Source organism: Pelovirga sp. C15f, from assembly GCF_057178085.1.
The window spans coordinates 230,686-287,124 of record NZ_JBXUCV010000003.1; the positions used below are offsets into that span (position 1 = coordinate 230,686).

Here is a 56,439-nt window from a genome sequence, read left to right on the forward strand (position 1 = left end):
GCATCCGGTTCAGATCAAGGTGGATGCGTCCCTGTGCCAGCGTCATCTGGGCGTCTTCGCGGATAACCCGGGCAACGGCCTGGGGAGTGAGCTCAAAATCCCGGCTGAATGTGATGCCGAGCTGGTTCATCAGGGCTTCGAGGGCCAACAGATGATAATAGGTGCGGATATTTACCGGGTGAGTTTTACTTGCTTCAATGGAGATAGCAGGTTTGCCGTGACGCAGGGCAAACCAGCTGAGTGATTTGTGGGTTGGTGCATCCTGATCGAGACTGGCAGTACGCATATTCTTGATTTGAAAATAATCGTTGGTATTCAACAGTTGCGGAGTGATGGCAGTGACAATGGTTGCTGCAAACTGTTGCAGGTTGCCGAAACGGGTACCTGCCAGAGTCTGCTGATCGATGACCACAGACTGTCCCCAGCTGCCGGGGTTGCGTAGTCGGCTGACGCGCTCGGGGTGGTAGAAGCCGCTGCCGTCATGGAGGTTGACGAGTAAATCGACCTGCTGATCCAACACCAGGTTCTTGATTCTGGCGATGCTGTCATAGAGGGGATCGCTGCGTTCAATCCGGGCAAACTTCAGATTCATCTCGCCGCGCTCACGCAGAAGGATGGCTTCGGGATGAAGATTGGGGACAACCCATACTTGCCCGGATCTGATCTGATAGCGGGTGATCAGGGTCGCAGCGGCATGGATGCCGCCGGGTTCATCACCATCGATCCCGGCAGTGATCAGCAGGGTTGGTCCGGGTGCGACCCCTGAGTTGCGCACAAAGGAAAAATCTGCCGACGCTGTCGCCGTGCAGATAAAGATGAACATGAGGGACCCCAGCAGGTGGCGTATGCTGGCGGCGGCGGAGGGCCTTGATGGGCGCATGGACGATTCCTTCGTAAGTAAGCGGGGAATGAAGGTCCATCCTAGAGAAGAGACAGGGTCTATGTAAAGACTAATTTTATCACCCGGAGAGATCAGCCAGTAGATCGACCTCTCCGGGTTGTTCGTTGCGCCCTGGTGTTAAGGTGTTACTGTCGGCACCCAGGCCGGAATGGTATTGATGATAATGTCAAACATCGGAATGGCGAGCAAATAGGTGAACGCCACGGTAACGATAATGCTGACAATATTCAAACCAAAACCGCTTTTTGCCATCTGGGGAATAGTGACATAGCCGGAACCGAACACAATGGCGTTGGGTGGGGTCGCAACCGGTAGCATAAATGCGCAACTTGCGGCAACCGCTGCCGGGATCAACAACAGCATCGGGTTCTGTCCCAGTCCAACAGCAATGGCGGCAAGGATCGGCATGACCATGGCCGCAGTCGCGGTGTTGGAAGTAAGCTCAGTGAGAAAGATGATCAGCGCGGTAACCGCAATAACCAGCACCAGAACCGGAGCATTTTCCAGCAGGGTTACCTGTTGACCGATCCATTCCGCCAGTTTGGTGTCCTTGAAGCCTTCCGCCAGCGCAAGGCCGCCACCAAAGAGTACCAGAACCCCCCAGGGCATTTTGCTCGCCCAGTGCCAGTCCATGACAAAGATGTTTTTCTTTAAATTGATGGGGATCAGAAACAGCACCAGGGCGCCGGTCATGGCGATGGCAGCATCGGTAACCAGTTTCGGGTCAGCAAACAAAAAATCAATCTGCTTACGAAAAATCCAACACAGCGCAGTCAAAGCAAAAACCAGCGCCGTCCAGCGTTCCCCGGCATTCATGCTGCCCATTTTGCGCAGTTCGTTCGTGATCAGATCGCGCCCGCCGGGAACTTTCTTCAGTTTCATCGGGTTGGCAACCCGGGTCAGCCACAACCAGCACAGCGGCAGCATAACGACAACCAGGGGTACGCCAAAGCTCATCCATCTCGCAAAGGTAATTTCATAGCCGTAGGTTTTATTCAGATAACCGGCCAGAACGGTATTCGGGGGGGTTCCGATCAGGGTCGCGACCCCGCCGATAGAAGCAGCATAGGCAATTCCGAGCATCAGGTTGAGACCGAAGTTGAAGTTGCCCTGGGAGAAATCGATGGTTTTGTCGAGCCCCTCTTTTTTGCCCTCGTCGATAACATGTGCAATGATCGCCAGACCGATCGGCATCATCATGACGGTGGTGGCGGTATTGGAAACAAAGGCCGAGAGTGCTGCGGTGGCGATCATGAATCCGAAGATCAACCGTGATGGCGAAAAACCGACCACCTTGACGATGTTCATGGCAATCCGTCGATGCAGGTTCCAGCGCTGCATCGCCAGGGCGATGATAAAACCACCCATGAACAGGTAGATGAGGTGATTGGCGTAGGGGGCGGTGGCTTTGCCGGTCGACATGATCCCCATCAGCGGAAACAAGGCAATCGGCAGCAGACTGGTGGCGGGTATCGGCAATGATTCACACATCCACCAGGTTGCCATCAGTAGAGCGATTGCGGCCATTTTCTGGGCGGCAGGTTCCATGCCGGCCGGGGTCGGAATCATCAGCATCAGCGCAAACAGCAATGGTCCCAGCCAGAGACCGATCATCTGGCGACGACTGTACTCACGGGGTTCCCCTTCTTCGATGCCCCCGGGTCCCGATTTAAGCCTTGAGGCATGCTCGGCCGGTGCCTCTTCCATTTCATCAGCCAGATCAACATCGCGTTCCTGTTGGTTTTTGCTGAACAGCAGGTGTTCCTTGGTCAAGCGCTTGGCCATCGCTTTTGGACTGAAAACAAACAGGGATTTGGTTTCATCATGCATTTGCCAGAGGCGATCCCAAACAGTAGCTATCATCGATTAAACTCCTTTGTGGCAGGGTATAGGGTGCGAAAGGCTCACAGTAACAATTTTAAAAGCCAACCACGCATAGCAAAAGCAGCGCCAATGTCGCCAGTAGAACGATAGATTAGATTGAATTAGGGACTAACCGGCTGATTTTAATCAGTTTAAAAAATTGAGGGCAGGGTCGTTCCTGTGACTGAATAACACTGTTAGGCGCTTGTGATCGCAGGTGTGCCGGGGTGGTTTAGCGCAATATATGGCTAAATTCAGCCATGAGGCGTTGCGCCGGGTGAACAGGTAGAAATTTAAAACATGAGTTGGAAAATAAACTTCGTCTCTGTTCAGTACGGGAACCGAAGGCCGGGCGACAAGGATGTCGGCAGAACGTGTTATTGAATTTTTTTTGTGGTTTACGGTGGTGGTGCCCGAGAACAAATTTTTTGTGACTCATAACGTACCGTACCAGAGGAAGTTTTTGACTGTAAATTTCTTGACATGGTCCGGGGGTGTGGTTATAGTCCGGCGTTGCGGCGCAATTCCTGCGTTTGCGGTTTGAAGACTTTTCAAGAGGAGAATGTCAACAATGTATGCGGTGATCAAGACCGGAGGAAAACAGTACAAAGTTTCCGAAGGCGACCTGTTCAAGGTCGAAATGATCGATGGCGCGGTGGGTGATACCATCGAGCTCGATCAAGTCCTCATGGTCGGTGGCGCAGAGGTTAAACTCGGAACACCTCTCGTACCAGGTGCCAAGGTTAAGGCACAGATCGTTGCCCAGGAAAAAGACAAGAAGATTCTGGTCTTTAAATCCAAGCGACGTGGAGGTAATCGTAAGAAATACGGCCACCGTCAACCCATTACCCGGCTTAAAGTCGCGGCAATTGAAGCTTAAGGAGGCGATTCCAGATGGCTCATAAGAAAGCTGCCGGTAGTTCGAGAAACGGCCGGGACAGTGCAGGTAAAAGACTTGGAGTAAAGCGCTTCGGCGGCCAGCAGGTAAGTGCCGGTTCAATCCTGGTGCGTCAGCGTGGTACCACATTCCATGCCGGCAACAATGTCGGTTGTGGCAAAGACTATACCCTGTTTGCTCTGGTTGACGGGGTGGTGACGTTTGAAACAAAAGCCAAGGGCCGGAAACAGATCAGCGTCTACGCGGCCTGATCCTTTTTCGTGCTTAATTGATGCGTTCACAAAAAGCATCAAGTTCTGATGGCTAAGCAAAAAGCGCCAGATACCAGGCGCGCAATTATTGAACAATGAGGCGTGCTGATGTACGTCGAAGCAGTGAAATGATTGCAGCACGCCGCAGCTGGCGAGTTTTTGCGACGCCGTCATTGATTGGTTCTGAAGAACCCGGTACTGCCTGTCAGTTGCCGGGTTTTTCAGTTTGAGCACAGGTATTTCAGGTGCAGGTTGAAGCGATATGAAGTTTGTTGATCAGGTAAAAATTGATGTCAAGGCCGGTGATGGCGGTCGCGGTTGTGTGTCGTTCCGGCGCGAGAAGTTTATTCCCAGAGGCGGACCGGATGGCGGCGACGGCGGCCGCGGTGGCGACGTGGTGTTTGTTGTCGATGGTGGCCTTTCGACCCTGCTTGATTATCGCTATATGCGCCATTACCGGGCGCAGAATGGCGCGCCGGGGATGGGAAAGAACATGCACGGCAAGAGCGCTGAGCGGCTGGAACTGCGGGTGCCGCCGGGAACCCTGGTCTATGATGACGTCAGCGGCGACGTCCTGGCGGATTTGACCCATGAGAATACCGAATTCCTGCTGCTCCAGGGCGGGCAGGGAGGGCGTGGTAATGCCCGTTTTGCCACCAGCACCAATCGGGCGCCGCGTCATGCCCAGCCCGGCATCGCCGGCGAAGAAAAGAGCTTGCGGCTGGAATTGAAACTCCTTGCCGATGTTGGTCTGGTCGGTCTTCCCAATGCCGGCAAGTCAACCTTGATCGCAGCTATTTCTGCGGCCCGTCCCAAGATTGCTGATTATCCTTTTACTACTCTGATTCCCAATCTGGGGGTTGTACGCTATGGTGGTTACAAGACCCTGGTGGTGGCCGATATTCCCGGCCTGATCGCCGGCGCCAGTCAGGGGCAGGGACTGGGTACCCGTTTTTTGCGCCACGTTGAGCGTACCGACCTGTTTCTGCATCTGGTTGATCTGTCCTGTATGCAGAGCGGGGATGCTATTGATAATTTCCAGATGATCAATAACGAGTTACGCCAGCATGATGAATCCCTGGCGCTGAAGCCTCAGCTGGTGGTGCTGACCAAGATTGATGTGCCCGAGGTGCGTGAGCGGATTGAAGAATACCGTCAGCATTTTGAAGCGCTGGGACATCCGGTGCTGGCAATTTCGGCAGTGACCGGTGAAGGGATCAAGGACCTGGTTCATACCCTTGGCCGCGACCTGGAGCGGCTCCGCTCCGGTGACACGGAAAGGGATAATGAGTGATTCTGTTTCATCATCCAGGAATCCAGAATCCAGGAGACGGAATCCAGAAGAAAACCTGCTGAATCAGCAAGCTTTCTTTCAAATTCTGAATTCTATATTCTGAATTCTATGTTCTGCTCCCCCGCTGTTTGTTGTGGGGTAGTTCTGTTCAAATAACTCTATTGAATTGATATAGAATGAAACCTTATGAGAAATGCTTTGTTTGCTCATGTAAAGCGGGTTGTCATCAAGATTGGCAGTGGTGTTATTTCTAATGCCGCCGGCCTTGAGAATGATCGCGTGGCGGCCATTTCCGAGGATATCTGCCAGCTGCTCAAGCGCGGTCTCGAGGTCGTGGTGGTTTCTTCCGGGGCAGTGGCCGCCGGCAAGGGGCAACTCGGAATTGTCGGGCGACCGCAAACGATCCCGCAGAAACAGGCGGCGGCGGCTATTGGTCAGACCCGGATCATGCGCGAATACCGCGAAACCTTTCAGGCTCACGATTTTAATGTCGCCCAGGTATTACTGACCCGCGACGATCTTTCGAATCGCCGCCGTTACTTAAATGCCCGCAATACCGTCATGACCTTGCTGGAGTATGGTGTCACGCCGATCGTCAACGAAAATGATACGGTGGTGGTGGAGGAAATCCGTTTCGGTGATAACGACAATCTCTCGGCACTGGTCGCCAGCCTGGTCGAAGCCGATCTGCTGGTGATTCTCTCCGACGTTGATGGTTTTTATGATCGTGATCCGTCAAGTGACCCGCTGGCGCGGCTGATTCCGCTGGTTGAGCGGGTTACTCCGGAGATTGAAGCCATGGGCGGGAGCTCTCACGGGGTGCTTGGTACCGGCGGTATGGGGAGCAAACTCAAGGCGGCTAAGCGAGCGGCCTTAAGTGGTATCGGCACCCTGATTGTCAATGGCCGTGCTCCCCACATTATTGACCGGGTTTTTGCCTGCGAAGAGGTGGGAACCTATGTTCTGCCGGCCCAGTGCAAGCTGACGGCGAAAAAACACTGGATCGCCTTTTCCAAAAAGCCCCGGGGTAAGCTGCTGATCGATGAGGGCGGCAAGCGCGCCGTTCTCTGCGGTGGCAAGAGTCTGCTGCCGTCGGGAATCATTGGTGTTGACGGCGGTTTTGAGCGCGGCGATGCGGTGCGTCTGTGTGACCATGAGGGTAAGGAATTTGCCCGCGGAATTACCAGCTATTCACTGGCTGAAATCTTGCGGATTATGGGCAAGCAGTGCTCCCAGATCGAGCAGGTTCTGGGTTATAAGTATCGTGATGAGGTGATCTGCCGCGATGATCTGGTGGTGACGGCAGACAAGGAAGAGGAGGTCGGACAATGACGATAGCAGAGCAGATGCGCTCTCTTGCTGTGGCGGCACGCCAGGCAGCGCGGCGCATGGCAACCCTGTCGACAGTGACTAAAAATCAATTGCTGGTCGCCATGGCGGCAAGCCTGGAAACCCATCAGGACTGGCTGCAGCAGGAAAACAACAAGGACCTGGAGCGCGCCAGAGAATCCGGCATGGCTGCGGCCATGGTTGATCGTTTAACCCTGACCAGTGAGCGGATTGGCGCCATGGCCGACGGTTTGCGTGAAGTTGCCGCCCTGCCCGATCCGGTTGGCGAGATTACCGGCATGTGGCTGCGCCCCAACGGGATTCAGGTCGGTCGCCAGCGGATTCCACTGGGGGTCATCGGGATCATCTATGAATCGCGTCCCAACGTGACGGCAGATGCTGCCGGACTCTGTCTGAAGAGCGGCAACGCAGTTATCCTGCGGGGCGGCTCTGAAGCCCTGGCGTCCAACCAGGCGATCGGGAAGTTGCTGCAGCAATGTCTAGCCGAACTGGGGCTGCCTTCAGCCGCCCTGCAGGTCGTGACGATCAGTGACCGCAACGCTGTGACCGAACTGCTCAAGCTCGAAGAGCAGATCGATCTGATTATCCCGCGGGGCGGGGAAGGGTTGATCCGTTTTGTTGCCGAACATTCGCGGATTCCGGTGATTAAACACTATAAAGGGGTCTGTCACGTCTATGTTGATGGCGAAGCGGATCTGGCCATGGCCGAAGAGATCTGTCTGAACGCCAAGGTCCAGCGTCCGGGGGTGTGCAACGCCATGGAAACGCTGCTGGTGCATCGTGACAGTGCGGCAATTTTCGTCCCGCAGGTTGTCGCGGCCATGCGCCGGGCCGGGGTTGAGGTGCGTGGTTGTGAGGCAGCCCGGAAACTGGTGGCTGATCTGGTGCCGGCGACGGAGGAAGACTGGTACGCAGAGTATCTTGATCTGATTCTGGCGTTGCGCGTAGTGGACAGTTTTGACCAGGCGCGTGAGCATATCGAAACCTACGGTTCATTGCATACCGAAGTGATCGTCACCACGAACTATCAGCGTTCCCGGCAGTTTTTGCGTGAAATCAATTCCAGTGTGGTGATGGTCAATGCCTCATCCCGTTTTTCTGACGGCAACCAGCTGGGGTTAGGTGCTGAAATCGGTATTTCCACGACCAAGCTCCACTCCTTCGGGCCGATGGGACTCGAAGACCTGACCACACGTAAATTCGTGGTGTTGGGTCAAGGCCAGGTGCGTCCATAAAAATGCGCATCGGTCTGCTCGGGGGTACTTTCAACCCTATCCATAACGGCCATCTGCACATCGCCGAGGAGGTGCGCAAGAGCTGTCAGCTTGATCAGGTCTGGTTCCTGCCGACCTGTCAGCCGCCGCATAAGGAGGTTGCGGCGGCTGTTTCCTTCGCCGCGCGACTGGCAATGGTTAAGGCGGCACTGGCCGATCACCCCGATTTTGTTGCTTGTGACGTGGAAGGACAACGCGGTGGAACCAGTTTTTCGGTTGAAACCCTGATTCAGCTGCGCCGGCAGTATCCGCACCACGAATTTTTCTTTATCATGGGACTCGATTCGTTTCGCGAAATCAGCCTCTGGCACCGCTACCAGGAATTGTTTGGGCTGGCACATATTGTTGTGACTGCTCGACCGGGCTTTGACGGCACCCTTCAAGCGTTGCTCCCGGTTGCTATCGCCGATCGCTTCTGCTATGATTCGCAATCCAAAAAGCTGCAGTTTGACAAGGGTTTTTCCGTTATCCTGGTCGATCACACCAGTTATGACGTATCCTCTACCCAGATCCGTCAGTGGGTTGCGCAGCAGCGCAGCATTGATGGGGTCGTGCCGCCGGCTGTGAGCTCTTATATTGCCACTCATCAACTCTATGTTTGATGGCGTCGCAAAAACTCACCAACTGCTGCGTTGCTGTCATCGTTTCACTGCTTCGACGTACGTAGGTACGTCTCATTCTTCAACAATGACGCGCCTTGCATTTGGCGCTTTTTGCTTAGCCTTCTAACATGATACTTTTTTGAAAGCCTCATGTTCAGACGATAAAAAGGGAAAGAATTTGCAAGCCAGAGAAATAGCATTTGCAGCTGTAGACTACGCCCGTGACAAAAAAGGGGACAACCTGATTCTGCTCGACCTGCGGGGCCGCTCCACTCTTACCGATTATCTGTTGCTGGTTTCCGGGCGCTCTGATCGTCAGGTGCTGGCCATCGCTGAAAACATTCATACCGAATTCAAGCGTCAGCATCGGCTCTATCCCCTGTCGGTTGAAGGGATGGACAAGGGTCGCTGGGTTCTGCTTGATTACGGTGATGTGACAATTCATGTATTTCAACAGCCCATCCGCGAGTTTTATGATCTCGAAGGGTTGTGGAGTGACGCTCCGGAAGTTGCCCTGGAGCAGGATGTCTGACCGTGAAATTGCGCCTGATCTGTGTCGGCAAGCTTAATGCCTGGCAGCGAGCCGCCGCCGCCGATTACAGTGAACGTCTGCGACATTATGTCGGTTTTGAATGTGTCGAACTCAAGGAAGAAAAGGGTGGGCGCAAAGATTCGCCGGCGGTATTGCTTAAACGTGAAGGGGAACGCATCCTTGCCAGGGTAGGGAGCGCAGAACAGGTTGTGGTGCTGGACGAACGCGGACGCCAGTTCAGTTCTGAAGGTTTAGCGACGTTACTGGAAGAGGAGATGCTTCACGGGGGACGAGACTGGTGCCTGATTATCGGTGGCGCTTATGGCGTTGATCCCGAGGTGGGCAAACGTGCAGATCTGTGCCTGTCCCTTTCGAAAATGACCTTTACCCATCAGATGGCGCGCATTTTTTTGTTGGAACAGCTGTATCGTAGCGTTACCATCATTCGACATGAGCCTTATCATAACCCCTGATCGTTTCAGTTTTGATTCTGAACGGGGCAGGGCAGTATAGAGGAACAAGGTGCAGAATAAAGAAAATCTGGAAAACATAAAGCAGGATCTGCTGCGGTTGCGAAAAGAAATTATTGACAGTTCGCGCAAGGCGCATGCCGAGTCCCTGACGCTGGGCAATGACGGTGTGGCCGATATTGGTGATATGTCGGCTAACAGTTATTCTCAGGATGTATTGATGAGTCTCAGCCAGACCCAGCTGGGGCGAATCCGTGATATTGATGCCGCCCTGGAGCGGATTGAACAGGGGGCCTATGGGATCTGCATCGCCTGTGAAGAGGAAATTGCACCACGACGGCTTGAGGTTCGCCCATTTTCCCGTTACTGTATTGACTGCAAAGAAGAATTTGAAAAGTTTGGTGAATAATTTGACCCTGTTGCCGATGGTAGCTGGTCCAGCCAGGAGATGGTCATGATTTTAGTCGCTTTTTTTGTGCTGCTGTTTATTGCGTTTGCCTTGGGTTTTCTCTACTTCTGGGGGATCAATCCTGGTGATATCACCGTTTATCTGACCAGTGACCTCAGCTATACCGTGCCGGGCGCCATTATGCTCATGGCAGTTCTGCTGATGGGGCTGCTGATCGGTAATCTGGTTCATATTGCCAGCGCTTTTCTGCTTTCATTTAAGGGGTGGAAAAAGGGGCGTGATCTGCGTAAAGGCGAAGAGATCAGTACCATCTATCGCAGTGGCGTCGGACGCTTGCTATCCGGCGATCTCAAAAAGGCGCGGACCCTGCTGAAAAAAGCGCTGGATCGCGATCCGCGGCGGGTTGACAGTCATCTGGCGCTGGCCAGTGTCGCCCTGCAGGAAGGCAATACCCAGGAGGGGATCGATCTGTTGCAAAAAGCGCGCAAACTCGACCCGAAGGGGATCGAGGTGTTATTCAAGCTGGCGACCACCTACGAAGAGCAGGAGCAGTATCCTGAAGCCATGGCGATCTACAAGGAGCTGTTGGCGAGCGATGCCGATAATCGCAAGGCCATGCGGGCATTGCGTGACATCATGAGCAGGCTCGGTCAGTGGGATGATGCGCTGGGATTGCAAAAGCGGATTCTCAAAGCGACCTCTGCCGGTCCCAAGGTTGAGTTGGAAAAGCAGACCATGTTGCAATTACGTTACGAAGTGGCACGTCAGGCCCTGGAGCAGGGGGAGCTCGACCAGGCGATCGATACCTGTCGCGATATCATCAAGCAGGATGCCGGTTGTACCCCGGCACGGGTAACCCTTGGGGATGCCTACCGTCTGGCCGACAGGTTTGCTGACGCGGTCAAGGTTTATCAGGAGGGATATCGCGCTCTGCAAAAAAGTGTCTTTCTGGCACGTCTTGAAGATCTCTATATAAATGCCGAAGACCCTGCCGCGCTGCTGGCTTTTTATCGCAGTCAGATGGAGCGGGATCCCCAGGATCTGCTCCTCAAGCTTTATCTCGGCCGTTTGTGTCTGCGGCTGGAGATGGTCGACGAGGCGATGCAGCATCTGACGGACGTCGAGGCCACCGGCATTGATTTCACCAAGCTGCACCTGCTTCTCGCTGAAGCCCAGCGTCGTCGTAACCGTGTCGATGAGGCAATCAGCGAATACCAGAAAGCCCTCAATATTGACAGTCATCTCCTGCTGGGGTTTGTCTGTGAAGCCTGTAATGCCAAATTTGATACATGGTACAGCCGTTGTCCACAGTGCAAAAGCTGGGATACCCTGGTTCTGCCGGAACGCAAACAGATTCAGGAGGCGCGTATCGCCGATTTGCCCAAGATGATTCCTCATGGTGCGCGGGAGGTTGTGTGATCCCATCGCTGGTTGCTCTGGTTATTCTTGATGGCTGGGGGGAGAATGACAGTTGTGTCGGCAACGCCGTCTGTCAGGCGCGTACACCGGTGATGGATCGGCTGCTGACTCAGTGGCCTCATGGGCATCTAAGTGCCTCCGGACGGGATGTCGGCTTGCCGGATGGGCAGATGGGTAACTCTGAGGTCGGTCATCTCAATATTGGTGCCGGTCGCATTGTCTATCAGGATCTGACGCGCATCAGCCTGGCGATTGAGGAGGGCAGTTTTTTTAATAATCCGGCCTTGTCAGCCGTCTGTAACCAGACGGCAAGGTCAGGAAAAAAACTTCACCTGCTGGGCCTGGTGTCGGATGGGGGGGTTCATTCCCACATCAGCCATGTTGATGCGCTGGTGAAAATGGCCCAGCAGGCCGGCGTCACCCAGATCATCATCCACGCCTTTATGGACGGCCGCGATACCCCGCCATCAAGCGGACGTGGTTTTCTTGCTGGTCTTGAACAGCGGCTGCAACAGCTGGGAGCCGGCAGAATCGCTACGGTGACGGGGCGTTACTGGGCCATGGATCGCGACAATCGTTGGGATCGGGTTGAGCGCGCTTATCGGGCCATGGTGGAAGGCGTCGGTACGCCGGTGGCCAGCGCCGAGGCTGCCATGGAGCAGGCCTATGCAGCGGGGCAGACGGATGAGTTTGTTGAGCCGTGCATCATCGGCACCCCGGCAACCATCGATGATGGCGACGGGGTTATCTTTTTTAACTTTCGTGCTGATCGCGCCCGGGAAATCACCCGCGCCCTGACGTTCGCTGATTTCGATGGTTTTGACCGCCGCAAGGTACCACAACTCGCCAGTTATGTGTGTCTAACCGAATATGATGAAACCTACGATCTTCCGGTTGCTTTCGCGACCGAGAGCTATCCCGATATCCTTGCCGATGTGCTTGCTAGTGCGGGATTAAAGCAGTTACGCATTGCCGAAACGGAGAAGTACGCTCATGTCACCTTTTTTTTCAACGGTGGCGTTGAGCGCGCCTGGCCCGGGGAGGAGCGGGTGCTGATTCCCTCGCCCAAAGAGGTGGCAACCTACGACCAGAAACCGTCCATGAGTGCGTTCGAGGTAACCGATGAGATGCTGAAGCGGGTCGCAACCGGCAATTATCAGTTTATTGTGCTGAACTTTGCCAATTGTGACATGGTTGGTCACACGGGGGTTCTGTCTGCAGCGATTGAGGCAGTTGAAACGGTCGATGCCTGCCTCGGGCGGGTTGTCGATGCAGTTGTAGCCGCCGGTGGGGCACTGCTGATCACTGCCGATCATGGTAATTGTGAGCAAATGGCTGACGCCAGCGGACAGTCTCATACCGCTCATACCAGCAACCGCGTACCATTGATCCTGGTTGACCCGCACCGCACCAGGCAGCCTTTAGCAGACGGGATTCTCGCCGATCTTGCGCCGACGGTGATCGAGCTGTTGGGTCTGCAGCAGCCATCTGCAATGACCGGCCGATCTCTGCTGGGTCGTGCATAGGACAGGTCAATTGTCCGGGAATTCAGAAGACAGAATATAGAATTCAGAAGGAAAACCATTGAATGAATAGGCTTTCCGGCAAATTTTGACCTCTGACTTCTATCTTCCGATCCCCCGCGGCTGGTTGTGGGGGGAGAACATTGCAGGAGCTGTGGGGGGATGAAGCTCGCTGTCTGTTTGAACTGGTTGACTCACCTGCTGCCGCCGGTATGTCCTTTGTGTGGCGGCCGGTTTTCGCGTTCGGCGCCAGCGCCTTTTTGTAAGCGCTGCATGTCAACCATCACTTTTTTGCCGCCAGCGCGGTGTTCGTGCTGCGCTCTTCCCTTTGTCTCTTCCTCCGCAGTGTCTCCTCATCTGTGTGGCCGGTGCCTCCGGAACCGACCATCATATGCTGTCGTCTATGCCGCAGCCTTGTACCAGGGGCAATTACGTAGCGCTATCAGGCGTTTCAAGTTTCAACAGTACCCCAACCTCGACCGTCCCCTTGCCGGATTGCTGGTTAAGTGTCTGCCGGCGCAACCGGATGTTGATCTGCTCGTGCCTGTCCCCCTGCACCCTGACCGCCTGTGTGAACGCACCTACAATCAGGCTCTGCTTTTAGCCCGCGAGCTTGGTCGTCAGTGCCGCTTGCCGACAGCACATGATGTGTTGATCAAGTGTCGCAGCACGACCCCACAGCAGAGTCTGTCAGCGGCGCAGCGGCAAGATAATCTGCGTGGAGCTTTTGTCCTGAACCGGGAGGTCTCGGGAAAAAAAATCCTCCTGGTGGACGACGTGATGACGACCGGAGTGACGGTTGATTTGTGTAGCCGGGTGCTGCTTGCCGGAGGGGCTGAACGGGTCGATGTGGCGGTTGTGGCGCGGTCTGCGTTGGGATAGACAGTGTGCCTTGCGATTGAAAAACATTCCAACATGTTGGCGATCGATTCAGAAATGATATAGTTAGAGGACACAGCAAACCATTATCTAACATTGCCGGGATACCTGATGCTTTCAGAACTTTACCGCCTCATTGCGCGCTATCCCATGGAAAAGCTCCTGCAGCTTGTTCCCGCCGGTGTTTTTGTGGTCACTCCAGATCAGAAAATTGTATATTGGAATGATGAGGCTGCGCGGATTACCGGCTACCCAGCTGTTGAAGTGATTGGTCGTTCCTGCCTGGAGTTGCATGGAGAACCCTGCTGTCATGACTGTGCCCTTTTTGACGAGGCAGTGAGTAAACCGCTTCTGGAAAAAAACTGCGCCTTAATCAATAAGCAGGGCCGCAGAATAATGATAAGTAAAAATGCTGATCTGCTGCGTGCTGCGGACGGGACGGTGGTTGGCGGTATCGAAGCCTTTGTTGATCGCACCGGAATCAGGGAACTGGAGGTCGAACGAGATTCACTGCGTTCGGTGCTCAACGGGATGACGGATCCCATTTATATTTGCGACCGCAATTATCGACTGCTTTTTTTCAACCGGGCAATGGACAGGTTGATCGGCAAAATGACCGATCTGCCCTGTTATGAGGTATTGTATGGTCGGGCTGATGCTTGCCCCGACTGTCCCATGGATGAGGTGTTTGCCGGGAAGCTGTGTCGCCAGGAAACGCACCTGACCGGTACCGGGCGCACCTACGAGGTGCTTCATTCCGCCTGTTATTTCCATCAACAGCCCCAGTGCAAACTCGGTGTCTGTCGCGATATAACCGAGCGTCTGGCCATCAGGCAACGCTTGCAGCAGGTGAATCGTGAGCTCGATGCCTTCGTTTCAATGGTTTCCCACGATTTGCGTTCACCCTTGACGCCGTTAATCGGCTACGCTGAATTACTGCATGAACGTTACAGTTCTGTCCTTGATGATTTCGGCCGGGAGTCGATCAGTGAAATTCGCTCGACCGCAGAAGGCATGAAAGATCTGCTTGAGGATCTGTTGTGCCTGGCACGCGTCGGCCAGGTGCCGGTTCCGCCGGAACCGATTGCTACCCTGCGTGTGGTGGCAGATGTGGTGACCGAACTCGGTGAATTTATTCAGCGCCGGCAGGCGCAGATTGACATTGGTTGTATGCCCGATGTGCTGATTCCGGAGACGTTCCTTGCCGATCTGTTTCGTAACCTGATCACCAACGCCCTGAAATACGGAGTAGGCAAAGAGGATCCGCGGGTCGAAATCTTTGGTCATGTGGTTGGGGGACGGATTGAGCTGCTGGTGCGTGACCATGGTGCGGGGGTGGCAGAGGCAGAACGGGAGAAAATTTTTGAGCCTTTTGCCCGTGGCGATGGTGCTCATAAATACAGCGGAACCGGTATCGGCCTGGCGACTGTGGCGAAAATCGCGCGGGTCTATCATGGGCGGGTCTGGGTTGAGGAAACCTCCGGGGGTGGTGCTACCTTTGTGGTTGAGTTGCCAAATCCGCAGTCGCAATGTTAAACCGACTGATATTATGTCCGTCAAACAAAAAGACCGCTACTTCACCAGCAGCGGTCTTTTTGTGTCTTGCGTATTAAGGTGGTGTGCCAATACTATTCGCGCACGAAGGTGTCGATATCGGTTTCGTGAACCATCCCCATCAAGCGGGCATATTCCGACTCGATAATAATGTAGTGGTGTTCAGTGGACTTGGCGTTCTCTTCAAAGATCGCACGAACGCCAGGCTCTTCAATTTTTGCTGCCATGGCGCGGAGGCTTTCGGCCAGGCGCTTTTCCTTGTCCATGGCCAGTTCCATCGCCTTGCGGTCATCAAACTTCTGCAACAGGGCCTTGTCGAGATCGGAAAGCCATTCGCTGTTTTTCTCCGGCGGGGCGTCGATAAATTCATCAAAGGGGGGCAGCATGTCGCTGCAGTTGGTGCACTTGTCAAAAAAGTGCTTGGCGTGCTCACGCTCTTCTCTGGCCAGCAGTTCGAAGGTGGCGATGGCATTCTTGTCCTTCATCTGCTTGGCGGCGATCTGGTAGAAATTCATGGCGTTCTTTTCCGTCTTGACCGAACTGACCAAGGCGTTTTTGACTTCATTTTCGTTGAGCATGGGTGACTCCTCCTGTGTAATGAACTGAATAAAATACCAGTTAGGCTCCATCCGGACTCTCCAGATGGATAAAAATGCAGTTTGCTCCTAAAAGGCCTAATTTACGGCTGCCGGCGGAACGAAGGTGCGTTGAGCAAGCTCCTGGTCGATCATCATCAGCCCGCGGCCATCCCCTGCAACTCTCTTTAGTTTGGCGATAATATGATTGGCGGTTGCTTCTTCCTCGATCTGTTCGGTGACAAACCACTGCAGAAAAATCTGCGCGGCATGATTTTTTTCCTGCTGGGCCAGATCCATCAGGGCATTGATGCGCCCGGTGACGATCTGCTCGTGCTCGAGCGCGACTTCAAACACTTCCAGCGGCGACGCGTAATCACGATGAGGGGTGTCCATTCCTTGGAGAACCACCCGATTTCCCGTTTCACAGATAAAATCAAACATTTTTTCGGCGTGAGACATCTCTTCCTGGAACTGGATATTCATCCAGTTGGCCATACCGGGCAGATCTTCAGCCTCAAAAAAGGCCTGCATCGATTTGTAGATGAAGGCAGAATAGTGTTCGAACTGGATCTGGTCATTAATTGCCTTAACGAGACGTTCACTGAGCATTGATTGATCTCCTTATCGTTGTAATAGTCGCTTCAACACTCATTGTAAACGAAGTTGCCACGCTACTGCAAAGTTTGATTTGGAACAATAACAGATTCCTGGCCCTGATATCACTAAAAAACTGACAACTGATGTGACTTTGCAGCATACCCGATCCATGGTTGTCAGGCCTGCTATGGATCGGGTATGCTGCAATTCCTTGAGTCATTTTTCCTGCCAGGACGAACCGATGAAGATTAGCTCCTCCGAGTTTATCAAGAGTGCGACCAGCCCCGCGCATTATCCTGATCCCCAATTTCCTGAAATTGCCTTTGCCGGGCGCAGTAATGTTGGCAAAAGTACCCTGATTAACGTGCTGCTGAATCGCAGAAATCTGGTGCGTACTTCGGCGACCCCGGGGCGGACCCAATTGATCAATTTTTTCAATGTCAATCAGCGTTTTGTTCTGGTCGATTTGCCCGGTTATGGTTTTGCCAAGGTGCCGGCAGCAGTCAGAAAGGCCTGGGGACCGATGATCAGAACCTATCTTGAGATCCGCGATTGTCTGGCGGCAACGGTATTTATCATCGATATCCGCCGCACTCCTGGTGAGGAAGACCTGCACCTGCTTGACTGGCTCGAAGAATTCGGCGTGCCGACGATTCCGGTGCTTTCCAAAATTGATAAGGTCAGCCGCTCGCAGCGCCGCCAACATGTCGAGCGGATTGCCGCGGCGACCGGGTTGCCGGTGGACGCCTTCAGCCTGTTCTCAGCGCCAAACCGTGAAGGTATCGAGGATATTCGTGAGCGAATTGAGTCTGTTCTTGAGCAACAGACCACTGATGATTCATCAGTGGATGGTGAGACCAGATGAGCAAACCGACACGGGTTCATCTGTTGCGTCATGGCCAGGTTGAAGGTTTTGAGGAACAACGCTACAACGGCCAGGCCGATACCCCGCTGACCGTCCTCGGGCGGCGCCAATCCGCCGGCTTTGCCGGGCGTTTTCAGTATTGTCGACTGGCTGCAATCTATGCCAGTGATCTGCAGCGCTGCCGCTTTGCCGCCGACCAGATCGCCCTGTTTCAGCAGGCCCAGCCGGTTTATCGAATGGATTTACGCGAACTTTGTGCCGGCGACTGGGAGGGAATTTCATGGTCGGTGTTGCAGCGCGATGCCTCTGAGTTATGGCAGGCGCGTCTGCGTGATATCGTCCATACTCCTCCGCCGGGTGGCGAGAGTTTCTGTGCCCTGGCCGCACGCGTGCGGCCGGCGATGCAGCAGATAATTTCCTCACACCCGGGAGGTGAAATTGTTATAGTATCCCATGGCGGGGTGAACCGTCTGATTCTCCTCGATGCTTTGGGGGCACCATTGGAAAGTCTGGTGCGGATTGAGCAGGATTATGCCTGTCATAATATCATCGATTATTATCCGGATGGGCGTACGAGCGTATCCTTGCTCAATGGCAAATAGTTCTATGCCCGGGCGCGCTTTGTATTGTTTTGATAGTTTTATAGTAAGTTTTGGCTGGATAGTTGACATCCGGAAAACAGGGTGAGCAGCTGCTGGGTTTCTGTTCGGAAACTAGGTACTAAACAAGGGAGATCACAGATGAAGTCGATTCATGTCATCGGCGCGGGTATGGCTGGACAGGAAGGTTTTACCGCCCAGGCTTTAGCGTTGATAGATGCCAGCGATATTCTTTTTGGCGCCCCGCGACTGCTGACCCTGTTCCCTGACTATCGGGGAGAAAAGCAGCAGATCGATGATGGGTCGATGGCGGTGATGATTGAGCGCCTGCGCTTTTTTGAGGGAAATGCTGTAGTTCTGGCGTCAGGTGATCCGCTTTTTTTCGGTGTCGGGCGCTATCTGTTGCGCAATCTGCCCGAAACATTGATCGATTTTCTCCCCAATGTCACGTCGGTTCAGTACGCTTTTGCCAAGATTCGTGAGCCCTGGGACGATGCCATTTTTGTTTCGACCCATAGCCGTGATGTTAAAAGTGTTGTGGACCGGGTGGTGGCTAACGACAAGGCAGCTATTCTGACCGACGAGCAGGTCACACCGAAGATGATTGCCGCCGATCTGGCCGGACGTGCACGTTTCGGTTATCGGGTTTACCTGTGCGAGAACCTTGGAACAGCACAGGAGAAAATTCGTCTGACCAGCGTCAAAGGGCTGCTGGATCTGGATGTGGCCGCACTGAATGTGTTGATTCTGATTCGTGAATACGAAGAAGAAGAGCGCCAGGCGCTGCCGGCGTTCGGTATTCCGGATGATGAATTTTTAAGTGTCAAAAAAACCATGACCCGTGAAGAGGTGCGGGTCGTGACCCTGGCCAAGCTGCGCCTGCGCCACGATATGTGCCTGTGGGATATCGGTGCCGGTTCCGGCTCCATCAGCATTGAGGCGGATTACCTGTTGCCACAGGGGCGGGTGTTCGCAATTGAACGCAATGATGAAAGTCTCGGCTTTCTGCGCGAGAATCTGCGCCGTTTTAATGCCCGCAACGTCACCCTGGTGACCGGCAGCGCGCCCGATTGTCTGGATGAGTTGCCGGATCCCGATCGGGTGTTTATCGGGGGTAGCGGTGGCCATCTATGGGAAATTCTTGAGCAGGTTGACCAGCGCCTGGCGGTTGGTGGACTGATTGTCCTGAATGCCGTCACCCTCGATACCCTGACGGCTACCAACGATTATTTCAATAATGCCGGCTATCAGGTCGAAGTGGTTGCTCTGAACATTGCCCGCACCCGCCCGGAAACCAATTACAAGATGTTTGAGGCGTATAATCCTGTCTACATCATTACCGGGATGAAACAATAAGTCCTGTAGTGAACGTTAAGAATACACCATCCGTTGATGCCGTTCTCCCCTGGAGTCCCGGGCACCGCCCGCTGATGCTGGCACCGATGCAGGGGCTGACTAACTCGGCCCTGCGCCGCCTGTACCTGCAAAAATACCAGCCGGATCTGGTCTTTACCGAGTTTGTGCGGGTTCAGACCCAGACCAGGAAACGGGTCGCTAAAAATGAGTTGAGCGATATAAAGGATCATCTCGCGACGGCGCCACTGGTGGTGCAGCTGATCGGTAATGACCCTGCGGCTCTGGCTGATGCTGCGATACTGCTGCAGGCGCAGGGGATAGCACACATCAACTTGAATCTGGGTTGTCCCTACGGGCGCATGACTACCGGCGCCACCGGTGGTGAATTGCTGCGCCAACCGCAGCAGCTGGCCTTGATGCTGGTGGCGTTGCGGCGCGTTTGCCGGGGCAGCTTTTCGGTAAAATGCCGTGCCGGTTACGATGATTTAAACCAGTGGCAGAGCCTGTTGCCTCTGTTTGAAGATGCCGGTGTCGATTTTGTTATTCTTCATCCCCGTACGGTAGCGCAGCGCTACACTGGTGCTGCCGATCACCGGATCAGTGCTGCCATGGCGGCAGCAACCCCTTTGCCGGTCATTGCAAACGGCGATATCAACTCGACGCAAGAGGCGCGGACGTTGCTGACCGAGACCGGCGTAGCCGGGCTGATGATCGGTCGTGGCGCCCTGGCCGACCCGGTTATTTTTAAGCGGATTCGCGGAGCGGCGCCCAACGATGTTGATCCTGTGCACCGCCGCCGGGACCTCGGACACTTTATTGGTGACTTGTGGCCCAGCTATCTGCAAAAATTCTGTGGCGAACGACAGGCGTTGATGAAGATCAAGGATGTGCTGAACTTTATCCCCGATGCCGACCTGCAGCGGGATCTTGGCAAGCTTAAACGATCAACCTCGGGCGCGGCCTTTGTTGCCAGGCTGCGGCAATACTTTCCGGTTTAGCCAATCCCTCTTTTGTATCCGTCCAGCGCCGCCTCGTGGATCCCATGTCAAGGAGCACTTTTCGTCATCCATGACCGCTTGCTGTCGCCGCCCATGGCGACAGATACCCTTGTCACAGGATTCCCGACCCTGCGCAAAGGTAGAGGTAAATAGTTGCCCTTTTTTTCCAATAAAACCGCCAAAATTAATGTCATTGTGGTGGCTTAGCCACCCTCTGTCCACAATAAATCAACAGCCATTTGACAAGATGTAGTATTGATTTTCTGATTCATCCACCAGATATAGTGTTTTTGTCATTGTCATGCTGCTGCGGCCTGTGCTAGGCTCCACAACTGTGATTTTTCCAGTGATAGGGGCTTCCCCCCTGTTGTTTAACGTCTGTTTTTATTGACTGGTGACCGTCGGTCACGACTGTTGGGAGAGAGGGTATGCTGACATATATTCGCAAGCGCGATGGCCGCCTGGCCCCTTATGATGAAAGTAAGATAACCCAGGCCATCTGCAATGCCGTTAAGGCCGTGGGCGGTAGCGATTTTGAAAAGCCGGCGGAGATTACCCGTCAGGTCGGTGGTATCCTCGCTGTCCTTTACAAGGACAATAACCTTCCTTCGGTGGAAAATGTGCAGGATCTGGTCGAGAAGATTCTTATCGAAAACGGCCATGCCCAGACTGCCAAAGCCTATATCCTCTATCGTAAACAGCGTGAAGGGTTGCGCCGTACCCAGGAGTTCATGGAAGAGTCGATCGCTTCTATCGATTCCTATCTGGTGCGGGAAGACTGGCGAGTCAACGAAAACGCCAATATGGGTTACTCCCTGCAGGGGCTCAATAACCATATCGCCGCCAATATTACCAGCAACTACTGGCTCAATAAAATCTATCCCGACGATATTGCCCGCGCTCATCGCGAAGGCGATTTTCACATTCACGATCTGGGGATGTTGTCGGTCTACTGCTGTGGCTGGGATCTCAAGGATCTGCTCCTCAAGGGTTTCTGCGGTGCTTACGGCAAGGTTCAGAGTGATCCACCCAAACATTTTCGTACTGCTCTGGGGCAGGCCGTCAATTTCTTTTACACCCTTCAGGGAGAGGCGGCAGGCGCCCAGGCATTTGCCAGCTTTGATACCCTGCTGGCGCCTTTCATCGCTTATGACAAACTAGGCTACAAGGAAGTCCGTCAGTCTCTGCAGGAGTTCGTTTTCAATATGAACGTGCCGACCCGGGTCGGCTTCCAGACGCCTTTTACCAACATCACCATGGATATGATGGTGCCCTCCAATATGTCCACTGAAGCGGTGGTCATCGGTGGCCAGCTGATGGATCGCTGTTACGGCGAATTCCAGGCGGAAATGGATCTGTTCAATCAGGCCTTCTGCGAGGTGATGATGGAAGGGGATGCCTCAGGAAGAATCTTCTCGTTTCCGATTCCGACTTACAACATCACGAAAGATCTCGATTGGGAGAGTGATCGGCTGCGCCCGGTTTTTGAGATGACGGCCAAATACGGCATTCCTTATTTCAGCAATTTTGTTAACTCCGACATGGATCCGGAGGATGCCCGTTCCATGTGCTGTCGTTTGCGCCTCGATAACCGTGAGCTGCGTCGCCGTGGCGGCGGCTTGTTCGGCTCCAATCCGATGACCGGATCCATCGGGGTGGTGACCATCAACCTGCCGCGTGCTGCTTATCTGGCCTCAACCAAGGCCGATTTTTTCAGCCGCATCAGCGAGTTGATGGACAGCGCCTTTCGTTCCCTGGAGATCAAACGCAAGCAGCTTGAACGTTTTACCGATGACGGTCTCTACCCTTACAGCAAGTTTTATCTAGATGCAATTCGTCAGCGAAGCGGCAACTACTGGGATAACCACTTTTCCACCATCGGACTGATCGGCATGCATGAGGCCTGTCTTAACCTGATTGGCGAAGGGATCGACAGTGTCGCAGGGCAGGCCCTGTCAAAGGAAACCCTGGAGTTTATGCGCCGGCAGCTCGAGGCCTTCCAGGATAAAACCGGTCATCTTTACAACCTCGAGGCAACCCCGGCCGAAGGAACCAGCTTCCGCCTGGCCAGCGGTGATCGCAAGCGCTTCCCCGATATTCACTGTGCCGGTACCAGCGAACCCTATTATACCAACTCAACCCAGTTGCCGGTTGGCACCACTGAAGATATCTTTGCCGCCCTGACCCACCAGGATGACCTGCAGACCCGCTATACCGGCGGCACTGTTTTTCACGGTTTCCTTGGTGAGCGCCTCGAGGATTGGCGCAGCGCGCGTCTGCTGGTCAGGCGGATTGCCGAAAATTTCCATTTGCCCTATTTTACCTTGAGCCCGACTTTCACCATCTGTCCCGTTCATGGATATATCAGCGGTGAGCACTTTGCCTGCCCTCATGAACATGTTGAGCGGGCGGCCTGATTGGTGGCGTCGCAAAAACTCACCAACTGCTGCGTTGCCACCATCGTCTCACTGCTTCGACGTACATAAGTACGCCTCATTGTTCAACAATGGCGCGCCTTGCATTTGGCGCTTTTTGCTTAGCCACCTAACCTGATGCTTTTTGCGAAAGCATCCATATAACCCTGAAATAATTACAGGAGGAAATAATGGCGACCAGATGTGATTCAAAGACCGAAGTTTATTCGCGCGTGTGTGGATTTTTCCGCCCGGTGCAGCAATGGAACCGCGGCAAAAAGGAAGAGTTCAAGGATCGCTCTGAATATATTGTCGCACCAACCGAGTTAAAGCGCTGAAGCCGATTTCTGTTAAAGGGTTCCAGGGCACCAGCCTGCTGGATTTTCCCGGGCGGGTGGCCTCCCTGGTGTTTACCGGTGGTTGTAACCTGACCTGCCCCTTTTGTCATAATGGCGGGCTGGTTCAAAATCCAGATGACTACCCGGATATCCCTCTAGACGAGTTGCTGGCAGATCTCAAGGCACGCAGGAACTTTATCGATGGGGTTGTGATATCGGGCGGAGAACCGACCATCGAAGCCGGTCTGCCAGCATTTTTAACCGAGCTTAAAAGACTGGATCTGCAGGTCAAGCTCGACACCAACGGTCTGTTGCCCGACGCCATTGCCAACCTGCTCGAACATCATCTGCTCGACTATATTGCCATTGATATCAAAACGTCCCCTGAGCGCTATTCCGAGCTGCACAGCGTCGCAGTTGATCCCGCCGGTCTCATCGCAACCGTCGATTTGCTGCGTCACGTTGCGATTGAGGTTGAATATCGCACGACCTGCATCCCTGAGTTGGTAACCCGGCAGGACATCGATGACATCGGAGATCTGTTGCGCGGTGCGCCCCTGTGGGTACTGCAGCAGTATGTTGCCGAGCATGCCATGGACGCCGACTGGCAGAGGCTGGAAAAATACCCACCAGAGCAACTACGGGAATTCGCTACCAGAGCGCAAGAATATGTTCAGCAGGTGCAGGTGCGTGGAATCTAGCTGGTCCCTCTCGGGAAGCTCCGGCAGGAACATTACTGCAGTTTATGACAGAACAGGCAACGGAAGGTGGTGGGGTGGTTCTCTGAAAAGGGAACCACCTCGTTGTTGTGACAATCAGTGCAGGAAGCTTCTGCCGCCTTTCGTCCTTCTTTTGCCGCGATCTCATAAAAAGGTTCATGGGTTTCGTCACGCGGAACGGGAGCTGTGGTCTCTTCCGGGGCCATCCACAAAAAAGTGACGATGGCTATCGCTCCAAGTAGAAGAAAAATATCTCGTTTTTTCATTGTTTAACTCCGATTTCAAGGCCGATAAAACAAAAACGCTTTGGTCGTTGTCATTCCGTTTTAATAAACAGCAAATAAATAAACAACATCACCGCGACTGCACCGCCAATGACAATAATATAAAGACCGCCCCCTTCAAGACCTTCGGTGCCGGTACCTTTGGCCAATGTCAAAGAGATGGTGAGGATAAAGCCACCGAGGCCCGCGACAACGGCAGTAACGGCGCGCCAGCCGATCATATAGGTAATGAGGATGACAGCAATAAAAATGCCGATGAACCAGGGACTGCTGTGCAGTTCGCCTACGTTCCAGGCGTTGAGTTGCTCAATGAGCCGATCCGTACGAAATTTTTCAAAAAAATCAGCGGTCGATCCCCAGTTCATAGATTCCTCCATGAGAATTGCTGAAAAGCCCGCTCATACTAGCAGATCGCAGCTGCGCGAAAAAGGATTAATCTCACCATCGGACGGTGTGCGTCCGCTTGACTTTGATTACCTGCTTCTCTACGATAACCCGTCACGTCAGGGCCCTGGAAGGCGCTATTTTTTCGAAAATTTTTACTGTGGAGACGATGGTGCTGGGTAAGGCGATAGGTATATTTGATTCCGGGGTTGGTGGTCTGACGGTTTTTAAAGAGATAGCTGACCTGCTGCCGCGCGAAAACCTCATATATTTGGGTGATACGGCACGGGTTCCTTACGGCACCAAAAGCGTCAAGACGGTTCAGCGCTATGCGCTGGAGGCCGCTGAATTTCTTGTTGATCGCGGCGTAAAGCTGCTGGTGGTTGCCTGTAACACCGCATCAGCAGTGGCGCTTGAGCAGCTGCGCGAGCGCTTCCAACTGCCGGTTATCGGTGTCATTGAGCCTGGTGCACGGCGCGCGCGTGCCAGCCGTAACCGCCGCATCGGCGTCATCGGTACCGAGGGTACCATTAACAGTGGCCGCTACCCACAGGCCATCAGCGCCCTTGTCCCCGACGCCCGGATCTTTTCCATCGCGTGTCCGCTGTTTGTTCCCCTGGCCGAGGAGGGATGGGCTGAACACGAAATTACCCGGCTCACTGCCCTTGAATATCTGCAGCCACTGCTTGCAGCCCAGATCGACACGCTGGTTCTTGGTTGCACCCATTACCCGCTGTTACGTAATACCCTGCGCGGTATCTTCGGCGCTGACGTTCTGCTGGTCGATTCAGCCGAAGAGACCGCCAAAACCGTTCAGCAGTTATTTTGTCAGCAGGGGCTTGAAAATCCCGACAGCGGTGGCCGCCGCGAGTTTTATGTGACCGATGTGCCAACCCGTTTTGAGCGGGTAGGCAAGGCCTTTTTGGGCACGGAATTGGGGCGTGTTGTTCAGGTCGAAATCGGTTAAGGCGAGCAAACTGGGAAGGACGATTTATGAAACGAGTATTTTTTATCCTGGCTGGGGTGCTGATTATTGGCATTGCCCTGGGGTATATTCTTGGCTGGTTTTTTCAGGCTTCCAGGGATGAAGTGGCACAGATCCCCGAATTTATCGAGGAAGCCCCGGCAGAGCGGGAAGTCACCCTGTATTTTGCCGAACCCCAGGGGCGCTATCTGGCCAGGGAGACTGCCGTCATCACCGGGTGTGATGATGACCGTGACTGTGTTCGCGCTCTGCTCGAAGAGCTGATCAACGGACCCGGGGGGGACAATGTGCCGATTCTGCCGCCGACGACACGGATCGAAGGGGTGGAGCTGGAAAATGATCTGGTACGGATCAATTTTTCACGCCATCTAGTGGATCATCATCCTGGCGGCAGCATGTCCGAGCTTCTGTCAATCTATAGTCTGATCAACAGTTTAAGTGAAAGTTTCCCTTACCTGCGGCAAATGCAGATTCTGGTGGAGGGTGAGGTGCGTCAGACGCTGAAAGGGCATGTGCGCATAGATCATCCGGTCTATGTTGATTACGCTTTGACCCAGCCCCCTCGGATCACTGACGGGGATAACCAGCCAAGCCGTGATGAAAAGGACTATCGCGAGATTGAACGACTGATAGAAGAAGCTACCAAGGATGCTAACTGAGTGGTTTTCCAGTTCGAAAAGCGCTATTGTGGCGATGAATTGTTTCCGAACAGTTCCCCCCTGCCGGCTTCTTCTTGCTCAGCAGCCTGAGGTTGCAGTATAAACAGACAAACTTGAGAACTGCAGCAAATCGAGGAGCCGGGATGATAGTCGGTTATAATCACAATGTCAGTTACCGTGGAAAAACCTTCCACGTGCAGACCGAAGACAGCGGCCCGATACGCCCGCAACTGGTGACCTTACTGTATTTGGGTGGCACCATTATCTCATCCAAAAAGACCGTTTACGCCGATATTATCAAGGTTGATCATCTCGAAAAGGTGGTTGAGGAATTGGCCAAGGAGCAGCATAAGGGAATGCTGCGCAGCTTGACCCGGGGAGAGTTTGATCAACGCATTGCAGAGCTCGGAATCGCCCTGGAACCGGCACAGGTAAAAGCACAAGAGAGTGCTAAACCTGATGTGCAAACGATTGAGAAAATTAGTGAAAACGCAGATGAAATGGCTTCGGCTGCACCAGAGCGACAGAGTCCCGCCGCGATTGTGGCTGAACCGAGCATCGACAAATTCAAAAAAACCAAACCTGCCGAGCTTTCCCTCGAAGAGCTGATTTACGCCTATCTGACCGCTGGACAAAGAGGGTAGCAGCCTGTAACCAAAAAAAGTCGCAAAAGATTTTAGCGGGTCAGGAGCTAAACACGGTGAGAAGGCTGAGGGATGCCCGATTCTAACGCCACAGCCCACGCTTGTGGTTGCGAGCTTTAGCCTCTGCCACCAGAAACTGATCCTTTAATTCAAATTCGGCCCGACGATACACCGCCGCCAGCCCTTCTTCGATTAGCAGCTGATTAAGCAGACGTCCATCAGGGAGGTAGACGTAAGCCAGGGTTCGTCCGTGAGAATCTTTCCGGTCACGATCAAATGCCAGGCTGACAGTTTGATCACGGGTGTAGCGCATCACAAAGTCGGTGGCCTGCCGTGCCGTCTTTCGTAACATGGGTGGCTTGATTTTTAGTTGATGCTGGTAGAACCGATCACGATTTGACGCTTCTGTTTCGGGACAGTCAATTCCCAGCAGCCGGACGCGGCCAATGTTTTCTACCTCAATGGTATCGCCGTCATGAACCCAGGTTACCCGCCCGGAAACCGCTTCGACCTGCTGGCAGGCACCCAGCTGGACCAGCAGCAGCAGGGCGACAAGAATGCGCCCAGGCACTAACGCCCCCACAGCAGCCGGGCAAAAAAGCCGGTAAACAGCCCCCAGATCAGCCAGCTTACGATGATAAGTCCCGGCATCAGCAAGCCGAGATTAATGCCGCCGATGCCCTGATTCTGTAGCTGCGGGTAGATATAGACAATATCGACCAGAGCAGGAACCATGGCAACCCATAGGCTTTTGCGAATCCAGTAGCGTCTGCTGCGTGGTGACGCCACGGTAAAAAAATACAGCAGTCCCCACAGGCCACCAGCAAACAGCGGGGCATATAATGCCGGCAGGGCGATGCTGCGGGAGGAATTGATACCAAGTAAATGGATGATGCCCCACTGTCCGCCGAGCCATAAAAACAAACTGCTGAACAGGGCTCCCAACAGGCCGGCAACAAAACAGACGGCAAATAATGCGCTGGCTTTCGGCATGGGCTCTCCTTATCGACAGTGAGGAAGAAATAGGTGGTCGGTTTCCGCTGCTCGGGGGTTATCCAGCCTCCGGTTTCTTGCGCTTTTACGTCAGGTTCTCATTCATGCTGCCACTGCGAAAACCCTGTAAATCAAGGGTAACATAAGTGAAACCATTGGCTTTGCAGATAAGGATCAGTTCTTCCTTCAGGCTCGTATCGAGCAACCGCGGCATCTCTTCAGGGGCAATTTCGATGCGTGCCAGGTTGTCATGAGTTCTCACCCGATAGGTGGAGAACCCCTGCTGATGAAGCCAGCTTTCACAGTTGCCGATCTGCTCGAGCTTTTCCCTGGTAATCGGCGTGCCATAGGGAAAACGCGTCGCCAGGCACGCGAACGCCGGCTTGTTCCAGGTCGGAAGTCCCAGTTGGCGGCTTAATGCCCTGATGTCATTTTTGTTCAGGCCGGCATCAACCAGAGGGATGCGAATACCTAACCGGGTAACTGCTTCACGTCCGGGACGATAATCCTTGAGATCGTCCAGGTTTGATCCATCCAGCAGAAAGACATACCCTTGCTCTTTAGTGATAGCGAGAAAATGCTGATAGAGATTAAGTTTGCAGTGGAAACAGCGTTGCGGGCCATTTTCTACAAATTCGGTAAGCTCCAGTTCGTCGCCGCGAAAGAGGATATGCCTGACTCCCAACTGGCGGGTGAAGTCCTCACACCAATCCGTTTCGTGCCGTGGAAAAACAGGTGAGGTAGAAGTCAGTGCCAGAACCTGTTGCGGGCCGAGAAGGTCGCAGGCGACCTTAAGGAGCAGGGTAGAATCAACCCCTCCGGAGAAAGCGATGGCGACCCGGGTCAATTCTGTCAGATTCCTCTGCAGGTTCTGATACTTGCTTGCCAGGGACATTGCCAGAATCAGATAAAGTACATAAAGCGGTGGTCAAGTTCCTTTTCCAGACCCATCTGCTGCCCCTGGTCACACATGTCCTTGAGGGTGATGGAGTCGAAATAGTCACCAAGGATCTTGCTGCCCTCGGCCCAGATATGCTGGGTCAGGCACTGGTTGTCAAATTCACAGCAGGGTTCAGATTCGCCATCCTTGCGCCGCCCCTTGACACAATTAACCAGTAGCAGTTCACCCTCTGCAGCGAGAACGATCTCTTTCACGGTAATTTTTTCCGGGGGTTTCGCCAGGCTGTAGCCGCCCTGGGGACCGCGGCGACTCTTGAGCAGCCCGCCTTTTTTCAAGTCCTGAAATATCTGTTCCAGGTAGCGCGGCGAAATATTCTGACGCCGGGAAATATCCTTGATCTGGGCCGGCATGGAGCCGGCGTGGTAGGCCATGTCAAACAAAGCGCGAACGCCATAGCGGCTTTTGGTGGATAATTTCATCTGTTGTACCTCCGTCATTGAATTATAGAGACTATAAAAATCTTCAGTGATGTTGTCAAGAATAAAAGCTCGTTTTTAATGCGGGATTGTGGAGATACAAAAGCAGGTAAACAGATCATCTGGATGTGGTAACGGCTTCAGCTAAGGCGAATGCCTTCCGGCGTCAGGGCTATCTTTCCCTCTTTGTAAAGGCCGCCAACAGCTTTTTTGAACAATTTTTTGCTGATCCCGAGCTGACTGCGGATCATTTCGGGCGGGCTTGCGTCGCTCAGGGGAAGATATTCCTGCTGCTCCAATTGCCGGAGTATAATACCCTTGGCGGCATCAATTCCGGCGGCTCCTGCCGGCTGCAGGCTGATGTCGAGTTTGCCGTCATCACGAATTTTAGCTACATACCCGGTACGTTTATCGCCGCGCTTTAGCCCGGGCAGAAGGTCATCAGTGTAGATCACACCGGTATAAAGATGATTGACAATCACTTTGGCGCCGAGATCGGTAAACTGCCAGACGATCAGATCAACCGTGTCCCCCTGGCTTAAGTCACAGTTTTCCTCGCGCAGATATTTTTCCAGCCGCGCCGAAGCAATGGGACGTTGCTGGTCATCGTGACAGATGCGTACCAGGTAGTGGCGGCCAGCCTGCATCGGTTCAAGCTGCTCCGCGCGCGGGACAAGGAGATCCTTGGCGAGACCCCAATCAAGAAATGCCCCCTGAGGAGCGGTGCTTTTTACTGTCAGCAGGGCAAACTCTCCGACCTGCGCCAGCGGTTTGTGACCCGTCGCACACAGGTTCTGATGGCGGTCCAGATAGAGGAACACCGTCAGCTTCTCGCCGTTCCGGAGATTCGTCGGACATTCGCGGGAAGGCAGGAGGATTTCTGTCCCTGCTGTATCCAGCCAGGCTCCTTCGGGGGTCATCCGGGTAACGGTGAGCTGATAGTAGTAGCCGGGTTGCAACATGGGTCACTGATCTCCTGGGCGCGAAGCTGTAACTGCAGGAAGAGAAATCTGTCGACAGCATCCATAACCGATAAGGCAGATCAGCGCCAGCAGCAGCAGAAACATATTCCAGCCGAATTGTTGGTAAACTATTCCCGGGGCAAAGGAGCCGATGCTGCCCCCGGCGTAATAAAAGGCGACATAGAGGCCATTGGTCAGTCCCCGATGATGACTCCCCGCCATCTGGTTGACAAGCCCTGAGGCGGTAGTGTGAACCAGAAACATGGCGCCGCAGAATAGGAACATGGCAGCAAACAGAACGCCAACGAAAGGGGTGGCAAGGGCAGCAAGAATACCGCCCAGGACAATCAGCCCGGTACGGATCGTCCGAACTTCCCCTCCCAGATGACGGATAAACCAGGGCGCACCTAAAGAGGTGACGATGCCCATCATGTAGCCGGCATACATCAGGCCGATACGCATGGAATCGGCCTGGTCACTTAAATCCGTCAGGCGGAAGGGGATAAAATTCATGACCGCCGAAAAGACCAGAAACAGACAGAAGACTCCCAGGTAGAGGGGAAGAAAATTAGGCTTACGCAGAACCTCCAGCACGGCCTGCGGATGCGGGCGAACAAACCTGGTGCCGCTGGCGGGCTTGAGTCGGGTCAACAGGGCAAAGGCAATCACAAGGCTTAAGGCCAGGGCAACAAAACTGAAGCGCCAGCCAAAGATGTTGGCAATCAGGCCCGACATTGCGCGTCCGGCGAAACCACCGAAGATCGTGGCAGCGATATACAACGCCATGGTGCGCTGCAGGTTTTCAGCACTGGACCGGGCCGACAGCCAGGTCATCAGGGAGGTCAGCAGCGCCGGGATCAGCAAGCCTTGAAGCAGCCGGATAACAAACAGCTGAGGGTAGCTGGTGGCAATGGCAAAGAACAGGGCGGAGAGAGCGAGCAAGGGTACCGCCAGTTTCAGAATGCGGATCGGCGAAACCGTTTCCAGCAGATAACCGTAGACCAGAGGTGCCAGGGCCAGAGGAATGAAGGTGACGGTGGTCAGTGCCGCTGCCGCTTCACGGCTGACCCCGAACTCCAGCTGCAAGGCCGGGAGCAGGGGTTGGTGTGCGTACAGGGTCGACAGGGCCAGCACCGAGGTCAGGATGATGGGAATAAATTCCAGATAGCGACGTTGGGGCATCATGTTTCTGCTTCACAGGAGATGAACGGTTCAGTGTCTACCCTTTGCTCTAGCAGAAAAGGAGGAGGAAAGTACAGTGAATTCAGCGATCCAGGTGCCAGCCGCCGCCCAGGGCTTTATAGAGATCGACGGCGGCGCTCAGACGTGAAAGCTTCTGCTGAATCAGCTGGTCCTCAACCGCAAACAGGCTGCGCTGGGCATCAAGCAGGGTGGTCAGGCCGTCACTGCCCTCTTTATAGCGCAGTTCTGATAATTCCAGTGAGCGAGCGGTTTCATCGCGGATGGCGCGTTGAGTCTGCTCCTGGATCTGGCTGCGATGTATGGCCGCCAGGGCATCATCGACCTCTTTGAGGGCATTAAGTACCACCTTGCGCCAGTTTTCAACCAGCGCCCGCTGCTCTGATTCCCGGGCGGCAACCTGACCTCGCAGCCGGCCACCGTCAAACAGAGCGCGGGTCAGGGAGACAATGGCATCAGCTGAGTGCACCGGGCTGCCCAGTCCTGAAAAGGCAAGCTCACTGCTCGACAGCAGACTCGCTAAACCGAGATTGAGTTTGAGGGGAAACAGGGTGGCGCGCGCGATGTTGATATTGGCAGCGGCGGCGATCAGGCGCTCTTCAGAAGCGGCGATATCCGGGCGGCGCAGCAGTAGTTCAGCGGGCAAAACCGGGGTCACCGTGGGCACGAGGACCTCATCCAGGCCTCTTCCTGAGATGTCAAACCCCTGTGGAATCCTGCCAACCAGCAGCGCCAGGGCACGCAGGTTCTGGCGTTCCTGCATTTCCAGGGGCAGCAGGGCGTCGCGCTGTACCATCACCGTGGTGCGTTGGCGACTCAGATCAAGGGCGCTGGCTGCCCCATAGCGGTGGCGGGCTTCAACGATGGCAAATAACCGCTCGGCGATTTCCAGATTCCGGCGGGCGATGGCCAGGCGATCGCGGAGCGCCAGAATCTGCCAATAAGCATTGGCAACGCCGGCAACCAGGGACAGACGGGTGGCTTCATAATCGTGTCTGCCGGCGGCAAAAGAGGCCTTTTGGCCCTGCCAGGCGGCGATGTTGCTCCCCCAGACATCGATCTCGTAATTAATACCGAGTCCGGCGCCGGAACGTTCAGTTCTCGTTGTGTTACCGTCACTGGTCAGGGTGCGACCGACGTCGGTGGTGGCGTTAAGATTTAAGGTGGGAAACAACGAAGAACGACTGTTGCGCAAAGCGATCTCCGCCTGGATGACCCGTTCGGTGGCGATGCGGATATCGGGACTGCCGGCAAGGGTTTCAGTGACCAGTTCTTCCAGTTCAGCCGAATTGAACCCCTGCCACCATTGCTTTTCCGGAGGGTATGAGTCAGGGGCGGTTGCCTCATCCCAGGTTGGTGGCGGGACAAATTCAGGCGATTGCTGGGTAACCGGCGCGGCACAGCCAGCCAGCAGTGTCGCCAGGATGACTATGATGAGGGGATATAACGACTTCATTAAAACCTCACCTAATCCGACGCCAGCGCCACTACCGGGTCGAGACGGGCAGCTTTGCGCGCGGGGAAATAACCGAACACCAGGCCGGTAACAAAAGCGCAGCCAAAAGCCAGAAAGACCGGAGCCAGCGAATATTGAATCGGCGTGTCAAAAATCGCAATGATGGCGGCGGTGCCGAGACCGGCGATGACGCCGATGACACCTCCCAGCGCCGTAACCACCAGGGCCTCAATCAGAAACTGCTGTTGAATGTTACGCATCCGCGCTCCGGTGGCCATGCGGATGCCGATTTCCCTGGTCCGTTCGGTGACACTGACGAGCATGATATTCATCACCCCAATGCCGCCGACCAAAAGTGAGATGGCCGCAATAGAACCGAGCAGAATGGTCAGGGTATTCTGGGTTTCGGTGATACTGTCGATGATCGAGGCCATGTTGCGGATCTGGAAATCCTCGATACCGCCGTGACGCAGCAGCAGCAGTTGTTGCAGCTGCTCCTGGGTTTCATCGACGCGCGCGACATCTTCGACGGCAACGGTAATGTTGCGCAGATGACGCTGGCCGGTCAGGCGCAGGCTACCGGTGGTGTAGGGGACGAAGACCACGTCATCCTGATCGCTACCCCCCATGCCGGCGCCCATGGGGGCCATGGTACCGATGATCTGAAAAGGGATATTGTTGATCAGCAGGTACTTGCCCAGCGGCTCGCTGACGGGGAACAGGGCGCGGGCGACGGTCTGGCCGAGAACCGCAACGGTGGCGTAATTGCGCTCATCAGCTGCAGTAAAAAAGGTGCCACTGGCCGGCTTCCAGTTGCGGGCGATAACAAAATCACTGGAGGTGCTGTTGAGGCTGGTCCGATGATCAAATTCTCCGGCTCGCACGGTGATCGCGCTGCTTTGTTCCGGGATGGCGGCCAGAACATTGGGGAGATCGCGGGCAGCTGCGGCGTCTTCCGGTACCAGGGTGGCGACACCGCTGAATCCGCGCAGGTTGGGAGCGCCGGGCCGGACCATCAGCAGATTACTGCCGAGGACGCTGATTCGATCCACCACTGCCTGTTTGGCGCCGTCACCAATGGCAAGCATGGTGATGACCGAGGCTACGCCAATGACAATCCCGAGCAGGGTCAGAATCGTGCGGAAAATATTGCTGCGCAAAGAACGAACAGCAGTCCGGGTGGCTTCGAACAATTCTGCCGGATAGGAATTCACCACCGGCGGATGCGCTGGTTCAAAGGGCTCGGCGACAGTCGGGGTTGAGCCGGTAGTGGCGACAATCAGGCCGTCGCGGATCTCGATAATGCGGTCGGCATGGTCGGCAACCTCCTGTTCATGGGTAATCAGAATCACCGTGTGACCACGGTGTGCCAGGTCGCTCAGCAGCTTCATCACTTCGGCGCCACTGTGGCTGTCCAGCGCTCCCGTCGGTTCATCGGCCAGGATAATGCGCCCGCCGTTCATCAGTGCCCGGGCGATGGATACCCGCTGCTGTTGCCCACCTGACAGCTGGGTCGGTCGGTAGGTGAGGCGCTCAGCCAGCCCCAGGCCGGTCAGCAATTCGGTTGCCCGAGCCCGCCGCAGCGCATGGGGGACCCCGGCATAAATCGAGGGGACCTCGGTATTCTCCAGCGCAGTGGCAGTAGCAATCAGGTGGTAGCTCTGAAATACAAAGCCGAATTCTTCACGGCGCAGACGTGCCAGCTCGTCTTTTCCCAGCATCGCAACATTCTGCCCCTTGAACAGGTAATCCCCGCTAGACGGTCGATCCAGGCAGCCGAGCAGGTTCATCAGAGTGGTTTTACCGGAACCGGAGGCGCCCATGATGGCGATAAACTCGCCCGGATAGATCTGCAGATCAATACCATGCAGCACCTTGGTCGCCAGTTCACCACGGTAGTAGGTTTTGGTGACGTTGCGCAGTTCAATCAAGGGTTGATTCATGGCCACCATCAACGCATCCGCATGCCCATGGGTGGCCGCGCCTGGCTGCCACTGCCGCCTGCCACTGAGGAGACGACCTCGTCACCTTCGCTGAGCCCTTCCAGAATCTCAATCTGAATGCGGTTACTGATGCCGACCCTGATCGGGCGCTGCACCAGGTTGCCGCTGTGATCAAGCACCATCACTGTTGCCGGGGTGCCGTCGGCATCCGTGGATGATTGGGGAACGCGTTGTTCAGTCAGCACAGAAATCGGCAGCAGCAGGGTGTTTTCAGCGGCAGCGATGACAAAAAATACCTGGGCGGTCATTTGTGGCAACAGGTTGCGGTTGCTGTTGTCGACGTCAAAGAGAGCGCTGTAAAGTACTACATTATTTTCTACTGTCGGGGTTGGTTCAATCCGGTAGAGGGTGCCGTACCAGCGCTGGTTGCGACCGCCAAGGGTGGTAAAGTAGGCCTCCATACCGACCTGCAAGCGGGCGATATCAGCCTCGGAGACCCGGGTCCTGACGGTCATGGTCGCCAGGTCGGCAATCTGCATCAACACCGGCGCCTGCTGGCTGGCATTGATCGTCTGCCCCTGACGGGCGCTGATGGAAACTACCGTACCATCCATCGGCGCATAAATCTGTGCATAGCTTAAGTTGGCCTCGTCAGCGCGCAGACTGGACTCATTCTGCTCGATCTGCGCCATCAGCATCTCGATTTGTGCTTTAGCCGACTGATATGCGGCAGCAGCGTTCTGAGCGTTTTCTTCCGTGGTGGCTTGCACGGCGAGGAGGTTCTGCTGGCGCTGGTGCTGGATCCGGGCCAGCTCGAGCTGTGCCTGGCGATCATTGAGCAGCGCGCGCTGATAACGCAACTGGGCGCGGCTGGCATCAACCTTGGCCATAAACAGGGTCGGATCGATCTCGGCCAGCAGGTCGCCGCTTTTCACCTGATCACCGACCTCAACGTGAATCCGGTCCAGCTGCCCGGATACCTGGGCACCGACATCGACATAATCCCGTGGTTGCAGAACTCCGGTAGCGGTGACCAGATCTTCGATTGAACCGCGTTGGACGGTTGCAAGGGTGGGCGGAGCAGGGTTCTCCTTCTGCGTAGCCAGATAGTACCAGCCACCAGCGACGGCGCTGATCAGCAACAGGATGCCGATGGCAGGCAGCAGAACTCTGCCCTGCTGATTGAACCCGGGAATTCGCATGAGGGTGAAAATCCTTGTTGCAGTTAAAAAACCCTAGATATCATTGTCAGCATAGCGCCAATGACAACTTCACACTATAGCGAATTTCCGGGTTGGTGTGTGTGCATTTGTGCAGGATCACATTCGCGGCAGAGTATCACTTCGATGACCGGATGGTGGATCTGGGGCATGTCGTCGAGACTGTTCTTGTAGTCTTCCGGTGTCGCCTCGCCGTGGCAAACCACGCCTGCTACCAGAATCCAGCTGTTCTGACCAACTGACCACAGGTGCAGGTCGACAACCTCGCTGTCAGGGACCGCTTCCAGCCGTCTTCGTACCTGATCGCGCATAGCTTCTGGTGCTTCCGCATCCAGCAGGATCGCACCGGTCTGGCGCAGCAGCCCGAGCGCCCAGCGCAGAATCACCACCGAGGCCACCAGGGCGATGAGGGGGTCCAGCCAGTTCCAGCCCCAGGCCCAGGCGGCAATCAAGCCGAGGATCGCAGCGACCGAGGTAACCGCGTCGGCAATTACGTGAACCAGGGCGGCGCGCAGATTGTGATCGTGATGCTGATGATCGTGGTCATGGCCGTGATCGTGGTGATGGTTGCTACTCCCCGCCAGCAGCCAGGCACACAGCAGGTTGATGATCAGGCCGATGACCGCCACCAGCAGTGCTTCGCGGGCAAGAAGAGCAGTGGGATTAAGCAGGCGCTCGATCGACTCATATACCAGCCAGATCACCGACAGCCCAAGCAGCAGGGCGCTGGTGTAGGCCGCCAGGTCACCAATTTTGCCGCTGCCAAGACTCAAACGGCGATTTTTGGCGTGGTGACGGGTCAGATAGTAGGCTCCGGCCGCCAGTCCCAGAGCAACGGTATGTCCCCCCATGTGGACCCCGTCAGCCAGCAACGCCATGGAACCGGTTAACCAGCCGCCGAGAATCTCAGCGATCATGGTCACCAGGGTCAGTATTGTGGCAATCAGGGTGCGGCGTTCGGCTTTACTCTTTTTACCGTGACCGAAATCATGGCGATAGCAGATTTGCCCGGCGATGCAGTTGGTGTTGCCTGGTAGTGGTGCGGACATGGTCAAAATCTCGCAGGTTCATGGTTGAAATTACCATAGCAGCGTGGCACATGGGGTTGACCGGGTCAATGTCGCAGACTGTTTATTTTGATCATCAATATCATTTTCTTTTTCTTTTGTGACATATGTCACAGATTTACGGATTGAGCGCAGCTATATTGCCACCTGTTAAAAATGTCAGCCCGATCATATTTTGTGTACCTGACGCACTCAAGCAATAGCGGTTCACGACAGGGGCTTAACTGCTGCTGATCACCATAAAGGATGAACATATGGAACATTCGCTCAGAAAATTACTGGTCAACCAGAAAGCCCGTATTACTGCGATTACTGCAACCGGCGAAACCAGTCGCCGGTTGCGTGATATGGGACTGGTTCCCGGAACTGAAATCAGGATCGTCGGCCGGGCGCCCCTGAAAGATCCTGTTGCCTTGCGGTTGCGCGATTTTACCCTGACCCTGCGCAACAATGAAGCCGATTGCGTTATGGTTGAGGCGATGGAGGAACGTCATGACTAATACCACCACAATAGCTCTAGCAGGCAATCCCAACTCCGGCAAAACGACCCTGTTCAATGCCCTTACCGGAGCACGTCAGCGGGTTGGAAATTATCCGGGCATTACGGTTGAACGCAAGGAAGGGTACCTCAATCAGAATGAGACCAGGGTCAAGGTTGTTGACCTCCCCGGCTGCTATTCACTGTCTTCCTATTCCCAGGAAGAACTGGTAGCGCGCCAGGTGATTATCGATGAACGCCCGGATATCGTTATCGACATTTTGGACGCGACCCGGCTGGAGCGGCACCTCTACCTGGCAGTGCAGTTTCTTGAAATCGGTATTCCGGTTGTTCTGGCGCTGAACATGATGGATGAAGCGAATAAACAAGGATTACGCATTGATGGCCGCAAATTGTCGTCTCTGTTGCAGTGTCCGGTCGTTGAAACCGTGGCACGTTCAGGCCAGGGCAAACAGGCAGCCATTCAGGCGGCGCTGGACCACCCACGGATGAAAAGTGGTGGCAGGTGGGAACCGCTGGAGCTCTCCTACGGATCTGATCTTGACCTGGCGTTGGCAGCGATGGTCGAAAAAATTGAAGATGCCGGTTTTTTGACCGATCGTTATCCGGCCCGCTGGACCGCTCTTAAGTATCTCGAGCGCGACGAAGAAATCCTGGTCGCCGGTCGCCGGCACGGCGGACTGGCACAGGAGCTCGAAGACATCGTAGAAAAAACCACTGAACACTGTCGGAAAACCCTCAATACCACTCCGGAAGGATTGATTGCTGATTATCGCTACGGACTGATCAGTTCAATTTTGCGTCAGGATGTTCTCATTCATCAGCCCTCTCACCACGAACGCATCGATCAGTCGACCCGCATCGACAGTGTGTTGACCAACCGTATGCTGGGGCCGATTATTATGCTGGGCATCCTTTATGGGATGTTCCAGATTACCTTTACCCTGGGTGAGATCCCGATGGGCTGGCTGGAAGGTTTCTTCGGCTGGCTTGGTGACCGTGTGACGGCCATTATCCCTGAGGGCCTGGTTCAGTCTCTGGTGGTTTCCGGTATCATTGACGGGGTCGGTGGGGTGATGGGTTTCGTGCCGTTGATCGCCGTCATGTTCCTGCTCATTTCTTTTCTGGAAGATTCCGGTTACATGGCGCGAGTGGCCTATATGCTGGACCGGGTGCTGCGGATTTTCGGTCTGCACGGCTGCTCGGCGATGCCTTTTATCATCTCCGGCGGCATCATGGGTGGCTGCGCGGTTCCCGGCGTCATGGCAACCCGCACTTTGCGCAGTCCCAAGGAAAAACTGGCCACCCTGATTACCGCACCATTCATGCCTTGCGGCGCTAAACTTCCGGTCTTTCTGTTGCTGATCGCGGCCTTCTTCAGTGACAACGAGGCCCAGATCATGTTCCTGATCACCCTGTTCGCCTGGATGATGGCGCTGCTGGTGTCGTGGTTTTTGCGTTCGACCCTGATCAGAGGAGAACCGACTCCTTTCGTCATGGAGTTGCCTCCTTATCGTCTGCCGACCCTGCAGGGCGTTCTGATCCATACCTGGGAGCGGGTCTGGCAATATATCAAAAAGGCCGGAACCATTATTCTTGCGGTGTCTATTTTGCTCTGGGCGGCGATGACCTTTCCCGGCCTGCCGGATGAAGCGGCCGATGGGTTTGCGCTTGAGCGCGAGGCGGCCATGACTGCTGTCCTCAACCAGGAAGAGCGCGACATGCAGATGATCGAGATTGACAATCGTCAAGCCCAGGCGACCTTGCAACATTCCCTGGCCGGCCGGGTCGGCAGCTTTTTTGAACCGATCAGCCTATGGGCCGGATTCGACTGGCGCACCAATATCGCGCTGGTGGGTGGCTTTGCCGCCAAAGAGGTGGTTGTTTCGACCCTCGGCACGGCTTACTCCCTGGGGGAAGTCGATCCCGAAGCAACCGGTTCCCTGACCAGCAAGATTGCCGCTGATCCGAGCTGGAGTCGGGCGACGGCCCTGTCGTTGATCGTCTTCGTGCTTATCTATGCCCCTTGCTTTGTCACCGTTGTCGCCATGGCGAAGGAATCGTCGTGGCGGTGGGCGATCTTTTCTACCATCTTTAATACCGCCCTGGGTTTTGCCCTTGCCGTTCTGGTGTTCCAGCTGAGCAGTCGCCTGCTGATATAAACTCCGGGATGGAGCTGAATAGTTGAGGAGATTTCACCATGTTAAGTTTTGATGCTCTGGTTGTACTGGTTATCGTGATTGCTGCTGCTGCTTATCTTTATCGTCAATTTTCCGCGACCAAAAAAGGATCCGGCTGCAACTGTGCTAACGGAGGAAACTGTTGCCAGAAAAAATAAGATAACATGATCCTCGGTGGCGTCGAGTCAGACTGCCGGTGACAACATCCTGCTGCTTTTGCGGCCAGGGGATAGCGGATTGTCCGCCGAAAACCTTTGCAATAATAGAAGGTTTACTGTACTTTTGAAAGACATAATCAAAATGCATAAGAGTTGAATCTTCATCTGGTCGGCTACATATGCAAGTTGTTAGCGATGAAGTTCAGGCACTACTTTAGGGGTTTAATGAAAATGAACATCAAAAACGTTAAAGGTGTTGCTACCATGACACCTGACGGTTCAGCATCGTTGATTGCTCAGCATGGGTCTTGCTGCCTCAAAACCGCAGTGTCACAACGGGAGTTAACCTGGGTCGATCTGATTAACTGTTACCCGTCGCCGCGCGAATGTCTTGCCGTTTTTATTGTCAGCAGCGCCGCCGAGGTAATTGCCGGAGTCAAGCCTGCTAATCTGATTCGCATCATTAAGCGTACCCTGCCCTGTGGTCGCTGTATGCACCACCTCTGGCATAAACACAGTGAGCAAGTGCTGGAAGGGGCGTCAATCCGGGTGGTCACCCTGCGCTCTGATCAGGATGGGGTCTCCCTGTTATTCTACCACCCTGAGCTACTGGCGAAACGTCTTTCCGGTCGGACCATGCAATCGTTTCTGGCGGGGTGTGGTTATCCGCAGCCTTTGACCCTTGATACCGCGCTGGCGCATTTACAGCAGCTATGTCAAATCAAGGAATCTCCCGATGAAATCGGCATGTTTCTCGGTTATCCGGTTAAAGATGTCAGAGGCTTTATTGCCGGTAAGGGTCGCCCCTGGTCGGGGCGTTGCCTCTGGCGGGTTTATGGCCCGCCGCAGCGCAGTTTGCGGCTCTATCAGCGTTTTAGCGCAGAACGTCAGGCCATCAATCGGCGGATGATGGCCGGAGTGGCTGACGATGGTCCGGCTGCGCTGCTGCTTGCTTCATGAAAACACCTGTTAAATATCTGGCGTGCTTGCGCCGTGCTCCCTTATTAGAGGGGTTGGGTGACGATTTTTGTCAACAGATCGCTGACGCCGCCCGCAGCCGGGATTACAAAAAACGTTTGGGACGCATCGATACCGATGAGCTGTCAACCCGCCTGCATTTTGTTATGAGCGGAGAAATGCATCTGTTGCGAATCTCTCCTGATGGTCAGGAGTGTCTGATCCAGCGTTATGTGACAGGCGATTTCTTTTGTCTGTCATCTCTTCTCAGCGGTCGTTACTGCAACAGCTTTGTTGTCAGCGTCGTTAGTTCCCATATTTTATTCTGGTCGCAGGAGTGGTTTCGTTGTCTGCTGCAGAGCGATGCCCGTTTCTACGGCAACCTGCTCAAGCAGATGGCGCAGCAGGTTGAACAGGAACGAAGCCTGCGCACCTTGTCGCGTTGTGCCGGTAGCGACAGTAAACTGGCGGCTTATTTGTTACACAAACTCGATAACGCCCACTGCTGCATTCAGCACAAATCCTTGGTGGTGGATCTCCGCCCCATCGGCCTGACCGCCCAGGAGCTGGGACTGGCGCGCGAAACCCTATCGCGTAGTCTGAAACGGCTGGTACGGATGGATGGGATCAGCTACCAGCGTGGCCAGATACATATTGCTGATCCCGGTTTGCTGGAGCATTTTCTTGAAGAATCGACTTGCTGTCGCCATGATTTCGCAGAAGAGGCGTGTAGGTTAGAGGCAAGGCGCTGTTAATGTTTTAAGTTTTTTTTAGCTTTTATTGATAATGAATGTCATGTCTCTGAAAGTATTTTGCCGAACAATATAATGTTAAAATTCTGATTTTAACTACAAGGAGATTAAAAAATGAGATTGATTGCCTTTTATGTTTCTGTTGTTTCTGTTTGTCTGGTGGTATTGACAGGAATGGCACAGGCTACGGAACTGACCGTTTATTCCGGTCGTGGTGAAAGTTTTGTCAAGCCGATTATCGAGCAGTTTCAGCGCGATACCGGGATCAAGGTCAATGTGCGTTACGGTGATACCGCCCAGTTGGCGGTGTTGATTCAGGAAGAGGGGCAACGTTCGCCTGCCGATCTGTTCTGGGGCCAGGATGCCGGGGCCATGGGTGCCCTCGCTAATGCCGGGATGCTCGTTACCTTGCCGCAAGCTGTTTACGCCGGCCTGCCCGATATTTATACCAGTACGACCGGGCAGTGGGTTGCCACCAGTGGCCGTGCTCGCGTCGTGGCCTATTCGAGTACCAGGGTGAAGCCGGAGGAGTTGCCGCAAAGCGTCTTTGATCTGACTCAAGCAGAATACCGGGGACGGGTGGCGATACCCCCGACCAACGGCAGCTTTCAGGCGTTTGTAACAGCCATGCGGGTTCTGCATGGCGATGCCCGTACCCTTGAATGGCTCGAAGGACTCAAGGCTAATGAGCCGAAAATTTTCCGTAATAATACCACTTCCGTGGCCGGTATTGCCGATGGTGAGGCAGATTTTGCCCTGGTAAATAACTACTATCTGCCGCGTTTCACCGCTACCGACAAGGATTATCCCGTGGCCCAGACGTTTTTTGCAGATGGGGACGTCGGAAACCTCGTCAATGTCGCCGGTATTGCGGTGCTTAAGTCAAGCAAACAACAGGATGCTGCAGTTCAGCTGGTACGTTTCTTATTATCTCCGGCAACACAACAATATTTCACGACGGTTGTTAATGAATATGCTGTTACCTCCAACGTCATCAGCAACCCTGACTTGACCGATACCAGGGTGGTGCTGCAGGCTGCACCAAAGATCAACCTTGATCAGCTTGCCGATCTTGAGGGGACGCTCAATCTCTTGCGTAAAAGCGGGCACTTGTAGACAGAGGTATCCGGAGTGCATATATCGTTGCACTCTGAACATCTGTATCGTCAGTTATTCTGTTCAGCCCCGGATCTTCGGCTCCTATGTCAAGGAACGCGATTGTTTCCCGTTGGGTCATCCCTGACCGCTTGTTGTCGCCGTCCATGGCGACAAACACCCTTGCCACAGGAGCCCCGACCCTGTGTAAGGACGGTGGTGAATAGTTATCTTCTTTAATGGCAGGACATTCCGTCAGGGGGTGTCCTGCCGATGCGTGACAGGATACAATTAAGCGATGCAACATCGAAAGGGACTGATGCGAAAATGGATATTCGGAAGCGGACGTAAGGCACCTCCAAGTTTACTGTGGCCGGCACTGATTGTTGCTGCTGCCATGCTTGTGCCTTTAGTCTACCTTTTTGCCCGAGCCATGCAGGCGGAACCTCAGCAGTTGGTCACCCTGGTGTTCAGCGGCCGCAACCTGGAGTTGCTGATCAATACCCTGTTGCTGACCGGCGGTGTGCTTGCCATAGGAACTTTCCTGTCTTTCCCCTTGGCCTGGCTGGTAACCCGCACCACTCTGCCGTGGCGCCGCCTGGTCACTGTACTGGCGGTGGTCCCTCTCGCCATCCCCGGTTATGTCATGGCCTATGCCCTGATGGGGATCGGTGGTCGTTACGGTGTGGCCGCCCGCCTTTTTGATGTGCAGATTCCCAATATTCAGGGTTATTGGGGTGCGGTTGTTGCCCTGGCGTTGTATACCTATCCGTATTTATTCCTTAATCTGCGCGCGGCACTGCTCGGGCTTGACAGCAGTCTGGAGGAAAGCGCCAGAAGTCTCGGGTATTCCAATACCCAGATTATCCGTAAAGTCATTTTCCCCCATTTGCTACCGGGATTGCTGGCCGGTTATCTGGTCGTCGGGCTTTATGTCATGGGAGATTTTGGCGCCATTGCCCTGATGCGTTACGAGGCCTTCAGTTTTGCTATTTATAATCAATACGCAGGAGCTTTCGATCGTATTTATGCCGCCTGGTTATCGATCATGCTGCTGGCATTGGCCTTGAGCTTTGTCGTCATGGAAATTTTTGTTTTGCGTCGCCGGCGACTGGCGAGTGTCGGTAGCGGCTCCATCCGTCCGGTTAAGCCCGGTAGGCTGAAAAAAACCCTGCCGCTGGCCATTATTTACCTGCTTATTGTTCTTGGTTCTTCGGTGTTGTTGCCGGTATTGATGCTGGCCTACTGGCTGGTGTTGGCGCCTCCGGATATCAGTGTTTTTCTACAGGTGCCCTGGACCTTTGTCTCTTCGGCATCCGCCGCGTTGCCGGCGGCACTGCTGGCCGTTATTCTGGCTTTTCCCTTGTGTTATCTGGCGTCACGCTATCCATCCCCAGTGGTTGTCTGGGTGGAGCGCTCTGCTTACATAGGTTATGCTCTGCCACCCTTGACCCTGGCCCTGGCGATGGTCTTTTTTGCCTTGCAAACCGCCTTTTTTCTCTACCAGACGGTTGCGCTGCTGATTATCGCCTGGACCATCGCGACCCTGGTGCTGGCCATGGGGCCAATTCGCAGCGCTATTCTGCAGGCCCGTCCGAATCTCGAGGAGGCATCCTGGTCGTTGGGTTATGGGCCGATTGCAACCTTTTATTACGTCTTGTTTCCCCGCTTGCGGCGAGGGCTTATCGCCGGAATTGTTCTGGTTTTTCTGTTCTGCATGAAGGAACTGCCGATTACCCTGTTATTGTCACCGACCGGTTTTAATACCCTGGCGGTGTCCGTATTTAGTCGCACGGTAGAAGGGATGATGGCTGAAGCAGCGCCCTTTGCTGCCGCTATTGTTCTTTTTTCGGGAATTTCCGTGGGGATGATCCTGCGCAGGGAGAAAGCCTTATGAAGATGCCACCCGGCAACATAGCTAACAACCAGCGCTTCGAACAGATTCGTGTCAGTGGCTTGACCAAAAGTTTTGGCAGTGGGGATCCGGTGGTTGATAATCTTTCCTTCACCTTGCATCAGGGAAATATCCTGGCGCTGCTGGGACCAAGCGGTTGCGGCAAGACCACTACCTTGCGCATGATTGCGGGATTTGAGACGCCCGATGCCGGTGAGATCTATCTGCATGGCCGCAAGGTAACCACCCTGGCCCCGCAAAAACGTAAAATCGGCATTGTTTTTCAGGATTACGCTCTTTTCCCTCATATGCAGGTGGCGGATAATATTATGTTCGGTATGCGTTTAATTCCTGTCAGGGAGCGACCGGGCCGTCTCGGCAAATGGCTTGATCTGATGGCGCTGCAGGGACTGGAAAAGCGCTATCCTCATCAGCTTTCCGGTGGCCAGCAGCAACGGGTTGCCCTTGCCCGGACCCTTGCTGCGGAGCCCGATCTGTTGTTGTTGGACGAGCCATTTTCCAATCTCGATGCGGCATTGCGTAATACCACCCGCAACGAGATGCGTCAGCTCATCAAGGAGACCGGTGTTACCGTTATTCTGGTGACCCATGATCAGGCCGAAGCCCTGACCTTTGCCGACCAGGTCGGCATGATGTCGGCAGGACAACTGTGTCAGCTTGACACCCCCGAAAAAATCTACCAGCAGCCGGAAAATGCCTTGGTGGCGGAATTCCTCGGTCACACCAATCTGTTGCAGGCGCAGCTGGACGGCAATGTTGCGACAACCCCGCTGGGCACCATGACCACCACGGTCACCAAAACGGGAACCTTCTGGGTATCGGTGCGCCCGGAACATCTGGAGATCGTCAGTGACCCTGCCGGACAAGGGCGGATTACCAATCGTGAATTTCGGGGGTCCGACTGTTTCTACGAAGTGGAATTTCGTGGTCAGATCTACAAGGTGCTGTCTCCCTTCTATTGCACCCTCAACCTTGGCGAACCTGTGAGTTTGCGGATTGTCCACCCGGGAGTGGTGCTGAAAGATGATCCCACCTGTTCCCGTTGCCCTGTGGTAAACTGTTCCCACTGATGAGATGATGCTTTGGAAAAGGAGTATGAATAATGAAAATAGGCGTATTTTATGGCAGTACCACCGGCAAAACGGCAGCAGTGGCCGGGCAACTGGCGCAATTGATCAGTACGGCAAAACTATATCCGGTGGCGCAAGCCACCCGGGCCGATTTTGAATCCTGTGACCTGTTGATCCTGGGTTCGTCAAGCTGGTGCGATGAGCAGGATCGCCTGCAGGATGACTGGAATGATGCCTTTGCGTGTTTGCGTGAGGCCAACCTCAAGGGCAAAAAGGTGGCGTTGTTCGGTATCGGTGATCAGGTTGGTTATCCTGATGCTTTTGTTGATGCGATCAGGGTCCTGCACGATGTGGCAAAAGCTGCCGGTGCGGAGATTATCGGCAAATGGCCCGACGAGGATTATGACTACCATCAATCAGCAGCTATCGAAGGGGATTTCTTTCTCGGGTTGCCCCTTGATGTGACCAACCAGCCGGAGTTGACGGAGTCACGTCTGGAAAGCTGGGTAGCACAATTAGTGCGTGAAACGAACGAATAATGTATCTGTTCAGCGCCGGACCTTTGGATCCTGTGTCAAGGGACGCGATGGTTTCCGGTTGCGTCATCCGTGACCGCTTGTTATCGCCGTCCATGGAGACAACCACCCTTGTCACAGGAACCCTGATCCTGCCCAGGGACAATGCTGAATAGTTCCTAAAGAATGATATTTGGAAAGATTGTCTGCTAATGATCGGGGTGCTGGAGCCAGTGGGCAAGCTCACGCTCAACCTGCTCGCCATCGCCGAGGTTGAGCTCCAACAGGCGGCGCAGGTGGGCCAGCGACTCGTCATCGGCGTCGCTAAAAAGGAAACCGTACTGATTCTGATCACGATGAATCAGCTTGATCCCAAAGGTCAGTTTCAGTTCTGAGTTGGCCAGTTCAATTTCCACCTGGGCGTGCGCGCCAATCGCTATCGGCACCTCATCATCGATCTGCAGCAGGGCTCCGCGCAGGGCGAGATCGACCAACTCACAGGGAATTATCTCCTGAGCCCAATGGATCGTTGCAATGGTATGGAACGGAATGCGGCGGTAGTTGCGCAATTCGGTCATGGGCCCGGCTCCTTTATAGGGTGCTGAAAGTCAAGATTCATATCGGACGAGTAAAAAGAAAAACAACCCTTTTTCTTTTTAGCCTGGTACATGGCGATATCAGCGAAGCGGATGAGGTTGTCGCTGTCACAGGCTTCTTTTGGACAAAGACTGATGCCGATGCTCGCCGACAGAGAAAGTTGCCGCCCGGCAAGATGGAAGGGTTTGTTCAGGCATGTGAGGATTTTTTCGGCAATCACCGCAACCCGTTCAAGATTGGTAATCTCAGTCAGCATAACCACGAACTCATCTCCACCCAGGCGCGCGACGGTATCCGTATCGCGTACGGTTTCCGTCAGTCGGGATGCCGCCTCGCAGAGAAGTTCGTCACCGACGCTGTGGCCAAGGGTATCGTTGATGACCTTGAATCCATCCAGATCAAGTAGTAACAGGGCCACAGCTTTGCTGTTGCGCTGCGCCTGATGGGCAGCCTGAGTGATGCGGTCCTTGAGCAATGAGCGGTTCACCAGGCCCGTCAGGGCATCGTGGGTGGCTTGATGTTGGAGTTGTTGCTCGTAAGCCTTGTGCGCACTGATGTCTTCTCTGATGCTGATATAGTTGCAGATTTCTCCCTGTCTGTCGCGCAGGGGGGAGATCAGAACGCGTTCCCAATAGTTGCTGCCGTTTTTGCGTATATTGTGTACCTCTCCGTGCCAGTCTTCTCCCGCTTCAAGTTGCTGCCAGAGCTGTCGGTACTCGTTTTCCTTCATACCGTTGAGCTGAAAGGTTTGAAAATTGGTACCGATGACTTCGCCGGCGGCGTAACCGGTCACCTTTGAAAAAAACGGGTTGACGTATTCGATCACTCCGTTCAGGTCGGTAATAATGACCATAGCGGGACTCTGCTCAACCACCTGGCTGAGCTTATTCAGCTGGGTCTCGTTTCTCTTGCGCTCGGTGATGTCGATATCAATGCAGTAAAATTCCGGTGCTTCGCCCGGTTCAGCAAGAACGGCATGGCTGGTAAAAACCATCACATCAGAACCGTCTTTGCGTTTGAGCTGATACTCCTGCGACGGGGCAGGTTCGCCGCTTTGGCTCATTTCATCAATGTTGCGCCGCATTTCAGCGGTCATATCGGCAGGAATGATCAGGTCACACAGCTTCCGGCCCAGAGCCTCGGCTGCCGAATAGCCGTAAAGGTCCTCGGAGGCGCGATTCCAGTAGTGTACGGTGCCATCGACACTGTACCCCTGAACCGCCACCGTGCGAATGTCCTGCAGCAGAGTGCGAAAACGCCGCTCGCTTTCCCGCAAGGCATTAATGGCCCGCTGATGCTCCTGCTGAAGGCGCCATTCACGCAAGCAACGTTCGATGGTACGGGGCATGTCTTCAAATGCTTGAGGGCTTTTTACCAGATAATCGATGGCACCATTCTTCAGGGCTTCGACCGCCAGTGTTTCACTGCCTGAGGAAGTCATGATTAACACCGGGAAGGTGTTGGTCACGGCAATCTGTTCGAGAAAAGCCATCGTGGAGCCATCCGGCAGGTTCAGGTCAAGGAGTACGATGTCGGGACGTTGTCGGGCAATTTCTTCACGGCAGGTCAGGAGATTTGTCGCAATGGATACTGTTATCGCGTCCTTGTTGCCGGGCAGGGACCGCCGGATCAGTGCGATATGGGATGGCTCATCATCGACGATGAGAATATGCGTGGTGGTTGTCGTCATCAGGATCAGGAGTTAGTCAGGGTTGCTGCTTTCCAGATTGCAGTTCCACATCAACCAGTAAAAACCAACGGTCTCCATCATGCGGGTAAATTGACCAAAGTCCACAGGCTTGATCAGGTAGCTGTTGGCGTGGGCAGCATAGGCTTTGGCCATGTCGGTTTCAGCCGATGAGGTGGTAAGAATCACTGTCGGGATACCTGCCATACCTGGATCACTTTTGATCCGGCGCAACACTTCAAGGCCATCCATCCGCGGCATACGCAGATCCAGCAGAATCAGCCCCGGACGCGGGGCGACGTCAGGGTCGGTGAAACGTTCACGGCGGTAGAGATAATCGAGAGCCTGCTGGCCGTCACTGACATGCTCCATGCGGTTGGCGACACGCGAGGTGCGCAAGGTGCGCCGGATGATCTCGGCGTGGGCCGTATCATCTTCGGCCAGCAGAATAACGATCGGATCACCTTTGTTCATCATTCTCCTCGTGGAGCATCGGTGCCTTGGGCAGTGAAGTAGCAGTAACAGCCTTTAGGTTTTCTCTGTGATTCGAACCATACCTTACTCCGATAGGGTTCAACAATCTTTTTTCTGCTTAACCGGCCAGTTCGTCAAGCCGTTGAATGATCGGGAGGTGCTGGGTACAGCGCTCTTCACAGGCACCACAACGGATGCAGTTGGCCGCCAGTCGGCGGTCGATATTCCAATGAAGGCGGAAACGATCAGTTACGTTTGTGTCGTCCCCGCCTGTGAGAATCAGCTGGTTGTAGGCATCGAGAAATTTAGGGATAGGAATGTCCACCGGGCAAGGAAGGCAGTAGCCACAACCGGTGCAGAGGCCGTTGAAGGCCTCGTGCAGGTGCGTCTCAATGTGCGCGCGCTCTGTCGTGGAATAAGGATGAAATTTTTCAACGGCGGTCACCGCTTCGTCAATTTCCGTGGTTGAGGTAAAGCCGACCAGGGCCGAGGTAATTGCCGGGTGCGAAAGATTGAAGCGCAACGCGGCGCTGACGACGCTCTCATCCGGTCGGCTGCGAAGAAAAGAAAAGCGTTGGGGATTGCGTGGGATCAGGCCGCCACCAAGCGGGTTCATGGTAATTACCCCCAGCCCCTGTTTGCCGGCATGTTCCACTGCGGTCTGACGGTAGGGAAAGTTGATGGCATTGTAGCCTAACAGCACGCCGGAAAAATAGCCGCCGGCAAGGACTTCAGCCAGGTCATCACCATTCATATGGGATGAACAAACCAGATTTTTGATCAGCCCTTCCTCTTTTGCCTGGAGTGCCGCCGCAACAGCCCCCTGGTCAAGGCGTCGGTGCCAGTCATCGCGATTGAGCAGATACCAGATGTAGAAGAAGTCGATGGAGTCCAGTTGCAGTAATTCAAGGCTCTGTTCGAGGCTGCGACGCAGCTCACTGCCGGAAGCGAGGAAGCATTTGGTGCCGACATGAAAACTTGCGCGCGGAAGATCTTTTAAGGCATGACCAAAAATTGTTTCACTGCGCTGGCCACAGTAGAGCGGAGCGGTATCAAAATAGTTGATTCCGCTATCCCAGGCGTAGCGTACCAGCTCGGCACTTGCTTCCAGGTTATCCGGTTCGGGGAAGCGCATGCCGCCGAAGCTGACGATGGAAAGTTCTGTGCCGGTCCGGCCAAAAGGGCGATAGAACATAACGGACGGTCAGTCCGGATCGGATTCGGCAGCGGCAGTTTTTGTCGCTGAAGAGACATCGGAGCCGAGGATGATCGCCAGCCAGCGGGTTGAAGGGGTGACCTCCAGGGCAATCTTCATAATCATGGTCAAAGGTACCGACAGCAGCATTCCTACCGGGCCTAACACCCACCCCCAGAAGACCAATGACAGAAAGACTACCAGGGTCGACAGCCCCAGGCTTTTTCCCATCAGGCGTGGTTCAACGGCATTACCCATCACCACATTTATGATCAGATAAAGACCGGCTACCAGCGCCGCATGCACCGGGCCGAGCTGAACCAGAGCCAGTAGTACTGCCGGAATGGCGGCGATAATGGAGCCGATATTGGGAACATAATTGAGCAGAAAAGCAATCAATCCCCAGAGCAGGGCATAATCGACACCAATAAGCATCAGACCGCCGGTCACGACCAGCCCGGTCACCAGGCTGATCAGGGTTTTGATGACCAGATAGGTACGAACGCCGGTAACAAAACGCTCATAGGAGGCCAGGGAGGTGTCGGCATCCGGCAGGGCCGCGCGCAACTTGTTGGGCATCCCCGCTGCTTCGAAGAGGATAAAAATGACCGTCAGCAGGATAAGAAAGGAATTGGTCAGCACTCCCCCGGCGGCCGATAACATGCGCCCGGCGTATTGCATAATCGAGCCCGGATCAAAATGGTCGAGCAGCAACTGGCGCGATATCCTGATGCCGAAACGGTCAAACCAGTCAATCAGCGTCAGGGTCTGGGAACGCAACTTCTGTTCATAGAGCGGAAGCTGGCTGGTAAAATCATTGACTGAGGTGCCGATGATGGTCAACACCGCCAGACCGCCCAGCATGACGACGGTAATAACGATCAGCAGCGCCAGTGATGCCGGAACCCGTTGGTAGCGCAGCCAGTAGAAGGGGCCGGCACAGATAATCGAGATGAAAAACGCCAGCAGAAAAGGTACCAGTACGGCCTGGGCGGTTTTCAGTCCGGCGATAATAACCACCAGGGCGGCCAGGGAAACAAGAGTGCCGGTGACTTTATTCCGTGAGCTGGTCATGGTCAGTCAGCTACATTACAGAGCAGCAGCTTGACCCCCTGCTCAAACATGATTTCCATTTTATTGGGGCGGGTCGTGGAGAGAATCTGCCCCATGCCGAAACTGGGGTGATCGATTAAATCTCCGGTTTTTACCCGTGATTTGATGTTGTAGGGGATGGCGCGGGTCTGGTCGGAGGCGGCCATCATGTCAGCCCACTGGACCTGGGCGCGGGTTTTGCGCGGCTGAGCCGGGGTGCGTGCAGAAGTGCTGCGTGGCTTTGGGGCCGCAGTGCCGCGGTGGTTATGGACACTGCCGCAGACGTTGCACTCGACACGGGCGACGCGGTCGCCGACCATGGCAACAATGGTGTGGTTGGAGGTTTCTTTACATTTGCTGCAGCGAGACAGGGTGTGGTCACCAGCGGTCGGTACCTTGTTGATCATGTGTACTCCTTGAAAAACTTTCTTTGTACCCCGTCCGGTTCGATCTGTCAATCAGAGTTACTGCAGATTCATGGGCTGTTAGAGACTGTAAATATCCTGTGCCCAGGTAACCGCTTCCAGATAGGCATTCGGCAGCACTTGCTCATCGATCTGGGTTTTTGCTGTCATTTGTGAGACGGTTTCCCAGTCCCCCTGTTCCATGGCGATGACCAGCAGGAGAATTGACCTTAACGGGTTGTCGGCACCGGTCAGCGCTGCAAAAACGTCATCCTCTACGGTAATTTCCTGGAGAATTTCATCGAGGGGGCGCGACATGATGACATCGAGTAATGAAAACAGGCCCATTAAAAACAGGTCGGATTTGCGATCGCCCATGCGACTTGGCTGCGCCAGTTGTTCACACAGACGGGCGCGGATCAACGAACTGACGACCAGTTCCGCCGGTTTGTCATTCGCCATCGAGGAAATCGACAATAACGAGACCCACGAGCGGATTTCCCGCAGACCCAGCAGGGACAGGGCCTGAAGTACTGATGTGACCTTGTGGCGCAGGGCAAAGGCGGCGGAGTTGATCAGTTTGAGCAGCTTGTAGGTCAGGGATACTTCACTCTGAATGGTGATCGCCAGCTTCTTGAAATCAACATCCTCAGCGTGAACGTCTTTGAGGATGCGCAGGAACTGAATTTTGTTGGTCGGAATGTCCTTGCGGGAAATAATGACCGGCTTGGCAAAAAAGTAACCCTGAAAAAACTGGTAGCCCATGGTTTTGGCCTGTTCAAACACCTCATGGGTTTCAACCTTTTCAGCGAGCATCTTGATCCCGCGCGGGATCAGTTGCCGGGCCAGTTCTTCCTGTTGCCGGACGTCACTGAGGAGAAAATCAACCTTGACAATATCAGCAAGATCGAGCAGCGGCTCAAAATTCCGGTGATAGACAAAGTCATCAAGGGCAAGGGTATAACCGAGTGTTTTAAGGCGCTTGCAGGCCTCAATAATCTGTGGGGTCGGTTCGACATTTTCAAGAATTTCAACGACCGCCTGCTGGCGCGGGAGGGTTGTCATCAGGTCTTTAAGGAGCACGTTTTCCGTGCAATTGAGAAAAGCCTTGGTATTGCCGGTCATTTCCCCCAGGCTGAACAGCAGGTTGCTGTTGGCAATAACGCTTGCCGAGGCCTGATCAAAGTTGTCACTGTCAAAATAGTTATGCATTCCGGAGCGGAACAGCAACTCGTAAGCAAAGACCCGCCCGCGGGTATCAAAAATCGGTTGTCTGGCAATAAAATGTTCCACTGTGGTTACCTTCCTGCGATCATTTTTGTTGCTGCAATATGACAACCAGAACAATGTATCTATTTTTGCGGCAGAAATAAAATAGCAAATCCCCGATGTGGTGGTTGACCTTGATATTTCGCTTGTATAAACTTGCTGTCAGCAGTTAAGCCTCACTTGTATATCATATTTTTTACTTCTATTGACAAGGATAATGCTCATGAAAAAGATCGTTCTGTTGTTCAGTATTGTCGTGCTCTGTGCAGCGACGGCAGCGATTGCGGTTCCTGCGAATCGTTCCTTAACCTTTGATAAAAGTGCTCTGGGTGCGGTGGAGTTTTCCGGAAAGATCCACGCTGAGGCGGGTTTCAGTTGTACTGACTGCCACAATCCTAACCTGTTTCCGCAGATGCGCAAAGGTAGCGTGGAGATAACTATGGAAAAAATCTACGCCGGTGAACTGTGTGGCTTCTGTCACAACGGTGAAACTGCTTTTGCGGCCAAGACGAGCTGTAATCGCTGTCACGTCAAATAGTTATTTCCCAAAAACGGTTTTTGTTTACCGTACCGGCAGGTTCTTAAATGGCCGGCTCGATTTTTCGAGGCCGGCCATTGGTTTTTATCCTTTATCCTTCATCACCGTTCATGCCCGATTTCCTACAACAACAGCAACGCCAATAACAACAGCATGAACATCGCCCCGGCAACACTGAGCTGGCGTAACTGCTGCTCCGAATCCTGCAGTAACATCAGTAAGGGCAGGTTCTGCCAGCGGGGGCCGCGTAGCTGTCGTGGCGGCGGGAGTTTTAGCGCGGCAGCAATGTCCGACACGCTGCGCAGCAGAGTTTCCAGCAGTACATCCATGTCTCTAACTCGCAGATTGGCAACGCGGTTGCGCAAACTGTACCAGCCCAGCAGGGTGATCATGGCGCCGGCGGCAACCGGCCAGAGGGCAGCGAACCATTTGAAGGCCATACCGGGAGAGGACGGCATCAGGATCCCCGGATAGATACCCACCAGGAGAACCGCCACGAGCAGCAGGCTCCAGCCGCTCCACATCCCATGGGTCGCTGCCTTCGCAGTGCCTCCCGCTTGTTGCCACAACAGCAGCAGCAGGCGCCCCATCAGTAGAGTCGTGCCGACTGCTGCTACCCCGAGCAGGAGGGTCAGCAAGGATGCGCCAAGCACCGGTGATTGCGTCAGAAACGGCTTAAGCCCGGCCTTGGCGAGGGCCCCGCTGGTGAAAGGCGCACCCGCTAGAGCCAGGGCCGGCAGCACCAGTCCGACGAGGGTGACATAGCGCATCCGGGTGGGGGTCTTGAGATGACCGGCCATGCCGACACCTAGGAACAGCGCGCCTTTGGCCAGCCCGTGGTGCAGCGCGTAAAATCCCACCATGGGTGCCATTAACGGCCATTGCTGCGGTGCGGCCAACCCGAGACCGATAGCCATCAGAGGAATGCCGATCTGGCTGATGCTCGAGTAGGCCAGCAAGGTTTTCGGCTGATTTTGCAAAAGCCCCATCACCACTCCGAAAAAAGCCATCAACAGACCCAGGCTGATCAACGCGGTCGACCACCCGGGAAGGTTCGCGAAGGACAACGGAAAGAGGCGTAACAGGCCTAGCAGGCCGGCCTTGATCATGGCGCCGCTGAGCACCGCACTTGCCGGAATCGGTGCCGCCGGATGGGCCAGGGGTAACCAGAAATGTAGGGGTATCACTCCCATCTTGACTCCCAGGGCAACGAGCAGCAGGGCGAGAATCAGGTTTATGGCGTCAGCATCGGCAATGGCACCGGCGACATCCCTCAGCAGCAGGGAATCCGCCGCTTGCGCTGACAGCAGCAAGGCAGCGAACAGCAGCACTTCACCGACGATCACCAACCACAGGTAGATTCTGCCGGCGCGCAGGGCAAAGGGCGTGTTGTCATGGATAATCAGACCGTAGGCGGCAAAGCTCATCAGGGTAAAAAAGAGGTAAAAACTGATCATGTCCAGGGCCAGGGTCAGCCCAAGGTTACCGCTCATACAGAGTAGGAAAAAGATCCAGAAACGTATTCGCTGTGGTGAACTTCTGGTGTAACTACCAGCGTAGATGCCGGCTGACAGCCACAACAGGGCGGTCAACAGCAGAAAAACCTGCCCGGTATTATCTATCCCCCAGTGGCTCCCGATCAGCAGCCAGGGAATAGCGATTGGCGCCCCTGCCTCGGGAAACAGCGCCAGAACCAGTCCGGGAAGGGCCGCCAGGGGAGCAATGGTGAGGGCCACGGCTCGTAACCGCGCCCCCGCCAAAGCGCCGGCCAGCAGCAGGGGGGACAATGGCACCAGCAGCAGAATGGCGGTGGTAACAGCCGCACTCATAGGCCATACTCACGCGCGGCAATCACTTCAACCCAATACAGTGCGCTGCCAACACTGCTGGCAAAGATTCCCAGCAAAACAACCAGAAGCGCAGTAATCAGCGGCGGCGCCAGCAACGCCCAGGTGGTTTCACGGCCGCCGCGCAGGGACGAGGAAGGCCAGTCCTGACGAGGCTCAACAAACCAGATGCGGTGCAAGACCGGCAGAAAATAAGCAGCATTGAGCAGGGTGCTGACGATCAGGACCAGGATGATCCAGGGTTGCCCTGCCGCCAGGCTCCCGAGCCCTAAATACCATTTGCTGATAAAGCCGGCCAGTGGTGGCAAGCCGATCATCCCCAGGGCACCGACGGTAAAGGCCATCATGGTCCAGGGCATCCGCCGACCGACTCCGTCCATTTCATCTATCTTATGAATGCCGAGGGTTTCCGCCAGGTTACCGGCACAGAAAAACAGGGTAATTTTCATCACCCCCTGGTGTACCAGGTGTACCAGTCCACCGATCGTGCCCAGGGGGGTCGCCATGGCCACCCCGAGGAGGATATAGGACACCTGACTGACGGTAGAAAAGGCCAGGCGCCGCTTCAGATCATTCTGGCTCAAGGCGCGGATGGAACCATAGATAACGGTAAAGGCGGCCAGCAGCGCCAGGGGGAAGAGCAGGTTCAGTTGGGTACTGAAGCCGATACCGTAGATATCATGAATGACCCGGATAATCCCGAAGGCCCCAGCTTTGACGACAGCGACAGCGTGGAGCAGGGCACTGACCGGTGCCGGTGCAACCATGGCGCTGGGGAGCCAGATGTGCAGCGGGACCAGCGCTGCTTTGACCCCCAGGGATAAAATCAGCAGCGCAAAAATGATGGCAAGGCTGCCATACAGCGCCGGGTCGAGATCAGCAACAACACCACCGGGCCTGAAATCAAGAGGCCCGGCGATGGCACGCAGCCAGACCGTGGCAAAAAACAGCACCAGGCCACCGCAGACGGTGTAGGCGAGGTAGATGCGTCCTGCAGCCAGGGCTTTCGGTGTGCCGCGATGGACCACCAATGGATAGGTAGAAATGGTCAGCATTTCGTAAAAAATGACAAAAGTAACCATGTCACCGGACAAAGCAATACCGGTAGTGGCGCTGACACAGAGGCTGAAAAAACCAAAAAAACGGCTGCGGTTGGGAGAGCCTTCAAGGTAGCCGATGGCATAGATGGTGGTCAGCAGCCAGAGAAACGCTGAAAGGGTTAAAAATAGCAGGGAGAGGGCATCGGCACGCAGCACCAGCTCAATATCAGGGAGCAACGGTAAACGCAATTCCGCGTATTGGCGCTCAGCAACCCGAACAAACAACAGACCAACAAAC

The 56,439-nt window shown here is 54.6% G+C and carries 58 protein-coding genes (2 of these 58 cut by a window edge); 33 read left to right on the forward strand and 25 right to left on the reverse strand.

Translation table 11 applies throughout. From position 1 onward, the window contains the following. Positions 1-880, reverse strand: the 5' portion of a protein-coding gene (locus AC1931_RS10150) for a M99 family carboxypeptidase catalytic domain-containing protein (RefSeq protein ID WP_483877147.1). Its footprint begins 461 nt before the window's first position; only the first 880 of its 1,341 coding nucleotides appear in the window; the start codon lies at positions 878-880; its stop codon lies beyond the left edge, outside the window. Positions 881-1,018: 138 nt separating this feature from the next. After that, positions 1,019-2,764 carry an SLC13 family permease gene (locus AC1931_RS10155; RefSeq protein WP_483877148.1) on the reverse strand — a complete coding sequence of 582 codons (1,746 nt, stop codon included), beginning with the start codon at positions 2,762-2,764 and terminating at the stop codon, positions 1,019-1,021. 571 nt (positions 2,765-3,335) lie between these two features. On the opposite strand from AC1931_RS10155, the gene rplU reads away from it, so the two are divergent. The 13 genes from rplU to AC1931_RS10220 all read left to right on the forward strand — a co-directional run bounded on the left by rplU (position 3,336) and on the right by AC1931_RS10220 (position 15,201). Beyond that, complete coding sequence (gene rplU, locus AC1931_RS10160) at positions 3,336-3,644, forward strand: 50S ribosomal protein L21 (RefSeq protein ID WP_191156623.1); 309 nt, start codon at positions 3,336-3,338, stop codon at positions 3,642-3,644. Positions 3,645-3,658: 14 nt separating this feature from the next. Continuing rightward, entirely contained in the window at positions 3,659-3,913 is a 255-nt protein-coding gene (gene rpmA / locus AC1931_RS10165; RefSeq protein ID WP_483877149.1) for a 50S ribosomal protein L27, read from the forward strand. 262 nt (positions 3,914-4,175) lie between these two features. After that, the gene (gene obgE, locus AC1931_RS10170; protein WP_483877150.1) at positions 4,176-5,207 is read left to right on the forward strand and encodes a GTPase ObgE; all 1,032 of its coding nucleotides are present in this window, start codon (positions 4,176-4,178) and stop codon (positions 5,205-5,207) included. 186 nt (positions 5,208-5,393) lie between these two features. Next, positions 5,394-6,539: a glutamate 5-kinase gene (proB, locus tag AC1931_RS10175; RefSeq protein WP_483877151.1), complete on the forward strand. Its 1,146-nt coding sequence runs from the start codon at positions 5,394-5,396 to the stop codon at positions 6,537-6,539. Next, a complete protein-coding gene (locus AC1931_RS10180; protein ID WP_483877152.1) occupies positions 6,536-7,792 on the forward strand; it encodes a glutamate-5-semialdehyde dehydrogenase in 1,257 nt (418 codons plus the stop codon). The genes proB and AC1931_RS10180 overlap by 4 nt, the downstream gene beginning before the upstream one ends. A gap of 2 nt (positions 7,793-7,794) precedes the next feature. Beyond that, positions 7,795-8,433, forward strand: coding sequence for a nicotinate-nucleotide adenylyltransferase (gene nadD / locus AC1931_RS10185; protein WP_483877153.1), 639 nt, complete (start codon positions 7,795-7,797; stop codon positions 8,431-8,433). A gap of 178 nt (positions 8,434-8,611) precedes the next feature. Further along, positions 8,612-8,965, forward strand: a complete 354-nt coding sequence (gene rsfS, locus AC1931_RS10190) for a ribosome silencing factor (protein ID WP_483877154.1) — start codon at positions 8,612-8,614, stop codon at positions 8,963-8,965. A 2-nt stretch (positions 8,966-8,967) separates the two neighbouring features. Further along, positions 8,968-9,438: a 23S rRNA (pseudouridine(1915)-N(3))-methyltransferase RlmH gene (gene rlmH, locus AC1931_RS10195; protein ID WP_483877155.1), complete on the forward strand. Its 471-nt coding sequence runs from the start codon at positions 8,968-8,970 to the stop codon at positions 9,436-9,438. A gap of 49 nt (positions 9,439-9,487) precedes the next feature. Further along, the gene (locus AC1931_RS10200; protein WP_483877156.1) at positions 9,488-9,844 is read left to right on the forward strand and encodes a TraR/DksA family transcriptional regulator; all 357 of its coding nucleotides are present in this window, start codon (positions 9,488-9,490) and stop codon (positions 9,842-9,844) included. A gap of 45 nt (positions 9,845-9,889) precedes the next feature. Beyond that, on the forward strand, positions 9,890-11,263 hold the full coding sequence (locus AC1931_RS10205) for a tetratricopeptide repeat protein (RefSeq protein WP_483877157.1): 1,374 nt from the start codon (positions 9,890-9,892) through the stop codon (positions 11,261-11,263). Then, entirely contained in the window at positions 11,263-12,789 is a 1,527-nt protein-coding gene (gpmI, locus tag AC1931_RS10210; protein ID WP_483877212.1) for a 2,3-bisphosphoglycerate-independent phosphoglycerate mutase, read from the forward strand. The genes AC1931_RS10205 and gpmI overlap by 1 nt, the downstream gene beginning before the upstream one ends. Positions 12,790-12,948: 159 nt before the next feature. Beyond that, positions 12,949-13,668 (forward strand): phosphoribosyltransferase family protein, encoded by a 720-nt coding sequence (locus AC1931_RS10215; RefSeq protein ID WP_483877158.1) that lies wholly within the window; start codon positions 12,949-12,951, stop codon positions 13,666-13,668. Positions 13,669-13,776: 108 nt separating this feature from the next. Further along, positions 13,777-15,201 carry a PAS domain-containing sensor histidine kinase gene (locus tag AC1931_RS10220; protein WP_483877159.1) on the forward strand — a complete coding sequence of 475 codons (1,425 nt, stop codon included), beginning with the start codon at positions 13,777-13,779 and terminating at the stop codon, positions 15,199-15,201. 92 nt (positions 15,202-15,293) lie between these two features. On the opposite strand, the gene AC1931_RS10225 is transcribed toward AC1931_RS10220, so the two are convergent. Then, on the reverse strand, positions 15,294-15,797 hold the full coding sequence (locus AC1931_RS10225; protein ID WP_483877160.1) for a ferritin-like domain-containing protein: 504 nt from the start codon (positions 15,795-15,797) through the stop codon (positions 15,294-15,296). Between the two features lie 96 nt (positions 15,798-15,893). Continuing rightward, positions 15,894-16,406 (reverse strand): ferritin, encoded by a 513-nt coding sequence (locus tag AC1931_RS10230; protein ID WP_483877161.1) that lies wholly within the window; start codon positions 16,404-16,406, stop codon positions 15,894-15,896. A 229-nt stretch (positions 16,407-16,635) separates the two neighbouring features. Here AC1931_RS10230 and yihA point away from each other — a divergent pair, with 229 nt between their 5' ends. The 7 genes from yihA to AC1931_RS10265 all read left to right on the forward strand — a co-directional run bounded on the left by yihA (position 16,636) and on the right by AC1931_RS10265 (position 23,665). After that, positions 16,636-17,259, forward strand: a complete 624-nt coding sequence (yihA, locus tag AC1931_RS10235; RefSeq protein WP_483877162.1) for a ribosome biogenesis GTP-binding protein YihA/YsxC — start codon at positions 16,636-16,638, stop codon at positions 17,257-17,259. Further along, positions 17,256-17,861, forward strand: a complete 606-nt coding sequence (locus AC1931_RS10240) for a histidine phosphatase family protein (protein WP_483877163.1) — start codon at positions 17,256-17,258, stop codon at positions 17,859-17,861. Before yihA ends, AC1931_RS10240 begins: the two co-directional genes overlap by 4 nt. Positions 17,862-17,999: 138 nt before the next feature. Beyond that, entirely contained in the window at positions 18,000-19,214 is a 1,215-nt protein-coding gene (gene cbiE / locus AC1931_RS10245; RefSeq protein WP_483877164.1) for a precorrin-6y C5,15-methyltransferase (decarboxylating) subunit CbiE, read from the forward strand. An 8-nt stretch (positions 19,215-19,222) separates the two neighbouring features. Next, positions 19,223-20,212 carry a tRNA-dihydrouridine synthase family protein gene (locus tag AC1931_RS10250; protein WP_483877165.1) on the forward strand — a complete coding sequence of 330 codons (990 nt, stop codon included), beginning with the start codon at positions 19,223-19,225 and terminating at the stop codon, positions 20,210-20,212. A 428-nt stretch (positions 20,213-20,640) separates the two neighbouring features. Further along, complete coding sequence (locus AC1931_RS10255) at positions 20,641-22,629, forward strand: ribonucleoside triphosphate reductase (protein ID WP_483877166.1); 1,989 nt, start codon at positions 20,641-20,643, stop codon at positions 22,627-22,629. Between the two features lie 188 nt (positions 22,630-22,817). Next, positions 22,818-22,964, forward strand: a complete 147-nt coding sequence (nrdD, locus tag AC1931_RS10260) for an anaerobic ribonucleoside-triphosphate reductase (protein ID WP_191156526.1) — start codon at positions 22,818-22,820, stop codon at positions 22,962-22,964. A 5-nt stretch (positions 22,965-22,969) separates the two neighbouring features. Then, the gene (locus AC1931_RS10265; protein ID WP_483877213.1) at positions 22,970-23,665 is read left to right on the forward strand and encodes an anaerobic ribonucleoside-triphosphate reductase activating protein; all 696 of its coding nucleotides are present in this window, start codon (positions 22,970-22,972) and stop codon (positions 23,663-23,665) included. A 32-nt stretch (positions 23,666-23,697) separates the two neighbouring features. Here AC1931_RS10265 and AC1931_RS10270 read toward each other — a convergent pair whose 3' ends face one another. Then, positions 23,698-23,949, reverse strand: coding sequence for a cytochrome C (locus tag AC1931_RS10270; protein WP_483877167.1), 252 nt, complete (start codon positions 23,947-23,949; stop codon positions 23,698-23,700). Positions 23,950-23,999: 50 nt separating this feature from the next. Beyond that, positions 24,000-24,332: a hypothetical protein gene (locus AC1931_RS10275; RefSeq protein ID WP_483877168.1), complete on the reverse strand. Its 333-nt coding sequence runs from the start codon at positions 24,330-24,332 to the stop codon at positions 24,000-24,002. Positions 24,333-24,520: 188 nt separating this feature from the next. Between AC1931_RS10275 and murI the strand changes: the two genes are divergently transcribed. The 3 genes from murI to AC1931_RS10290 all read left to right on the forward strand — a co-directional run bounded on the left by murI (position 24,521) and on the right by AC1931_RS10290 (position 26,639). Then, complete coding sequence (murI, locus tag AC1931_RS10280; protein WP_483877214.1) at positions 24,521-25,318, forward strand: glutamate racemase; 798 nt, start codon at positions 24,521-24,523, stop codon at positions 25,316-25,318. Positions 25,319-25,344: 26 nt separating this feature from the next. Continuing rightward, the gene (locus AC1931_RS10285; protein WP_483877169.1) at positions 25,345-25,995 is read left to right on the forward strand and encodes a GerMN domain-containing protein; all 651 of its coding nucleotides are present in this window, start codon (positions 25,345-25,347) and stop codon (positions 25,993-25,995) included. 143 nt (positions 25,996-26,138) lie between these two features. Next, positions 26,139-26,639 carry a RomY N-terminal domain-containing regulatory protein gene (locus tag AC1931_RS10290; RefSeq protein WP_483877170.1) on the forward strand — a complete coding sequence of 167 codons (501 nt, stop codon included), beginning with the start codon at positions 26,139-26,141 and terminating at the stop codon, positions 26,637-26,639. 82 nt (positions 26,640-26,721) lie between these two features. On the opposite strand, the gene AC1931_RS10295 is transcribed toward AC1931_RS10290, so the two are convergent. The 10 genes from AC1931_RS10295 to dmeF form a co-directional block, all read right to left on the reverse strand. Continuing rightward, entirely contained in the window at positions 26,722-27,210 is a 489-nt protein-coding gene (locus AC1931_RS10295; RefSeq protein WP_483877171.1) for a thermonuclease family protein, read from the reverse strand. Then, positions 27,210-27,632, reverse strand: coding sequence for a hypothetical protein (locus AC1931_RS10300; protein WP_483877172.1), 423 nt, complete (start codon positions 27,630-27,632; stop codon positions 27,210-27,212). The genes AC1931_RS10295 and AC1931_RS10300 overlap by 1 nt, the downstream gene beginning before the upstream one ends. Before the next feature lie 85 nt (positions 27,633-27,717). Further along, positions 27,718-28,527 carry an ATP-dependent sacrificial sulfur transferase LarE gene (gene larE / locus AC1931_RS10305; RefSeq protein WP_483877173.1) on the reverse strand — a complete coding sequence of 270 codons (810 nt, stop codon included), beginning with the start codon at positions 28,525-28,527 and terminating at the stop codon, positions 27,718-27,720. Between the two features lie 8 nt (positions 28,528-28,535). Beyond that, complete coding sequence (locus tag AC1931_RS10310) at positions 28,536-29,012, reverse strand: RrF2 family transcriptional regulator (RefSeq protein WP_483877174.1); 477 nt, start codon at positions 29,010-29,012, stop codon at positions 28,536-28,538. A 137-nt stretch (positions 29,013-29,149) separates the two neighbouring features. Continuing rightward, positions 29,150-29,971 carry a CvfB family protein gene (locus tag AC1931_RS10315; RefSeq protein ID WP_483877175.1) on the reverse strand — a complete coding sequence of 274 codons (822 nt, stop codon included), beginning with the start codon at positions 29,969-29,971 and terminating at the stop codon, positions 29,150-29,152. Between the two features lie 3 nt (positions 29,972-29,974). Beyond that, positions 29,975-31,156, reverse strand: a complete 1,182-nt coding sequence (locus AC1931_RS10320) for an MFS transporter (protein ID WP_483877176.1) — start codon at positions 31,154-31,156, stop codon at positions 29,975-29,977. 79 nt (positions 31,157-31,235) lie between these two features. Continuing rightward, positions 31,236-32,627: an efflux transporter outer membrane subunit gene (locus tag AC1931_RS10325; RefSeq protein WP_483877177.1), complete on the reverse strand. Its 1,392-nt coding sequence runs from the start codon at positions 32,625-32,627 to the stop codon at positions 31,236-31,238. Between the two features lie 11 nt (positions 32,628-32,638). Next, positions 32,639-34,570, reverse strand: a complete 1,932-nt coding sequence (locus AC1931_RS10330) for a MacB family efflux pump subunit (RefSeq protein ID WP_483877178.1) — start codon at positions 34,568-34,570, stop codon at positions 32,639-32,641. A gap of 8 nt (positions 34,571-34,578) precedes the next feature. Continuing rightward, entirely contained in the window at positions 34,579-35,772 is a 1,194-nt protein-coding gene (locus AC1931_RS10335; RefSeq protein WP_483877179.1) for an efflux RND transporter periplasmic adaptor subunit, read from the reverse strand. A gap of 74 nt (positions 35,773-35,846) precedes the next feature. Further along, positions 35,847-36,839, reverse strand: coding sequence for a CDF family Co(II)/Ni(II) efflux transporter DmeF (gene dmeF / locus AC1931_RS10340; protein WP_483877180.1), 993 nt, complete (start codon positions 36,837-36,839; stop codon positions 35,847-35,849). A gap of 272 nt (positions 36,840-37,111) precedes the next feature. Between dmeF and AC1931_RS10345 the strand changes: the two genes are divergently transcribed. The 9 genes from AC1931_RS10345 to AC1931_RS10385 all read left to right on the forward strand — a co-directional run bounded on the left by AC1931_RS10345 (position 37,112) and on the right by AC1931_RS10385 (position 46,022). After that, positions 37,112-37,357, forward strand: a complete 246-nt coding sequence (locus AC1931_RS10345; RefSeq protein ID WP_483877181.1) for a FeoA family protein — start codon at positions 37,112-37,114, stop codon at positions 37,355-37,357. Next, positions 37,350-39,518, forward strand: coding sequence for a ferrous iron transport protein B (gene feoB / locus AC1931_RS10350; protein WP_483877182.1), 2,169 nt, complete (start codon positions 37,350-37,352; stop codon positions 39,516-39,518). The genes AC1931_RS10345 and feoB overlap by 8 nt, the downstream gene beginning before the upstream one ends. A 38-nt stretch (positions 39,519-39,556) precedes the next feature. Then, the gene (locus tag AC1931_RS10355) at positions 39,557-39,694 is read left to right on the forward strand and encodes a FeoB-associated Cys-rich membrane protein (protein ID WP_483877183.1); all 138 of its coding nucleotides are present in this window, start codon (positions 39,557-39,559) and stop codon (positions 39,692-39,694) included. Between the two features lie 231 nt (positions 39,695-39,925). Then, on the forward strand, positions 39,926-40,654 hold the full coding sequence (locus AC1931_RS10360) for a DUF3793 family protein (RefSeq protein WP_483877184.1): 729 nt from the start codon (positions 39,926-39,928) through the stop codon (positions 40,652-40,654). Next, positions 40,651-41,406, forward strand: a complete 756-nt coding sequence (locus tag AC1931_RS10365; protein WP_483877185.1) for a Crp/Fnr family transcriptional regulator — start codon at positions 40,651-40,653, stop codon at positions 41,404-41,406. Before AC1931_RS10360 ends, AC1931_RS10365 begins: the two co-directional genes overlap by 4 nt. Before the next feature lie 111 nt (positions 41,407-41,517). Next, positions 41,518-42,519: an iron ABC transporter substrate-binding protein gene (locus AC1931_RS10370; RefSeq protein WP_483877186.1), complete on the forward strand. Its 1,002-nt coding sequence runs from the start codon at positions 41,518-41,520 to the stop codon at positions 42,517-42,519. A gap of 277 nt (positions 42,520-42,796) precedes the next feature. Further along, a complete protein-coding gene (locus AC1931_RS10375; RefSeq protein ID WP_483877187.1) occupies positions 42,797-44,395 on the forward strand; it encodes an ABC transporter permease in 1,599 nt (532 codons plus the stop codon). Then, entirely contained in the window at positions 44,392-45,483 is a 1,092-nt protein-coding gene (locus AC1931_RS10380; RefSeq protein ID WP_483877188.1) for an ABC transporter ATP-binding protein, read from the forward strand. Before AC1931_RS10375 ends, AC1931_RS10380 begins: the two co-directional genes overlap by 4 nt. A gap of 32 nt (positions 45,484-45,515) precedes the next feature. Beyond that, complete coding sequence (locus tag AC1931_RS10385; RefSeq protein WP_483877189.1) at positions 45,516-46,022, forward strand: flavodoxin; 507 nt, start codon at positions 45,516-45,518, stop codon at positions 46,020-46,022. Between the two features lie 185 nt (positions 46,023-46,207). On the opposite strand, the gene AC1931_RS10390 is transcribed toward AC1931_RS10385, so the two are convergent. The 7 genes from AC1931_RS10390 to AC1931_RS10420 all read right to left on the reverse strand — a co-directional run bounded on the left by AC1931_RS10390 (position 46,208) and on the right by AC1931_RS10420 (position 52,740). Further along, on the reverse strand, positions 46,208-46,576 hold the full coding sequence (locus AC1931_RS10390; RefSeq protein ID WP_483877190.1) for a PilZ domain-containing protein: 369 nt from the start codon (positions 46,574-46,576) through the stop codon (positions 46,208-46,210). Beyond that, on the reverse strand, positions 46,573-48,285 hold the full coding sequence (locus tag AC1931_RS10395) for a diguanylate cyclase domain-containing protein (protein WP_483877191.1): 1,713 nt from the start codon (positions 48,283-48,285) through the stop codon (positions 46,573-46,575). Before AC1931_RS10395 ends, AC1931_RS10390 begins: the two co-directional genes overlap by 4 nt. A gap of 12 nt (positions 48,286-48,297) precedes the next feature. Next, positions 48,298-48,759, reverse strand: a complete 462-nt coding sequence (locus AC1931_RS10400) for a response regulator (protein ID WP_483877192.1) — start codon at positions 48,757-48,759, stop codon at positions 48,298-48,300. A 115-nt stretch (positions 48,760-48,874) separates the two neighbouring features. Beyond that, positions 48,875-49,951: an aldo/keto reductase gene (locus tag AC1931_RS10405; protein WP_483877193.1), complete on the reverse strand. Its 1,077-nt coding sequence runs from the start codon at positions 49,949-49,951 to the stop codon at positions 48,875-48,877. Between the two features lie 9 nt (positions 49,952-49,960). Beyond that, positions 49,961-51,025, reverse strand: a complete 1,065-nt coding sequence (locus AC1931_RS10410) for an AI-2E family transporter (RefSeq protein ID WP_483877194.1) — start codon at positions 51,023-51,025, stop codon at positions 49,961-49,963. A 2-nt stretch (positions 51,026-51,027) separates the two neighbouring features. Then, the gene (locus tag AC1931_RS10415; RefSeq protein ID WP_483877195.1) at positions 51,028-51,450 is read right to left on the reverse strand and encodes a hypothetical protein; all 423 of its coding nucleotides are present in this window, start codon (positions 51,448-51,450) and stop codon (positions 51,028-51,030) included. A gap of 78 nt (positions 51,451-51,528) precedes the next feature. Next, a complete protein-coding gene (locus AC1931_RS10420) occupies positions 51,529-52,740 on the reverse strand; it encodes an EAL and HDOD domain-containing protein (RefSeq protein ID WP_483877196.1) in 1,212 nt (403 codons plus the stop codon). Between the two features lie 199 nt (positions 52,741-52,939). On the opposite strand from AC1931_RS10420, the gene AC1931_RS10425 reads away from it, so the two are divergent. Further along, on the forward strand, positions 52,940-53,254 hold the full coding sequence (locus AC1931_RS10425) for a c(7)-type cytochrome triheme domain-containing protein (RefSeq protein WP_483877197.1): 315 nt from the start codon (positions 52,940-52,942) through the stop codon (positions 53,252-53,254). Between the two features lie 122 nt (positions 53,255-53,376). Here AC1931_RS10425 and AC1931_RS10430 read toward each other — a convergent pair whose 3' ends face one another. Both AC1931_RS10430 and AC1931_RS10435 read right to left on the reverse strand, forming a co-directional pair. Beyond that, complete coding sequence (locus AC1931_RS10430) at positions 53,377-55,083, reverse strand: complex I subunit 5 family protein (protein ID WP_483877198.1); 1,707 nt, start codon at positions 55,081-55,083, stop codon at positions 53,377-53,379. Then, positions 55,080-56,439: the 3' portion of a complex I subunit 5 family protein gene (locus AC1931_RS10435; RefSeq protein ID WP_483877199.1), read on the reverse strand. Its footprint extends 131 nt past the window's final position; the window shows 1,360 of its 1,491 coding nt (coding positions 132-1,491); its start codon lies off the right edge, out of view; it ends in the stop codon at positions 55,080-55,082. Before AC1931_RS10435 ends, AC1931_RS10430 begins: the two co-directional genes overlap by 4 nt.

What these genes read in the sequence shown, in the direction of transcription:
- AC1931_RS10215 (WP_483877158.1), top strand. Translation starts at nt 12,949, where the DNA reads ATGAAGCTCGCTGTCTGTTTGAACTGGTTGACTCACCTGCTGCCGCCG.
- AC1931_RS10330 (WP_483877178.1), bottom strand. Translation starts at nt 34,570, where the DNA reads ATGAATCAACCCTTGATTGAACTGCGCAACGTCACCAAAACCTACTAC.
- AC1931_RS10240 (WP_483877163.1), top strand. Translation starts at nt 17,256, where the DNA reads ATGAGCAAACCGACACGGGTTCATCTGTTGCGTCATGGCCAGGTTGAA.
- feoB (WP_483877182.1), top strand. Translation starts at nt 37,350, where the DNA reads ATGACTAATACCACCACAATAGCTCTAGCAGGCAATCCCAACTCCGGC.
- rpmA (WP_483877149.1), top strand. Translation starts at nt 3,659, where the DNA reads ATGGCTCATAAGAAAGCTGCCGGTAGTTCGAGAAACGGCCGGGACAGT.
- obgE (WP_483877150.1), top strand. Translation starts at nt 4,176, where the DNA reads ATGAAGTTTGTTGATCAGGTAAAAATTGATGTCAAGGCCGGTGATGGC.
- AC1931_RS10230 (WP_483877161.1), bottom strand. Translation starts at nt 16,406, where the DNA reads ATGCTCAGTGAACGTCTCGTTAAGGCAATTAATGACCAGATCCAGTTC.
- AC1931_RS10255 (WP_483877166.1), top strand. Translation starts at nt 20,641, where the DNA reads ATGCTGACATATATTCGCAAGCGCGATGGCCGCCTGGCCCCTTATGAT.
- murI (WP_483877214.1), top strand. Translation starts at nt 24,521, where the DNA reads ATGGTGCTGGGTAAGGCGATAGGTATATTTGATTCCGGGGTTGGTGGT.
- nrdD (WP_191156526.1), top strand. Translation starts at nt 22,818, where the DNA reads ATGGCGACCAGATGTGATTCAAAGACCGAAGTTTATTCGCGCGTGTGT.
- AC1931_RS10410 (WP_483877194.1), bottom strand. Translation starts at nt 51,025, where the DNA reads ATGACCAGCTCACGGAATAAAGTCACCGGCACTCTTGTTTCCCTGGCC.
- AC1931_RS10355 (WP_483877183.1), top strand. Translation starts at nt 39,557, where the DNA reads ATGTTAAGTTTTGATGCTCTGGTTGTACTGGTTATCGTGATTGCTGCT.
- AC1931_RS10335 (WP_483877179.1), bottom strand. Translation starts at nt 35,772, where the DNA reads ATGCGAATTCCCGGGTTCAATCAGCAGGGCAGAGTTCTGCTGCCTGCC.
- AC1931_RS10315 (WP_483877175.1), bottom strand. Translation starts at nt 29,971, where the DNA reads ATGTTGCAACCCGGCTACTACTATCAGCTCACCGTTACCCGGATGACC.
- AC1931_RS10155 (WP_483877148.1), bottom strand. Translation starts at nt 2,764, where the DNA reads ATGATAGCTACTGTTTGGGATCGCCTCTGGCAAATGCATGATGAAACC.
- AC1931_RS10375 (WP_483877187.1), top strand. Translation starts at nt 42,797, where the DNA reads ATGCAACATCGAAAGGGACTGATGCGAAAATGGATATTCGGAAGCGGA.
- AC1931_RS10430 (WP_483877198.1), bottom strand. Translation starts at nt 55,083, where the DNA reads ATGAGTGCGGCTGTTACCACCGCCATTCTGCTGCTGGTGCCATTGTCC.
- AC1931_RS10290 (WP_483877170.1), top strand. Translation starts at nt 26,139, where the DNA reads ATGATAGTCGGTTATAATCACAATGTCAGTTACCGTGGAAAAACCTTC.
- AC1931_RS10205 (WP_483877157.1), top strand. Translation starts at nt 9,890, where the DNA reads ATGATTTTAGTCGCTTTTTTTGTGCTGCTGTTTATTGCGTTTGCCTTG.
- AC1931_RS10325 (WP_483877177.1), bottom strand. Translation starts at nt 32,627, where the DNA reads ATGAAGTCGTTATATCCCCTCATCATAGTCATCCTGGCGACACTGCTG.
- AC1931_RS10400 (WP_483877192.1), bottom strand. Translation starts at nt 48,759, where the DNA reads ATGATGAACAAAGGTGATCCGATCGTTATTCTGCTGGCCGAAGATGAT.
- AC1931_RS10220 (WP_483877159.1), top strand. Translation starts at nt 13,777, where the DNA reads ATGCTTTCAGAACTTTACCGCCTCATTGCGCGCTATCCCATGGAAAAG.
- AC1931_RS10300 (WP_483877172.1), bottom strand. Translation starts at nt 27,632, where the DNA reads ATGCCGAAAGCCAGCGCATTATTTGCCGTCTGTTTTGTTGCCGGCCTG.
- AC1931_RS10415 (WP_483877195.1), bottom strand. Translation starts at nt 51,450, where the DNA reads ATGATCAACAAGGTACCGACCGCTGGTGACCACACCCTGTCTCGCTGC.
- AC1931_RS10285 (WP_483877169.1), top strand. Translation starts at nt 25,345, where the DNA reads ATGAAACGAGTATTTTTTATCCTGGCTGGGGTGCTGATTATTGGCATT.
- proB (WP_483877151.1), top strand. Translation starts at nt 5,394, where the DNA reads ATGAGAAATGCTTTGTTTGCTCATGTAAAGCGGGTTGTCATCAAGATT.
- AC1931_RS10270 (WP_483877167.1), bottom strand. Translation starts at nt 23,949, where the DNA reads ATGAAAAAACGAGATATTTTTCTTCTACTTGGAGCGATAGCCATCGTC.
- rplU (WP_191156623.1), top strand. Translation starts at nt 3,336, where the DNA reads ATGTATGCGGTGATCAAGACCGGAGGAAAACAGTACAAAGTTTCCGAA.
- AC1931_RS10385 (WP_483877189.1), top strand. Translation starts at nt 45,516, where the DNA reads ATGAAAATAGGCGTATTTTATGGCAGTACCACCGGCAAAACGGCAGCA.
- AC1931_RS10310 (WP_483877174.1), bottom strand. Translation starts at nt 29,012, where the DNA reads ATGAAATTATCCACCAAAAGCCGCTATGGCGTTCGCGCTTTGTTTGAC.
- AC1931_RS10405 (WP_483877193.1), bottom strand. Translation starts at nt 49,951, where the DNA reads ATGTTCTATCGCCCTTTTGGCCGGACCGGCACAGAACTTTCCATCGTC.
- AC1931_RS10180 (WP_483877152.1), top strand. Translation starts at nt 6,536, where the DNA reads ATGACGATAGCAGAGCAGATGCGCTCTCTTGCTGTGGCGGCACGCCAG.
- dmeF (WP_483877180.1), bottom strand. Translation starts at nt 36,839, where the DNA reads ATGTCCGCACCACTACCAGGCAACACCAACTGCATCGCCGGGCAAATC.
- AC1931_RS10365 (WP_483877185.1), top strand. Translation starts at nt 40,651, where the DNA reads ATGAAAACACCTGTTAAATATCTGGCGTGCTTGCGCCGTGCTCCCTTA.
- larE (WP_483877173.1), bottom strand. Translation starts at nt 28,527, where the DNA reads ATGTCCCTGGCAAGCAAGTATCAGAACCTGCAGAGGAATCTGACAGAA.
- AC1931_RS10395 (WP_483877191.1), bottom strand. Translation starts at nt 48,285, where the DNA reads ATGACGACAACCACCACGCATATTCTCATCGTCGATGATGAGCCATCC.
- AC1931_RS10225 (WP_483877160.1), bottom strand. Translation starts at nt 15,797, where the DNA reads ATGCTCAACGAAAATGAAGTCAAAAACGCCTTGGTCAGTTCGGTCAAG.
- yihA (WP_483877162.1), top strand. Translation starts at nt 16,636, where the DNA reads ATGAAGATTAGCTCCTCCGAGTTTATCAAGAGTGCGACCAGCCCCGCG.
- AC1931_RS10370 (WP_483877186.1), top strand. Translation starts at nt 41,518, where the DNA reads ATGAGATTGATTGCCTTTTATGTTTCTGTTGTTTCTGTTTGTCTGGTG.
- AC1931_RS10320 (WP_483877176.1), bottom strand. Translation starts at nt 31,156, where the DNA reads ATGATGCCCCAACGTCGCTATCTGGAATTTATTCCCATCATCCTGACC.
- AC1931_RS10275 (WP_483877168.1), bottom strand. Translation starts at nt 24,332, where the DNA reads ATGAACTGGGGATCGACCGCTGATTTTTTTGAAAAATTTCGTACGGAT.
- cbiE (WP_483877164.1), top strand. Translation starts at nt 18,000, where the DNA reads ATGAAGTCGATTCATGTCATCGGCGCGGGTATGGCTGGACAGGAAGGT.
- AC1931_RS10360 (WP_483877184.1), top strand. Translation starts at nt 39,926, where the DNA reads ATGAACATCAAAAACGTTAAAGGTGTTGCTACCATGACACCTGACGGT.
- AC1931_RS10345 (WP_483877181.1), top strand. Translation starts at nt 37,112, where the DNA reads ATGGAACATTCGCTCAGAAAATTACTGGTCAACCAGAAAGCCCGTATT.
- AC1931_RS10390 (WP_483877190.1), bottom strand. Translation starts at nt 46,576, where the DNA reads ATGACCGAATTGCGCAACTACCGCCGCATTCCGTTCCATACCATTGCA.
- AC1931_RS10380 (WP_483877188.1), top strand. Translation starts at nt 44,392, where the DNA reads ATGAAGATGCCACCCGGCAACATAGCTAACAACCAGCGCTTCGAACAG.
- nadD (WP_483877153.1), top strand. Translation starts at nt 7,795, where the DNA reads ATGCGCATCGGTCTGCTCGGGGGTACTTTCAACCCTATCCATAACGGC.
- AC1931_RS10425 (WP_483877197.1), top strand. Translation starts at nt 52,940, where the DNA reads ATGAAAAAGATCGTTCTGTTGTTCAGTATTGTCGTGCTCTGTGCAGCG.